Origin of the sequence: Streptomyces sp. NPDC017095, assembly GCF_044332325.1 — a bacterium.
Classification (GTDB): Bacteria; Actinomycetota; Actinomycetes; order Streptomycetales; family Streptomycetaceae; genus Streptomyces.
On sequence record NZ_JBIROU010000024.1, the window covers coordinates 1 to 55887 of the forward strand.

The following is a 55887-nucleotide window of genomic DNA, read 5'->3' on the forward strand; positions in this document are numbered from 1 at the left end:
GACCAGGTACGAAAAGACCGCCACTTCCTATGAAGCAGCGGTCAATCTCGCGTCGTTCCTGCTCTGGGCAAGATCCGTTTGAAGACGGACCCTAGTGGTCCCCGCGCACGCGGGGGTGGTCCCGGCGCGAGGTTCCCGCCGGCCGCCGTCTTCAGGTGGTCCCCGCGCACGCGGGGGTGGTCCCGTCTCACTCATGAGAGTGAGGTCCATGTGTGAGTGGTCCCCGCGCCACCTGCTCACACCGCGCCCGCATGAGCTGCATAGAGCCTAAAGAGTGGCTGCGGACCGTGGGAGTGCCCTGGGAATTTTCTGGGACTTCCGGCTGCATCAACGGGCACGAGCGGGAAACAACTGAAAGACCGTTCGTGCAGGTCAGTGGTCCATTATGGACCATCACTGCAGTTCACACCACTGGGTGGTCTCTTCCGGGACATCTGATCAGCATGACTCAGTAGGTCTGCGCTCAGCGTCGCCTGCCCTCGGCGCCCCATCGACGCTCACCGCCTCGACAGGGTCTGACCTGCCCGACAAGGCGTCTGACATTCCATCAGAACGAGCGTCAAATGAGCGTCACGAGCGTCAATTCAGCGTCAAGATATCGCCCATAACGCCCACACCACACATAATGCGGACCGGCAAAAGCTCAGGTCAGGACCCCTTCGCGGCCGGTTCGAGAATCGCGACGCACTCCACATGATGCGTCATCGGAATCGCGTCGACTCCGAGGGGCAACCTGATACGCGCGCAGTCCGACTTCCCCACCGCTGAGCGTGTCACCGGACGTGGATGCCGCGGCTGCCAGACGGTCCGGCACGAGCAGTGGACGGAGGTGATGCGGAGCCGCTACGGCGACGCATGACGGTGCCGTGCGAATACTGGGCCGCCAGCACACGAGCCCCGCCGCCACAAAAACGCCAATCCTTTCCAACGCGCCTCCGCCGACACCCAACGCATCCGCGCTCCGTACTGCATCCACGTCCCCGCCCCTCCATACCCGCGCCGCACTCCTCGCACCGTGAACGAGCCCGAAGCCGACTTACCGGGCCTGCCCAACGAATGGACACCCGCCGCAGTCACAACGGACGCACTCACCAAAGAGATAGGCCGGAGAAGCGGGCTCATCGGCATCGACGCGTCAGCCTTGGGCGCCCACCGCGCTGCTGATTGATGGTCAGCTAACTCAGCAACGGGTCAGCATGAGTACTGCCAAACGTGGTTACAGATGACTACAGACGCACGTGGACCCAATCCCGCAATCCGCGCGCTGACCTGCGAAAACCCTGGTCATCAGCAGACCTGCTAGAGTGAAGGGCGAGCCGTGTTCTACTACATGCTCAAGTACGTGCTGCTGGGGCCCTTGCTGAGAGTGGTGTTCCGGCCCCGGATCGAGGGCCTGGGGCATGTGCCCGCGTCGGGTCCGGCGATCGTCGCCGGCAACCATCTGTCCTTCGCCGACCACTTCCTGATGCCGGCGATCCTCAGACGCCGCATCACCTTCCTCGCCAAGGCCGAGTACTTCACCGGTCCCGGGCTGAAGGGCCGGCTCACCGCGTCCTTCTTCCGCGGCGCCGGGCAGATCCCGGTGGACCGCTCCGGGAAGGAGGCCGGGCAGGCGGCGATCCGCGAGGGTCTCGGGGTGCTGCGCCGGGGTGAACTGCTCGGCGTCTATCCGGAGGGCACGCGATCGCACGACGGCCGGCTGTACAAGGGCAAGGTCGGGGTCGCCGTGATGGCGCTGACCGCGGGCGTCCCGGTGGTGCCGTGCGCGATGATCGGCACGTTCGAGGCACAGCCGCCCGGCCGGGCCCTGCCCAGGGTCCGCCCGGTGACGATCCGCTTCGGCGAACCGCTCGACTTCTCCCGCTACGCCGGGATGGAGCGGGAGAAGGCGGTGCTGCGGGCCGTCACCGACGAGATCATGTACGCCGTCCTGCGCCTGTCCGGGCAGGAGTACGTCGACGAGTACGCGGCCGTGGTCAAGGAGCGGCAGACGGCACGGCCGGGCGCCAGGGAGCGCAGGTTCCCCCGGGCACCGCTCGGCTGACCCGCGCGTCCGGCACGGAGACCGTCACAAAGACCGGCACAGGGACCGGCGTAGGAGCCGGCGTAGGAGCCGGATACGGCACAGGGGCGGCCGGAGGTCCGGCCGCCCCTGTCACCGTCGCGGTGCGGTTACGGCTTGGGCGTGGCGTGCGGGGCGCAGGTCACGTCCTTGCCGTCCAGTGCGCCCTTGAGCAGGTAGGCGTCGACACGCTGGTTGATGCAGGGGTTGACCAGGCCGGTCACGCCGTGGGAGCCCGCGTTCTTCTCGGTGATCAGGCGGGAGCCCTTGAAGCGCTTGTGCAGCTCGACGGCACCGCCGTACGGAGTGGCGGCGTCCCGGGTGGACTGCACGATGAGGACCTTCGGCAGGCCCTTGTGCGTCGTGACCTCGACCGGGGTGTGCTGCTTGGCCGGCCAGGTGGCGCACGGCAGGTTCATCCAGGCGTTGGACCAGGTGAGGAACGGGTAGTTCTTGTTCAGCCGGGTGTTGTCCCGGTCCCACCGCTGCCAGCTCGTGGGCCACTTGGCGTCGGCGCACTCGACGGCCGTGTAGACGGCGTTGGAGTTCTCCGAGGCGATGTTGCCCGCGGTGTCCGACAGGTCCGGGGCCGCCGCGTCGACCAGCGCCTGGGTGTCACCGGCGACGTACTTGCTGAAGACCGAGGCGACCGGCACCCACGAGGAGTCGTAGTACGGCGCGCTCTGGAAGAGAGCGATCAGCTCGGCGGGACCGACGACTCCGCCGATCGGGTGCTTCTTCGCGGTGGCGCGCAGCTTGAGCCACTTGGCCTGGACGGCGGCGCGGGTGGTGCCGAGGTGGAAGGCGGCGTCGTTGGCGGCGACCCAGTTCTGCCAGTCCTTCCAGCGGCCCTCGAAGGCGACGTCCTGGTCCAGGTTGGCCTGGTACCAGATCTTCTCGCGGGCGGGGTCGACGACGCTGTCCACGACCATGCGGCGCAGGTGGCCCGGGAAGAGCGTGCCGTAGACGGCGCCCAGGTAGGTGCCGTAGGAGACGCCGAGGTAGTTGAGCTTCTTCTCGCCCAGCGCGGCGCGGATGACGTCCAGGTCGCGCGCGGTGTTCGGCGTGGTCATGTGCGGCAGCATGCGGCCGCTGCGCTCGCCGCAGCCCTCGGCGTACTCGCGGGCCAGCTTGCGCTGCGCGTTCTTGTCGGCCTGGCTGTCCGGCACCGGGTCGGCCTTGGGCGCCTTGACGAACTCCTGCGGGTCGATGCAGGAGATGGGGGCCGAGTGGCCGACACCGCGCGGGTCGAAGCCGACGAAGTCGTAGGCCTTGGCGACGTTCGCCCAGATCGGGTTCTTGTTGGTGATCCGGGTCGGGAAGCGCAGTCCGGAGCCGCCGGGGCCGCCCGGGTTGTAGACGAGCGCGCCCTGACGCTCCTGCGCGGTGCCGGTGTTGCGCGCGCGGTCCACGGCCAGCTTGATCTGCTTGCCGTAGGGGTGGGCGTAGTCGAGCGGCACGCTGACCCAGCCGCACTGGATGGGCTTGGCCAGTCCCCAGTCGGCCGGGCAGTCCTGCCAGTGGACACCGGCCTTGGCGGCCCGGGCCGCGGCGACCTGGGCGCCCTTGGCCTCCCGGTCCGGGGCGGGCCGGGAGACGGCGCCGGCCGCGGGCGCCGAGACGGCGCCTGCGATCAGGGTGGCGGTGACGAGTGCTCCGGCGGAACCGAGTGCCAGCAGGCGGCTCTTCGGTCTGTTCTCCCTCAAGTGGGCCCCTCCCCGTACGTCGCTGCAAGTGTTCAGGCGGGGATCCTCTCGGCTGTGAGGGCGCTGAGAACAGGGTTTGCGGGGCATCTTTACCAATCCGATAACCGGATGATCATGTCCCGTTGAGCGAAGTGTTGCCCGTGCGGGGCCCCGGAGGTGCCGCCGGCGCTTCAGCCCAGCTCCGTCACGATCCCGTCCAGGGTCCGCCGCAGAGCCAGCGCGTCCGGGGCCACGGCGCTGACGAGTACGGCGGGACCGGCCAGCGGTACCAGGGCCGCGTGCCCGCCGAGCATCCGCGCCGACGGCGGGTCCGCCGCGAACTCCGGCCGTACGACGACGAGCTGGCCCACCGCCCGGTGGCCGGCCAGGACCGCCGGGCCGTCCCAGCCGCCGGGCGCGCCGGGGCCGCAGGACAGCTCCTGGTCCAGCACCGTGCGGCCCGCGACCCGGACGGTCAGCCGGCTGGTGAGCCGTCCGGGCCGCTCCCCGGCCCGGCCCAGCACCTGTTCCTCGCGCAGCACGAGCCGGGCGCCGGCGCCGAGTTCGGCGCGGGTGGCGACCCGCAGGTCGCTGCCCTCGGCGGAGATCAGCTGCTCGGGCAGCCAGTGCAGTTCGCCGCCGTCGGCCACGTCGAGCCGTACGTCGTAACGGGCTTCGCCCGGGGCCTGGCCCGGCAGGGCGAGGGTGGCGGCGGCCGACCCGACGTGCAGCCGGGCGCCCTCCTCCACCCGGGCGGAGAGGGTGAAGCGGTCGCCGCCGAGCGGCCCGCTCATCGCGCCGACGAGCATGACCTTCGCCCCGGGCCCGGTCGCCCGGGTGCGGCGCGGCGCGAGCGGGCCCTCGCCGTCCAGGACGGGCAGGGCCGTACCGCCGCGCCCGTCGGCGCGGGCGACGATCCGGGCGGTCGCCCGGACCCCGGTGACGGTCACGCCGTCCACGCGGCGAGCCGCTCGCGCACCCACGCGGCCACGTCGGCGACCCCGGCCGTGCCGCGCAGCGACTGGAAGACGACCGGGAGCGCGGCCCGCTGCGCCTTGGCGTCCGCGGCCATCCGGGCGAGGTCGGAGCCGACGTACGGGGCGAGGTCGGTCTTGTTGACGACGAGCAGGTCGGCGGTGGAGACGCCGGGGCCGCCCTTGCGCGGGATGTCGTCGCCGCCGGCCACGTCGATCACGAAGATCTGGGCGTCCACAAGTCCCTTGGAGAAGGTCGCGGTGAGGTTGTCGCCGCCGGACTCGACGAGGATCAGGTCCAGCGGGCCGACCGCGTCCTCCAGGTCCTCCACCGCTTCGAGGTTGGCGGAGATGTCGTCGCGGATCGCGGTGTGCGGGCAGGCGCCCGTCTCGACGGCGGTGATCCGCTCGGGCGGCAGCACGGCCTCCCGGAGCAGGAACTCGGCGTCCTCGCGGGTGTAGATGTCGTTGGTGACGACCGCGAGCGACAACTCCTCGCGCAGCGTCCGGCACAGGGCGGCGACGGTGGCGGTCTTGCCGGACCCGACGGGCCCGCCGAGCCCGATGCGCAGGGCGCGGCGGGTCCCGTCGGGGCGGTGGGCGTCCGCGCTGACGGCGGCGGGGGCGGGGTGGGTGTGGTCGAGGTGCATGTACGGCTCCTTACGCGCGGGGCCCGCGCCGGGGCGGGCCGCCGCGCGTCCAGACGGCGGGGTGAGCGGGTGGGCGGTGTCAGGACGCGAACAGGCGTACCGGCCAGGCGGCGTGGGCCTCGGCCATGACCTCCAGCAGGGGCGCGGAGGCCGCGGGCAGCGCGTCGGTGCCGTCGGCGGCCACCGCCCGCGCCGCGTCCACCGCGGCGTCCGCGACCCGGTCCAGTTCGGGGGCGAGCCGGGCGAGGACGCCCGTGGCGTGGAACGGGTCGAGGCTCAGCAGCCGCACGGTGGCCGTCGCCGGTCCGCTGACGCTCTCGTAGAGCGCGCAGTGGGCGGCGTCCGCGGGCGTGAGGTCGGCCGCGCGGGCGGCGAGCCCGAGCACGACCGGCTGGTGGGCGCCCTTCGGGAACCTTTGGGCGAGCGCGTCGAGTTCGGCGGAGGGCCAGGTCGCCCGCGCGGCCCGCAGCAGTTGCCGGCCCAGGCGCCGGGCGGCGGCCCGCAGGGCCGGGGACGGGGTGCGGGCGTCGGCCGCCGCGTCCAGTGCGGCCGGGTCGGCGCCGAGGACGGCCGCCGCCGCCAGCGCGCCCGCGACCAGCCCGGCGGTGTGCAGCCGGCCCCGGCAGAACTCCTCCAGGCTCGCGGGGTCGGTGATGTGACCGTCCTTGACGGCGGCCTCCGCCCCGCCGGAGTGCGCGTGCCCTCCGGCGGGAAAGCGGCCGTCGGCCAGGACGAGCAGTGCTGCCCGTGACATCAGGACACCTGTCAGAAGAGGAAGTAGCGCTGGGCCATGGGCAGTTCGGCGGCCGGGGTGGCCTCGACCAGGTCGCCGTCGATGTGCACGGCGAAGCTGTCGGGGTCGATCCGGACGTCCGGCCGGGCGTCGTTCTCCCGCATGTCGGCCTTGGTGATCGCGCGGGTGGACTCGATCGCCACGAACCGCTTGCCGAGTCCCAGCCGCTGTGGCAGCCCGTCCTCGATCGCCAGGCCGGACACGAAGTTCACGGAGTTGGCGGCGGGCGCCCGGCCGATCGCGCCGTACATCGGGCGGGGCAGGATCGGCTGCGGGGTCGGGATGGAGGCGTTGGCGTCGCCCATCTGCGCGTAGGCGATCTGTCCGCCCTTGAGGACGAGCAGCGGCTTGACGCCGAAGAACGCGGGCTCCCACAGCACCAGGTCGGCCAGCTTGCCGGTCTCCACGGAGCCGGTCTCCGCGGCGAGGCCCTGGGCGAGCGCCGGGTTGATCGTGTACTTGGCGACATAGCGCCGTACCCGGTGGTTGTCGGCGCGGCCGTCGCCGGGCAGCGCGCCCCGGCGGCGCTTCATGACGTGCGCGGTCTGCCAGGTGCGCAGGATCACCTCGCCGACCCGGCCCATGGCCTGGGAGTCGGAGGAGATGATCGAGATCGCGCCGAGGTCGTGGAGGATGTCCTCGGCGCCGATGGTGGACGGCCGGATCCGGGACTCGGCGAACGCCAGGTCCTCCGGCACCGCCGGGTTGAGGTGGTGGCACACCATCAGCATGTCGAGGTGTTCCTCGGTCGTGTTGACGGTGAAGGGCCGGGTCGGATTGGTGGAGCTGGGCAGGATGTTGGCCTGCGAGACCACGGTCATGATGTCGGGCGCGTGCCCGCCGCCGGCACCCTCGGTGTGGTACGAGTGGATGCCCCGGCCGGCGATCGCGGCGAGGGTGTCGCCGACGAAGCCCGCCTCGTTCAGGGTGTCGGTGTGGATGGCGACCTGGATGCCGGTCCGGTCGGCGACCGTGAGCGCGGCGTCGATGACGGCGGGCGTGGAGCCCCAGTCCTCGTGCAGCTTCAGGCCGACGGCGCCGCCGCGGATCTGGGAGAGCATCGCCTCGTGGCTGACGGTGTTGCCCTTGCCGAGGAAGCCGACGTTGACCGGGTAGGCCTCCATCGCCTCCAGCATCCGGGCCAGGTGCCAGGGGCCGGGGGTGACGGTGGTGGCCTTGGAGCCCTCGGCGGGGCCGGTGCCGCCGCCGACCAGGGTGGTGATGCCGGAGGCCAGTGCCTCGTCGGCGACCTGGGGGCAGATGAAGTGGACGTGGGCGTCGATGGCGCCGGCGGTCAGGATGCGGCCGTTGCCCGCGATGATCTCGGTCTCGGGGCCGATGACCAGGTCGGGGTGGACGCCGTCCATGGTGTCGGGGTTGCCGGCCTTGCCGAGGGCGGTGATCCGGCCGTCGCGGATGCCGATGTCGGCCTTGACGATGCCCCAGTGGTCGACGATCACGGCGCCGGTGATCACCGTGTCCGGCGTGCCCTCGGCGCGGGTGGCGCGGGACTGGCCCATGGACTCGCGGATGACCTTGCCGCCGCCGAAGACCGCCTCGTCGCCGGAGGCGCCGGGGCCGCCGGAGCGGTCCTCCTCGATCTCGATCAGCAGGTCGGTGTCGGCGAGCCGGATGCGGTCGCCGGTGGTGGGGCCGAACAGGTCGGCGTAGGCGTCACGGGTGATCTCAGGCATCGAGGGCACCCCGGATCTCCCCGCGCAGTCCGGCCACGATCCGGGCGCCGGTGAGCGGCACCAGCTCGACCTCGGCCGGGATGCCGGGCTCGAAGCGGACGGCGGTGCCGGCGGCGACGTTCAGCCGCTTGCCGCGGGCGGCGGCGCGGTCGAACTCCAGGCCGGGGTTGGCCTCGGCGAAGTGGTAGTGGGAGCCGACCTGGACGGGTCGGTCGGCGACGTTGAGCACGGTCAGCCGGGTCACGTCACGGCCGGTGTTGAAGGGGACGGGACCGTCCGCGAACAGGATCTCTCCGGGAATCATCGCGGCCCCCTCAGATGATCGGCTCGTGGACGGTGACCAGCTTGGTGCCGTCCGGGAAGGTGGCCTCGACCTGCACGTCGTGGATCATCTCGGCGATGCCGTCCATGACGTCGTCCCGGGTGAGGATCTTGCGTCCGGAGGACATCAGCTCGGCGACCGTACGGCCGTCCCGGGCGCCTTCCAGGATGTGCGAGGTGATGAGCGCGACCGCTTCCGGGTGGTTCAGCTTCAGGCCACGGGCCCTGCGCTTCTCGGCCACGTCGGCCGCCACATGGATCAGCAGCCTCTCTTGCTCATGCGGGGTCAGTTGCACGTCCCACCTCACCGTCCTTGCTCCGGACCGTGCGGGGTCCGGTTGCCGCAGCCACCGCGACGGGGATAGGTGTAGCACGCAGACAAATCCCCGGATCGTCGTCAATCCCGGGCAAGAAAACCCCTGGTGGCGTGGTTCGGCAGGCTAGAGCGCCAGAGTTTCACCTACGTTAACCAGCCTTTGGCCGATGCATGACTCCGCTATGGGCTGCCACAGAGACGAGGCGAAGCTGAGCGGGTGACCGGGCCCGGCGGTGCCGGGTGACCGGGCCCGGCGACGGTGGACGGCCAGGCGGCACGGGCGGCGGTCGGCCGGGACACGGATACGGATACGGCGGAGGCGATGGACGGGTGCGCCCGAGCCTGGAGGGCTCGGGCGGCGGGTTCAGGAGGCGTCCGGACGGCGGTGCTCCGCCGCGAGGCCGAAGCGCCGCTGTTCGCGCGGCGCGGGAGCGGGCTCGCGGACCGTGGACAGCGAGCTGGCGATCCGCTCCGCGCCCGGCTCGCCGAGTGCGTCGAGCCGCTCCAGATCGGCGGCCGAGACCAGCGCGACCAGCGGCTTTCCATGCCGGGTCACGACGACGCGCTCGCCGCCGTACACCACCCGGTTGATCAGGTCGGCGAGTTCAGCTCTCGCTTGCGTCACCGGAATCTCGTAGGCCATGCCCCATTCTAACGTGACGTACGTACTGTACATTTTTTACAGAAGTCGAGCCCATCGGGGCCTCGTCATGAGGAGGGGTATGTCCATGACCCGACCGTCCGCGACCCGGTCGGCCGCCCGGCACGTCCTGCCCGAGTTCACCGAGCGCGCCGGGACCGCCGTACGCACCCTGGATCCGTACGCACGGCTCTTCGAGGACCGGATCGTCTTCCTCGGCACACCGGTCGACGACGCGGCGGCGAGCGAGGTGACGGCCCGGCTCATCCACCTGGAACACGCGGCCCCGGACCGGGACATCACGCTGTACGTCAACTCGCCGGGTGGTTCCTTCGAGGCCGTGGCGGCGGTCTACGACACGATGCGGTACGTCGGCTGCGACGTGGCGACCTACTGCCTGGGGCAGGCCGCCGGCCCCTCCGCGGTGCTGGTGGCGGCCGGCACCCCGGGCAAGCGGTTCGCGCTGCCCGGCGCCCGGATCACGCTCCGGCAGCCCGCTCCGGCCGCACCGCTGCACGGCCGGCCCGCCGACCTGACGGCGCGGGCCGAGGAGCTGGTCCGGACGCGCAGCGCTCTGGAGGAGATGCTCGCCCGGCACACCGGGCGCACGGCCGGGCAGGTGCACCGGGACCTGGAGCGGGACCTGATCCTCGACGCCCCGGGGGCGCTCGCGTACGGCCTGGTGGACGGCATCGTGCCCCGCCACCGGCGCACGCCCGGCGCACCGGACGGGAGGTGAGCCGCCCGTGCTGCCCGACCTCCCGCCGCTGCCCGCCCTGACCCGGGCCGAGGGCGAGCTGATCGACAGTTACCTGGCGGCCGTGGATCTGCTCGGCCGCGTCAATCCGGCCCGGCCCGGGGACACCTACCGCGGGCTGCGTGCCGCCCAGGCGCTGGTGCGCAAGGCGACAGAGCTGCGGGACGCGCTCGCGCTGATGCACCAGCGGGGCGAGACGGAGCTGCACGCGGACACGCTGGCACGCGCGCTGCGGGTGCTGGACGGCGAGCGCCGGGCCGCTCGCGTCGCGCTCCCGCCGGACGACGGCGGCTGAGGCGGACTCCCGTCCGGAGTGCGGACCCCCGCGTGTCGACACGCTTGGTCCGGACGGGAGTTGAAACGGCCCGAACGACGTACCGCCGTCCGGTGTACTTCCCGCTCGTTTTCCGGGGCCCCCGAGTTGCGCGGGGGCCCGGTACACGGCTCACCGGGAAGTACATCGCCCCAGGTCCGGGGCTACGGCCGGGATCTGACGGCCACTCGAACAGAGCAGCGCTCACCCGAACGGGTGAGTGGTGAGTAACACCACAAATCCCCGATTCCGTTGGGATTTTCGGACTGCTGTGAGCCAAGATCCCTGTCTGACGACAAGCCCCCGCCACCGCGGCGGGGCGGTCCGGGCGGACGCCGAGTCCTGCCGCCGCCCGGATGACCGGTCGACAGGAGTGGATCGGCAGGAGTGGAGGACCCAGGCAAGGCGGGTCGCCGGAACGGATGTCCAGCAGTTCGGCACGGATGGCCGAACGGACGGACACAGGCTCCGGGTGACCCTTGGGGTGAAGCCGCGGCAACGCGGCCGGGCAACTTCGCCAGCCCGAATCCGACAGGTCATCCTTCACAGGCGGCTGACGAAGGGTTGCGCATGACTGCGCTCAATCGTGTCCCGTCGCTGATGGCCCGGGCCGGCACGGCCTCGGCGCTCACCCTCGCCGCCGTGGGCGGTTCGATCGTGGTGCCCGGTCTCGCCGGCGACGCCTCCGCCGCGACCATCGCGTCGAAGGCGCTCAAGGTCGCGGCCTCCAAGAAGGGCGCCCCGTACCGGTGGGGGGCCACGGGACCGCGCAGGTTCGACTGCTCGGGACTGACGCTGTACTCGTTCAAGAAGGCCGGCAAGAAGCTGCCCCGCACCGCCGCCCAGCAGTACAACAAGACCCACCACGTCTCCGCCGGCCACCGCAAGGCCGGCGACCTGGTGTTCTTCCACTCGGGTTCCAGCGTCTACCACGTCGGCATCTACGCCGGCCACGGCAAGATCTGGCACGCCCCGAGGACCGGGGACGTGGTGCGGCTGCAGAAGATCTGGACCAGGAGCGTCTGGTACGGCCGGGTCGGCTGACCCGCGCCCGGGCCGGGGCGGCTCCGGCGGCAGGGCCGCGCCGCCACCGGCCCCCGTGCCCGCCTGAGGCCCACGGGTGGGCACTGCGGCGCCGTCCCCGGCCCGTGGCCGCGTACGGCCTGCACAGCGGCCGTGGCGCGCGTTGCGGGGCCCCCTGGCCCCTCGGGTCTCCGCGGCACTCTGTGGGCCCTCGCGGTCCTTCGGGCCCGCCCGGTCCGCCGGACCGCGCGCCCGGAGCCCGCAGGCCCGTGCCCGGCCCGTGCACGCCCGGCGGGCGGCGAGCCGGACGCCCCTCGCCCCCCGTACGCCCCCGTACGCCCGCCGGGCACCTCCGGTGGGCGTGTGGGCGCCGGGCGCCCCTCGGTCCCTCGTCCTCTGGGGGGGCAGGCGCCGGACGCCCCTCGATCCGTTCCCAGCGCCCGCCGGGCACCTCCGGTGGGCGTTCAGGTGCCGGGCGGCCCTCGGTCCGTGCCCACCGCCCGCCGGGCCCCCTTGGCGGCCTTTCAGGCGCTGGACGCCCCCCAGCCCCTCGAACCAGCCGGGCACCTCCGGCGGACGTACGAGCGCCTGGCGCCCCTCGGCCTCCTCGTACCGCCCGCCTGCACCCTTGGCGGGCGTTCAGGCGCCGGGCGCCCTTCGGCCCCGCTCACCGCCCCCCTTCACCTCCGGCAGACGTTCGGGCGCCGGGCGCTCCTCGGTCCCTCCCACCGGCCGCCGAGCGCCTCCGGCGGACTTACGGGCGCCGGACGCCCCCGGACTCCTCTACCGCCCGCCGGGCACCGCCGCCGGGCGGCTCAAGCCACCGGACGCCCCTCGGTCCCCTCCTCACGCCGCCGACGGGTGTTCAGGAGTCCCGTGGGACCGCCGGGACCGGGGCGGCCGGGAGGGTCCAGGGCAGGTCGATGGAGACCGTCTTGCCGCCCTCCCGGGTGGGGCGGATGTGGAGCCTGCCGCCGCACTCCGCGGTGAGCCAGCGGATGATGACCATGCCGCGCCCGTTGTCCTGCTGCACGGCGGCGGGCAGTCTCTTCGGGAGGCGGGGATGGCTGTCCGTGACACCGATGCTCAGCTGCGCGTCGCGGCGCAGCGCGATGTCGACCGTGAAGGTGGGTGACTGGCCGAGGGTGTGCTGAACGGCGTTGGTGGCGAGTTCGGAGACGATGAGGCGCACGGTGTCGGCCACTTCCGTGTCGGACGGCAGGCCCCACTCCGCGAGGGTGCCCACGACGTAGGAGCGGGCGGCGGACACCGAGGCGGGATCGCTCGGCAGAGTGACGGAGGCTTCCAGATGGTCTGCCATGGCGGCGTCGTCCCTTCCCACGGGACCGCGGTCCGACATACAGCGGTGGGTTCGAGTACGGTCCCGGACTGGTGCTTGTCCGTCAGACTGCCATCGCCGGACCGGTCACGGGGGCGATCCCCCAAGATATGCATATATCTGTCGCTCGAAGCGGTGAACTCTGCGACGCGAGCCCGTATCGGGACGGCTCGGACCGAGTGAGGAGGAGCCCATGCAGAACGGCCCCGCGGTGCGCCGTCGCAAACTGGGCGCCGAACTGCGCACGCTGCGTACCGGCGCCGGACTCACGAGCGGTGAGGCGGCCCGGCTGGTCGGGTGGCACCAGTCGAAGGTGAGCCGCATCGAGACCGGGTCCAGCGGAGTGAAACCGGCCGATCTGCGGCTGCTGCTGGACGCCTACGGGGTGCGCGACAGGCAGTTGCGGGAGTTGCTGCTGATACTGGCGGGCTCGGAGGACACGGGCGGCCGGCACGGCTGGTGGCACGCCTACCGCGGGGTCCTGCCGCCCACGTACCGGGACTTCATCAGCCTGGAGTCACAGGCGAGCGTGATGCGCACCCTGGAGACCACCGTGGTGCCCGGGCTGCTGCAGACCGCCGAGTACGCCCGCGCGGTGACCCGGGCGGCCGTGAAGGACCTGGACGAAGACCGCCTGGACACCCTGGTGGAGGTGCGGCTCGCCCGGCAGGACGTACTGCGTTCGGATCCGCCGCTGGTGCTGAGCGCCGTCCTGGACGAGGCGGTGCTGCGCCGCGAGGTCGGCGGTCCCGGGGTGATGGCCCGGCAGCGGGAGCGGCTGATGGACGCCGCCCGGCTGCCGCAGGTACGGCTCCAAGTGCTGCCCTACTCGGCGGGGGCGCATATCGGCCTCACCGGGCCTTTCGTTATCTTCTCATTTCCGAGCACTTCCGATTTGGATGTAGTTGTTCTCGACCAGTTGACGAGTAGCCTCTATCTGGAACGGAAAGAAGACCTGGAGGCCTACTCCGAGGCCTTCAGCACCCTTCAGTTCCACGCCCTTTCCCCCGAGGACTCGTTGGACTACATCGCCGGGATAGGTGACGGCGTGTAAGGAGGCACCATGTCAGCTCTGCCTCGGAACGTCCCTGCCAGTACCGATCTGCACGACGTGCGCTGGCTGCGCAGCAGCTACAGCACGGGCGCGAACAACTGCGTGGAGGCGGCACGGCCGCGCTCCGGCCCCGCGGCCGGACTGCTCGCCGTACGCGACTCGAAGGACCCGGCCGGACCCGCACTGCTCTTCTCCGCCGCGAGCTGGACCGGATTCGTCACCACGCTCTGATCCGGACACCGGCTCGCATAACCAGTCCGGATTCGATCGGTTCCTTATTCCTTTCGCGCGCAACTCGGCCGTGTCCGCCGACTCACGGTCGCGTGTCGCCGATGACTCGTACAGCGCGTTCGATCTCGGCCCCGGAGAGGTCGGCGCGGGCGGTCAGCCTCAGCCGTGAGATGCCGTCGGGCACGGAGGGAGGACGGAAACAGCCCACGGACAGGCCCGCCGTCCGGCAGCCGGCCGCCCAGCGCACCGCCTCCTCCGGGGACGGGGCCCGCACGGAGACCACCGCGGCGTCCGGACGCACCGCCTCCAGACCCGCGGCGGTCAGCCGCTCGTGCAGCTCCGCGGCCACCTCGCGGGCCCGCGCCGCCCGGCCGGGCTCGCGCCGCAGCAGCCGCAGCGCCGCCAGCGCGGCGCCGGCGGCGGCCGGTGCCAGGCCCGTGTCGAAGATGAACGTCCGGGCCGCGTTCACCAGATGGTCGGTCACCCGGGCGGGCCCGAGCACCACCCCGCCTTGGGAGCCCAGCGACTTGGACAGGGTGGCCGTGGCGACCACGTCCTCGGCGCCCGCCAGTCCGGCCGCGTACGGCGCGCCCCGGCCGCCTTCACCCAGCACGCCGAGGCCGTGGGCGTCGTCCACCACCAGCCCCGCGCCGTACTCCCGGCACGCCTCGGCCAGCGCGCCGAGCGGTGCCCGGTCGCCGTCGACCGAGAACACCGTGTCGGAGACGACGATCGCCGGGCCCGGGTGCGTGGCCAGGGCCTTGCGCACGGCCTCCGGATCGGCGTGCCCGACGACCTGCCGGCCGCCCCGGGCCAGCCGGCAGCCGTCGATGAGCGAGGCGTGGTTGCCCGCGTCGGAGACGATCAGCGAGCCGTGCGGGCCGAGCGCGGTGACCGCGGCCAGGTTCGCGGCGTACCCGGAGGAGAACACCAGGGCCGCCTCGAACCCGCAGAACGCGGCCAGCTCGCGCTCCAGCTCGGTGTGCAGCGCGGTGGTGCCGGTGACCAGCCGGGAGCCGGTGGCGCCGCCGCCCCAGACGCGGGCGGCCTCGGCCGCGCCCGCGACGACCTCGGGATGGCGGGCCAGACCCAGGTAGTCGTTGCTCGCCAGGTCCAGCAGCGGCGAGTCGGCGGGGCGCGGACGCAGGGTGCGGACGAGACCGGCGCGGCGGCGCGCCCGGGCCTGCTCGTCGATCCAGCCGAACGCCATGGCTCCTCCGGTGCTTTTGTAGGTAGCGGACAGACCATAGCGGCCCGGCCGCCCGCCCACTGTGTGGCAATACCCACACGGTGAAGCGTCCGTGTTGTGTGAAGTCTCCTTGGCCCGGGGCGGTCCCGTAGGACAGGATCGGGCCTCATGGACCTGCTGAACACGCTGGTGGACAAGGGGCTTCGGCGCGAGTTGCCGACGCGCGGGGAAGCGCTCGCCGTGCTGGCCACCTCCGATGACGACCTGCTCGACGTGGTGGCCGCGGCCGGAAAGGTGCGCCGGCACTGGTTCGGGCGACGGGTGAAACTCAACTATCTGGTCAACCTCAAGTCCGGTCTGTGCCCCGAGGACTGCTCGTACTGCTCCCAGCGGCTCGGCTCGAAGGCCGACATCCTGAAGTACACCTGGCTCAAGCCGGACGAGGCGTCCGAGGCCGCCGCCGCCGGGCTCGCGGGCGGCGCCAAGCGGGTCTGTCTGGTGGCCAGCGGGCGCGGTCCGACGGACCGTGACGTGGACCGGGTCTCGCAGACCATCAAGGCGATCAAGGACCAGAACGAGGGCGTCGAGGTGTGCGCCTGCCTCGGCCTGCTCTCCGACGGCCAGGCCGAACGGCTGCGCGCGGCGGGCGCGGACGCCTACAACCACAACCTGAACACCTCGGAGTCCACCTACGGGGACATCACCACCACCCACACCTACGCCGACCGGGTGGACACGGTGCGGAAGGCGCACGCGGCCGGCCTGTCCGCCTGCTCCGGGCTCATCGCGGGCATGGGCGAGACCGACGAGGACCTCGTGGACGTGGTGTTCTCGCTGCGCGCGCTGGACCCGGACTCGGTGCCGGTGAACTTCCTGATCCCGTTCGAGGGCACCCCGCTGGCCAAGGAGTGGAACCTCACCCCGCAGCGCTGTCTGCGGATCCTCGCGATGGTGCGGTTCGTCTGCCCGGACGCGGAGGTGCGCATCGCGGGCGGCCGCGAGGTCCACCTGCGCTCGATGCAGCCGCTCGCGCTGCACCTGGCCAACTCCATCTTCCTCGGCGACTACCTGACCAGCGAGGGCCAGGCCGGCAAGGCCGATCTGGAGATGATCGCGGACGCCGGTTTCGAGGTGGAGGGCGCCGACGAGGTGACGCTGCCGGAACACCGGGCCGCGGCGGCGGGCGGGTGCGGGTCGCACGAGGGTGCCGGGTGCGCCTCGCACGAGGGTGCCGGGTGCGGGTCGCACGCCGGCGCGGGCTGCGGCGCGCACGAGGACGGCGGCGTCTGCGGTACGGCGGGCGTCGCGACGGCCGCCGAGCCGCGCACCGACCTCGTCGCCGTACGCCGCCGGGGCGCCGGCACCGACCTCGCGCCCAATGCCTGAGATCGGCGTACCGGAGCTGCTGGAGCTGGACCGGCGGCACGTGTGGCATCCCTACGGCCCGATGCCCGGGCGGGCGCGGCCGCTCGTCGTGGAGTCGGCGAGCGGGGTCCGGCTGCGGCTGGCGGACGGCTCCGGCGAACTGGTCGACGGCATGTCGTCGTGGTGGTCGGCCATCCACGGCTACCGCCATCCGGTCCTCGACGAGGCGGCGCGCGGGCAGCTGGACCGGATGAGCCATGTGATGTTCGGCGGGCTCACGCACGAGCCCGCCGTCCGGCTCGCCAAGCTGCTCGTCGACGTGTCGCCGGACGGCCTGGAACACGTCTTCCTGGCCGACTCGGGGTCCGTGTCGGTCGAGGTCGCCGTGAAGATGTGCCTGCAGTACTGGCGTTCGCTCGGCCGGCCGGCCAAGCAGCGGCTGCTGACCTGGCGCGGCGGCTACCACGGGGACACCTGGCAGCCGATGTCGGTGTGCGACCCGGAGGGCGGGATGCACGGGCTGTGGGCCGGGGTGCTGCCGCGGCAGGTGTTCGCGGACCCGCCGCCCGCCGCGTACGAGGAGTCCTACGCCACGCACCTGCGCGAGCTGATCGCCCGGCACGCGGACGAGCTGGCCGCGGTGATCGTGGAGCCGGTGGTGCAGGGCGCGGGCGGGATGCGCTTCCACTCCCCCGCGTACCTGCGGGTGCTGCGGGAGGCGTGCGACGCGCACGACGTGCTGCTGGTGTTCGACGAGATCGCCACCGGCTTCGGCCGTACCGGCGCGCTGTTCGCGGCCGGCCACGCCGCGGTCGCCCCCGATGTGATGTGTGTGGGCAAGGCGCTGACCGGCGGTTATCTGACCCTGGCGGCCACCTTGTGCAACGGCCGGGTGGCCGACGGCATCTCGCGGGGCGAGGTGCCGGTGCTCGCGCACGGGCCGACGTTCATGGGCAATCCGCTGGCGGCGGCCGTCGCCTGCGCCTCCGTCGAGCTGCTGCTCGGGCAGGACTGGCTCGCGGAGGTCAAGCGGATCGAGGCGGGCCTGTGGGAGGGCCTGGCGCCGGCGCGGGAGCTGCCCGGGGTGCGGGACGTCCGCGTCCTCGGGGCCATCGGAGTGGTCCAGCTCGACCACGAGGTCGACATGCGGGCCGCGACCGAGGCGGCGGTACGGGCGGGCGTGTGGCTGCGCCCGTTCCGGGACCTGATCTACACGATGCCGCCCTACGTCACCTCGGACGAGGACGTGGCACGGATCGCGCGCGCGGTGTGCGCCGCGGCGCGGGAGGGATGACATGCCGGTACTGGTGATCACGGGAACGGGCACGGAGGTCGGCAAGACCGTCACCACCGCGGCCGTCGCCGCCACGGCGCTCGCGGCCGGGCGTTCGGTGGCCGTGCTCAAGGCCGCCCAGACGGGCGTGGGCCCGGACGAGCGCGGGGACGCGGACGAGGTGGCGCGGCTCGCCGGGCCGGTCACGGCCGCCGAAGTCGCCCGTTACCCGGAGCCGTTGGCGCCGGGCACGGCGGCCCGGCGGGCCCGGCGGGCGCCGGTGCACCCGCAGGAGGTGGCCGAGCGGGCCGCCAAGCTGGCCACCGAGCACGATCTGGTGCTGGTCGAGGGGGCGGGCGGGCTGCTCGTGCGGTTCGACGCGGCCGGCGGCACGCTGGCCGACGTGGCCCGGCTGCTGGAGGCGCCGGTGCTGCTCGTCGCGCAGGCCGGGCTCGGCACGCTCAACACCACCGAGCTGACGGCACGCGAGCTGCGGCGCCGGGAGCTGGAGCTGACCGGCGTGGTGATCGGCAGCTGGCCCGACGCCCCGGACCTGGCCGCCCGCTGCAATGTGGCCGACCTGCCGGAGGTCGCCGGCGCCCCGCTGCTCGGCGCCCTGCCCGCCGGCGCCGGCACACTGCCGCCCACGGCGTTCCGCCTGGCCGCCCCGAGCTGGCTGGCCCCCCACCTGGACGGAACCTGGGACACGGAGGCGTTCCGGACCCGGGAGGCGCCGTAACCCCGGCGGAGGCCTGGGGTGATCCGGCGCGACGCCGTCCCCGGCCCGGGACGCACAAGCGTTCCGGGTCGGGGAGGACGCCGTTACCCCGGCGGGAACCTGAGGTTCCCCGACGCGACGCCGCTTACGGCCGCCCGACGCCGCCGTACCCACCGGAGGCGCACGGCGACACCGGAGCGGACCCGGAGCGGCACGGGCGTTCTGGGGCCGGGAGGCCCCGCAACCCCGGCAGAGACGCGGGGTGACCCGGCGAGGCACCGTCCACGGCCCGGTGCGCCGCAGCCACCGATCATGCGCGGCGGCATCAGTCGCCGTACCGGTGCGGCTGTGCACGGGGCCGGCGGGCCGGGCCCGTGCCGCCCCGTGCGCGTCAGGCGCTCCAGCGGCGCAGTTCCCGTGTGATGTCGTCGACGCCCGCCGCGCCGTCCTTGACCAGCCGGGCGAGGTCGCGGACCTGCTCGGGCGTGGTGGTGACCTTCTCGCCGCTGGCGACCAGATAGGCGTAGGCGACCGCGGAGGCGAACAGCGCGTTGGCGCGTTCCAGGGCCGGTACGTGGATCAGCAACTGGAGCAGGGAGGCGGCGCGGGCGTACGGGTCGGGGTAGACGGGCACGCCGAATATCTCGGCCCGGTGCCGGGCGACCGCGGCGACCAGGGCGCCCCAGTCGGTGACCTGCGGGTCGCCCGGGGTCTTCTGTTCGGCCAGCATGAGCAGCCAGGCGAGGTCGATGCTGAGATCGTTCAAGGGATCTGCTTCACCGGACCGGCGGGGCGGCCGTCACCGGGTCCCGGTGCCGTGTGCCTCGGGGGACTCCTCGGCGAACACGGACTCGTACCGCCGCATGAAGTCGGCGGCGGCCTCCACGAAGGTACGGCCCGCCTCGCCGGCGTCCTGTCTGACCAGCTCTTCTATATAGCGGTTGACACTCATGCCGCGGGCCAGGGCGCGTTCGCGGGCCGCGCGGACGGTGCCCTCGTCCACGCGCACGTTCAGCTGGGTCTTCGCCATGTCTCGACGCTAGCGCCACCGCGCTAGCAGCGCCAAGGGCGCACGGTCGCACCGCGCCGGGTCCGGGTGCGCCCCGCGCTCGTCCCGCCACGAGTGGTGCCGGCGGCGGGGCGGCGGGCCCGGCGGACGCCGCGCGCCCCTCGCCCGGCCGCACGGCCGGTGGGTGAGCGGGCGGGCGCGGGCATGATGCAATCGGTGGGACCAAGTCCGCTCGTCCGAGGGAGAGTTCATGTCGCGACCGTTCCGCTTCGGAGTCAATCTGCTGACGCCGGCGCCCGCCGCCGAGTGGCGGGCCAAGTGCCGGCGCGCCGAGGAGCTGGGCTACGACGTGATCCTCGTCCCGGACCACCTCGGGACGGTGGCGCCGTTCCCGGCCCTGGTCGCGGCGGCCGCGGCGACCGAGCGGCCCCGGGTCGGCACCTTCGTGCTGAACGCGGGTTTCTGGAACCCGGCGCTGCTGGCCCGCGAGGTGGCGACCACGGACGCGCTGACCGGCGGCCGGCTCGAGATCGGCCTCGGCACCGGGTACGTCCCGGCGGAGCACGAGGCAGCCGGACTGCCGTACGGCTCGCCGCGCGAGCGGGTGGACCACCTGGAGCGCACGGTGACGGAGCTGACGCGGCTGCTCGGCTCCGAGGAGCACCAGCCGCGGCCCGTGCAGTCCCGGGTGCCTGTGCTGATCGGCGCCAACGGTGACCGGATGCTGCGGCTGACCGCCGCGCACGCGGACATCGCCGCGTTCACCGGCGCCCGGCCGGGCGAGACGGCCGGCGCGCTGGACCCGCTGAGCGCCGGGGAACTGGACGAGCGGCTGGCCCGCTACCACGCGGCGGCGGACCGGGCGGAGCCCGCCGAGCTGAACCTGCTGATCCAGGTCGCGGCCGTCACCGACGACCCGGAGCCCGTGCTGCGGCCCCTGCTGGAGTACAAGCCCGGGCTGACCCTGGACCGGGCGCTGGACCTGCCGATCGTGCTGGCCGGCCCGCTGGAGGACGTGGTGGCGAAGGTGCGGGCGCAGCGGGAGCGGTACGGGTTCTCGTACCTGACCGTGCTGGAGCCGTACATGGAGGCGTTCGCGCCGATGCTGGCGCGGCTGCGCGAGGAGTCCGCGTGACGGACGGCGGACGGGCCGCCGGGCCGTGCCGACCATGATGAGGACATGACCGAACTGCGGATACGCGCCGCCCTTCCCGACGACCTAGACGCCGTCCTCGCCTTCTGGAGGACGGCGGCCGAGGGCACCAGCATCAGCGACGACCGCGCCGGTGTGGAGCGGCTGACCGGCCGTGATCCCGGGGCGCTGCTGCTCGCCGAGCTGGACGGCGAGCTGGTGGGCACGGTGATCGCCGGCTTCGACGGCTGGCGGTGCCACCTGTACCGGCTCGCGGTGTCTCCCGGGCGGCGCCGGCAGGGCATCGGCTCGGCGCTGCTGGCCGCCGCCGAGGAGCGTTTCGTACGGCTCGGCGGGCGGCGGGCGGACGCCATGGTGCTGGTCCGCAACGCGTCCGCGCACCACGCCTGGAAGGCGGCCGGGTACGGGCCGCAGGAGCAGTGGCGGCGCTGGGTGAAGCCGCTCACGGACTGAGAGAAGGACCGGGCGACGGCCTTTTTTGCCCATCCTTTACTCTGGAGGGAGCACTCGGCCCTCTATGAAAGGTTGTGAGCGTCCGCCCATGGGCGAGCCTCCCAGTCCGCGACACCGCGCGTTCTCCCCTGCCCTGTCCGATCCTGGCAAGGGGGTGACCCGATGACCGAAGTGCTCCTCCTCCTGCTGGCGGTGCTGCTGTCGCTGGCCTGCGGCGCCTTCGTGGCGGCGGAGTTCTCGCTGACCACGGTGGACCGCGGCGAGCTGGAACGGGCCGCCGCGCGCGGCGAGCGCGGTGCCGCGGGCGCCCTGAAGGCCGTACGGACCCTGACGTTCCAGCTGTCCGGCGCGCAGCTCGGCATCACCGTCACCAACCTGGTGGTCGGCATGCTCGCCGAGCCGTCGATCGCCAAGCTGCTGTCCGGACCGTTCACGGCGCTGGGGCTGTCCCGGGGCACGGCGGGTTCGGTGGCGCTGGTGCTCGGCACGGCCCTGTCGACGGTGTTCCTGATGGTCGTCGGCGAGCTGGTGCCCAAGAACTGGGCGATCTCCCAGCCGCTGGCCATGGCCAAGCGGGTGGGCAGCGCGCAGCGCGTGTTCAGCGCGGCCTTCCGGCCCTTCATCGCCCACCTGAACAACACGGCCAACCGCTTCGTGCGCCGGCTCGGCGTCGAACCGGCCGAGGAACTGGCCTCCGCGCGCGGCCCGCAGGAGCTGGCCGCCCTCGCCCGGCACTCCGCCAAGGAGGGCGCCCTGGAGGCGGACACCGCGGAGCTGTTCGTGCGGACCCTGAACCTGGCCGACCTCACCGCCGAGAACGTGATGACCCCGCGCGTCCAGGTGGTCGCCCTCGACACGCAGGCGACCTGCGAGGACGTGGCCAACGCCACCCGGGCCACCGGCCTGTCCCGGTTCCCGGTATACCGGGGCAGCCTGGACTCCGTCGTGGGCACCGCCCACATCAAGGACGTGCTGGCCGTCCCCGCGGGCCAGCGGCGCCATCGCACGGTGGCGCAGATTATGCGGGACCCGCTGCTGGTGCCCGAGTCGCTGACCGTGGACCGGCTGCTGGACCGGCTCGGCGGCCGGCGCACCATGGCCGTCGTCATCGACGAGTACGGCGGTACGGCCGGGGTGGCCACCCTGGAGGACATCGTGGAGGAGGTCGTCGGCGAGGTGCGGGACGAGCACGACCCGCACGAGACGTCCGACCTCGCCGCGGCCGGCGCCGACGAGGAGGGCCGGGCCCTGTACGCGGCGGACGGCGCCGCCCGCACCGACCAGCTCGCGCGCGTCGGACTGCGCGCGCCCGAGGGGCCGTACGAGACGCTGGCCGGCCTGGTCGCCGCGGAGCTGGGCCGGATACCGGCCGCGGGCGACAGCGTCGAGGTGGCCGGCTGGCGGCTGGAGGTGGTCGACGCCTCGGGCCGCCGGGCCGCCCGGCTGCTGCTGCACGCGCCGCTGGACGACGAACGGGCCGACGGGACCGCGGGGAGCCGCGGTGCCGGGCGGGGCGAGCGGGCCGGCCGGAGCACCGGGGCCCGGCGGACGCGGGAGGGGACGCGATGAGCGCCGTGCAGTTGCTGATCGGTCTGGCGACCCTCGTCGTCAACGCCTTCTTCGTGGGCGCGGAGTTCGCGCTGATCTCGGTGCGCCGCTCCCAGGTGGAGCCGCTGGCCCAGGAGGGCGACCGGCGCGCGCGGAGCGTGCTGTGGGGTCTGGAGCACGTCTCCGCGCTGCTGGCCGCCGCCCAGCTCGGCATCACGCTGTGCACGCTGGTGCTCGGTGTGGTGGCCGAGCCGGCGATCGCGCATCTGCTGGAGCCGGTGTTCCACGCGGTGGGTCTGCCGGTGAGCGCGGGGCACGCCGTGTCCTTCGTGATCGCGCTGGCCCTCGCCACGTACCTGCACATGCTGCTGGGCGAGATGGTGCCGAAGAACATCGCCCTGGCCGAACCGGTGCGCACCGCGCTGCTGCTCGGCCCGCCTCTGGTCGCGCTGTCCCGGGCGCTGCGCCCGGTGATCTTCGCGGTCAACGCCTTCGCGAACGGGCTGCTGAAGCTGTTGCGGGTGGAGGCGAAGGACGAGGTCGCGGCGACCTTCACGGACACCGAGCTCGCCGAGATCGTCAAGGACGCCAGCGAGGCCGGCCTGATCGACGGCCGGGCGCAGGAGCGGCTGCACGACGCCCTGGAGCTGGGCAGCCGCCCGGTGCGGGACGTGGTCGTACCGCTGCGGGGGGTGGTCTACGCGCGCGTGGGCGTCACCCCGGAGCAGTTGGAGCGGCTGTCGGCCGAGTCGGGCTTCTCCCGGTTCCCGGTGGTCGACAACGGCCGCCGGATCGTGGGGTATCTGCACATCAAGGACGCGCTGGACGCCTCGCCGCCGGACGTGCCGTTCCGGCTGCGGGACATGCGGCCGATCGCCCGCGTGCGCGAGGCCACCCCGCTGGACGACGTGCTCACCGCGATGCGGGGCAGCCGTACGCACGTCGCGGCCGTGCTCGGCGACGACGGCCGGCTGGCGGGCCTGGTGACCATGGAGGACGTGTTGCGGGAGCTGTTCGGCCAGCCGGCCCCGGGGTGACGGGGCGGAGGCGGCACGGCGCACCGCGCACCGCGAACACGGCCGGTCGGCTGCGGTGGGTGCGGGGGCGGCCGCGGGATGTGCCGGGGAGGTAGTCGGCAGGCCGCGGACGGTGCGGTGGGGGCCCGGCCGGCCGCGGGATGTGCCGGGGTGGCGGGCTGCCACGGGGTGACCGACCGGCGGGTATGGCGCCGGGATACGATCGCTGTCGCCATGCAGACGAATACCCCCTCTCCCCCGTACTCCAGCCTCGTCGCGGTCGGCGACTCCTTCACCGAGGGCATGTCGGACCTGCTGCCCGACGGTTCCTACCGGGGCTGGGCCGATGTGCTCGCCGCGCGGATGGCCGCCCGCACACCCGGGTTCCGGTACGCCAACCTGGCCGTGCGCGGGAAGCTGATCCAGCAGATCGTCGACGAGCAGGTGCCGGTGGCGGCGGCCATGAACGCCGACGTGGTCACCCTGGTCGGCGGGCTCAACGACACCCTGCGCCCCAAGTGCGACATGGGCCGGGTCCGGGACCTGCTCACCGAGGCCGTGGAGCGGCTGGCGCCCTCCTGCAAGCAGCTCGTGCTCATGCGCAGCCCCGGCCGCCAGGGCCCGGTCCTGGAGCGGTTCCGGCCGCGCATGGAGGAGCTGTTTGCCTGCGTGGAGGAGCTGGCCGGCAAGCACGGCGCCCTGGTGGCCGACCTGTACGGGGCGCCCGCGCTGGCCGACCCCCGGCTGTGGGACGTGGACCGGCTGCACCTGACGGCGGAGGGGCATCGCCGGGTCGCCGAGGCGGTGTGGCAGACGCTCGGGTACGAGCCGGAGGACACGGGGTGGCACGTGCCGATGGCGGCGACGGCCCCGCCGGCCTGGGTGGCGCGGCGGATCGCCGACGCCCGGTTCGCCCGGCGGCATCTGCTGCCGTGGATAGGCCGCCGCCTCACCGGCCGCTCCTCGGGCGACGGCCGCCCCCCGAAGCGCCCGGACCTGCTGCCGTACGAGACACAGGCGTAGCCGTACCGGGACCGGCCGGGCGCAGCACCACCAGGACCGGTCGGCTGGCACCAGCGGGACCGGCCAGGCGTAGCACCACCGGCACGGGCGGGCGCAGCATCACCGGGACCGGCCGGGCGCGGGGGGCCGGTCGGCGCGTCCCGAGTGGCGCGCGTCTCGTAGGTTCCGCCGAGCGGGGGCCTGGCGCCGGCCTGCACGAACCGCCAGTAGAATCTGGACACGTGACTTCTGCGCCCGCCAAGCCCCGCATCCCGAACGTCCTCGCCGGACGCTACGCCTCCGCCCAGCTCGCCACGCTCTGGTCCCCCGAGCAGAAGGTGAGGCTGGAGCGGCAGCTCTGGCTCGCCGTGCTGCGCGCCCAGAAGGACCTCGGCATCGAGGTGCCGGACGAGGCGATCGCCGACTACGAGCGTGTTCTCGACACCGTCGACCTGGCCTCGATCGCCGAGCGCGAGAAGGTCACGCGGCACGATGTGAAGGCGCGGATCGAGGAGTTCAACGACCTCGCCGGCCACGAGCACGTGCACAAGGGCATGACCTCGCGCGACCTCACGGAGAACGTCGAGCAGTTGCAGATCCGGCTCTCCCTGGAGCTGATGCGCGACCGCACGGTGGCCGTGCTGGCCCGGCTGGGCAAGCTGGCCGGCGAGTACGCCGAGCTGGTCATGGCCGGCCGTTCGCACAACGTGGCCGCGCAGGCGACGACGCTGGGCAAGCGTTTCGCGACCGCCGCCGACGAACTGCTGGTCGCCTACGGCCGGGTCGAGGAGCTGCTCGCCCGCTACCCGCTGCGCGGCATCAAGGGCCCGGTCGGCACCGCGCAGGACATGCTGGACCTGCTGGGCGGCGACGCCGCCAAGCTGGCCGACCTGGAGGACCGGATCGCGCGCCACCTGGGCTTCGGCCAGGCGTTCACCTCGGTCGGCCAGGTCTACCCGCGCTCGCTGGACTACGAGGTCGTCACCGCGTTGGTGCAGCTTGCGGCGGCGCCGTCCTCGCTGGCCAAGACGATCCGGCTGATGGCCGGGCACGAGCTGGTCACCGAAGGGTTCAAGCCGGGCCAGGTCGGCTCCTCGGCGATGCCGCACAAGATGAACACCCGCTCCTGCGAGCGCGTCAACGGCCTGATGGTCATCCTGCGCGGCTACGCCTCGATGACCGGCGAGCTGGCGGGCGACCAGTGGAACGAGGGCGACGTGTCCTGCTCGGTGGTGCGCCGGGTCGCGCTGCCGGACGCCTTCTTCGCCCTGGACGGCCTGCTGGAGACCTTCCTGACCGTCCTGGACGAGTTCGGTGCCTTCCCCGCCATCGTCGCCCGCGAGCTGGACCGCTACCTGCCGTTCCTGGCCACCACCAAGGTGCTGATGGGCGCGGTGCGGGGCGGTGTCGGCCGTGAGGTCGCGCACGAGGCGATCAAGGAGAACGCGGTCGCCACCGCCCTGGCGATGCGCGAGCAGGGTGCCGAGCGCAACGACCTGCTCGACAAGCTGGCCGCCGACGAGCGCCTGCCGCTCGACCGTGAGCAGCTCACCGCGCTGATGGCCGACAAGCTGTCCTTCACCGGTGCCGCCGCCGGCCAGGTCGCGGTGGTCGTCGGCCGGATCGAGGAGATCGTCAAGCGGCATCCGGAGGCGGCCGGCTACACCCCCGGGGCGATCCTCTGACTCCCGGACCCCGTTCGCCGCGCTTCACCCAGGCGGAGCTGGAGGCCGCCCGCGACCGTCTCGTCCCGGACGTGGCCGCGGCCGGCCTGCGGGTGCTGTTCTGCGGGATCAACCCGGGGCTGATGTCGGCCGCGACCGGCCACCACTTCGCCCGGCCCGGCAACCGCTTCTGGCCGGTTCTGCACCTGTCCGGCTTCACGCCCCGGCTGCTGCGGCCGGCCGAGCAGCGGGAGCTGCTGTCGTACGGGCTCGGCATCACCAACGTGGTGGCCCGGGCGACCGCGCGGGCGGACGAACTGACCGCCGCGGAGTACGCCGAGGGCGGGCGGCTGCTCACCGAGAAGGTGACGCGGCTCGGGCCGAAGTGGCTGGCCGTCGTCGGCGTGACCGCCTACCGCGCGGCCTTCGACGACCGCACCGCCAAGGTCGGCCCGCAGGAGCGGACCCTCGGCGGCACCCGGATCTGGGTCCTGCCCAATCCCAGTGGCCTGAACGCGCACTGGACCACGGCCACCATGGCGGAGGAATTCCGCCTGCTCCGCCAGGCCGCCACCACCACCGACCCGACGGCCGGCCCACTCCCCGGATGACGCACGGCCTCCCCGGGTGACCGCAATCCCACGGCCTCCCCGGGTGGCCACACGGGCCTCCCCGGGTGGCCGGAGGGCGGCCCTCCGGGCGACCGGCCGACCCTACGGGCGACGGGGCCGAACCTGCGGGTGACGGCCCGGCCCTACGGGTGACGGCAGGCCCTCCGGGCGACCGGACGGCCCTCCGAGTGACCGCCCGGCCCCGGGGCCGGGCGGTGCCTACCGTGCGGGGCCGCCTCTGAGCAGCGGCCGGTCATGGCCGCCTCATCGTTCACGGTCGCATGTCTGTACGCGCCGCGATCCACCGGTGTACGGTCTCGGGCCGATGGGTTTTGGGAGCGCTCCCATCCTGCTGTTCCCGGTTCACCCGAGGAGGAACGCACGTGAAACGCATAGCGGCCCTGCTGGCGACCTGTGCCACGGTCCTGGGCCTCACCGCACTGCTCAGTCCCCAGACGGCGATGGCCGCCACCGGCTGCAAGGTCGACTACACCGTCACCAGCCAGTGGCAGGGCGGCTTCCAGGCCGGCGTGAAGGTCACCAACCTGGGCGCCCCCGTCACCGGCTGGACGCTCAAGTTCGCCCTGCCCGACGCGGGGCAGAAGTTCGTCCAGGGCTGGAACGCCACCTGGGCGCAGTCCGGCTCCACGGTCAGCGCGACCGGTGTCGACTGGAACCGGACGCTGGCCACCGGCGCGTCGGCCGACCTCGGATTCATGGGCTCCTTCACCGGCGCCAACCCCAAGCCCTCGGCGTTCACGCTCAACGGCGTCGCCTGCACCGGCTCCACCGACGAGCCCCCGACCGACCCCGGCCAGGGCAACGGCACCCCGGTCGGCGTCAACGGCCAGCTGCACGTCTGCGGTGTGAACCTGTGCAACCAGTACAACCGCCCCATCCAGCTCCGGGGCATGAGCACGCACGGCATCCAGTGGTTCGGCAAGTGCTACAACAGCGCGTCCCTGGACGCGCTGGCGAAGGACTGGAAGGCCGACCTGCTGCGTATCGCCATGTACGTCCAGGAGGGCGGTTACGAGACCGACCCGGCGGGCTTCACCAGCCGGGTGAACGGCCTCGTCGACCAGGCGGAGGCCCGGGGCATGTACGCCCTGATCGACTTCCACACCCTCACGCCGGGTGACCCGAACTACAACCTGGACCGGGCCAAGACGTTCTTCGCCTCCGTCGCCGCCCGCAACGCCGCCAAGAAGAACGTCATCTACGAGATCGCCAACGAGCCCAACGGCGTGAGCTGGTCGGCCATCAAGACCTACGCCGAGCAGGTCATCCCGGTGATCCGGGCCGCCGACCCGGACGCGGTGATCATCGTCGGCACCCGGGGCTGGTCCTCGCTGGGCGTCTCGGACGGCTCCAACGAGACCGAGGTCGTCAACAACCCGGTCAACGCCACCAACATCATGTACACGTTCCACTTCTACGCCGCGAGCCACAAGGACGCCTACCGCTCCGCGGTGAGCCGGGCGGCCTCGAAACTGCCGCTGTTCGTGACCGAGTTCGGCACGGTGAGCGCCACCGGCGGCGGGGCGATGGACCAGGCGAGCACCACGGCCTGGCTGGACCTGCTCGACCAGCTGAAGATCAGCTACGCGAACTGGACCTACTCCGACGCCGACGAGTCCAGCGCCGCGTTCAAGCCCGGCACCTGCGACGGCGGCGACTACAGCGGCAGCGGTGTGCTGACCCCGTCCGGAGCGCTGGTCAAGAGCCGCATCAGCACTCCCGACAGCTTCCCCACCAGCTGACCCCGGCGGGGCCCCGGCCGGACCGGAGCCCTGGCCCGGCCAACGGGAGCGCTCCCAGTCCCCGCGCCGCGCGCCACGGCCGGACCCGCCCTCACGGCGGGTCCGTCTGCGTCACTATGCCCAGCAGTTGGAAGGGCAGCTCCTTGTCCCACTGGGAGACGCCGAGGGCGACCCAGCGGCCCCGGTCCGCCACCCGCCACAGCTGGACGTCCGGGACGTGACCGCTGAGCCCGGCCCAGGGTTCGGCGATCTCCTCGCCCGCCAGGGTCCGGTCCAGGACACTGTAGAGGCTGAAGTGCCGGGGCCCTCCCCAGCGCTCGCCGAGCCGCTCGGCCAGGCCGTCCCGGTCGGCCTCGTACTGCGCCGCCGTCTCCTCCCGTGCGCTGCCGTCGCCCTCCCAGAACTCCTCGCTCGTCTGTAAGGCGGCTATGTGATAGCCGGGCCCGCTCTCGCCGTGCTCCGTCCTGCCGGGCGCCGCCGGGAACTCCCGGGCGCACAGCAGGTCGAGGAGGGCCAGGCACTTCGCGATGTCCATGCGGTCCAGTAAAGCGGGCGCCACTGACAAGTGGCGCTCTGTCAGGCGTCCCTGCGGATCAGGCCCGTCGCGCCCGCCGCCAGGGCCGCCGCCGCCCACAGCGCGGTCACGGCGAGTCCGCTCCACGGACCGAGGACGCCGTCCCAGGTGCCGTGCAGGGCGACTTCGCCGGCCTGGTCGGGCAGGAAGTCGGCGACCGAACCGGCCAGGTCGCCGACGACGAACGACACGATCAGCAGGAACGGGACGAGCACGGACAGCGTCGCCACCCCGCTGCGCAGCACGGCCGCCACTCCGGCCGCGAACAAGGCCATCAGCGTCAGGTGCAGGCCGCAGCCGACCGCGCCGCGCACCCCTTCGGCCCAGCCGGGCGCGGACGGGCCGAGGGCCGCCCGGCCCACCAGGAGCGCGCCGAACCCGGTGCACAGCCCGACGGCCAGCGCGGGCAGGGCGATCGCCGCGGCCTTCGCGGCGAACCAGCGCCCCCGGCCGGGCACCGCCGCCAGCGTCAGCCGCAGCGCGCCGCCCCGGAACTCCGAGGCGACGGCCGTCGTACCGAAGGCGACCGCGGCGATCTGGCCGAAACTGACGCCGAAGAACACCGAGAACAGCGGATCGGAGTCGTCGGCGTCGACCGCGGCGAGCGTGGCGAACCCGACGGTGACGACGAACATCGCGGCGAGACTGCCCGGCAGCGAGCGCAGGGTGCGGATTTTGATCCACTCGGCGTGGAGCACGGGTACGAAGGGCATGGTCAGGCCTCCTGGCGCGGTACGGTGAACTCGGCCTCGGCGGCCGTCAGATCGAGGTAGGCCTCCTCCAGGGTGGCCTCCCGGGCGGCGAGTTCCAGGACGGGCACACCCGCCTCGGCCAGCAGCCGGCCCAGGTCCTCCACACGCGCACGGCGCACGGTCCAGGTGCCGTCCGCGTCCCGGGTCGCGTCGTGGCCGTGCCGGGCGAGGAGGTCGGCCAGGGCGGCGGGGTCGCTGCTGCGCACGCGGACGTGCGGCCGTACCCGCGCCTGGATGAACTCCCGCACCGGTGTGTCGGCGAGCAGCCGGCCCCGGCCGAGGATCAGCAGGTGGTCGGCGAACACGGCGGTCTCGGCCATGAGATGGCTGGAGACCAGGACCGTACGGCCGTCCGCCGCGAGCCGGCGCAGCAGCGTGCGGATCCACACGATGCCCTCCGGGTCGAGGCCGTTGGCCGGTTCGTCGAGCAGGACGACCTCGGGGTCGCCGAGCAGGGCGGCGGCGATGCCGAGCCGCTGGCGCATGCCGAGGGAGTACGTCCGCACCCGGCGCCGGGCCACGGCGGCGAGGCCGGTCTCCTCCAGCACGGTGTCCACCCGGCGGGCCGGGAGGCGGTTGCTCGCGGCCAGGGCCAGCAGATGGTCGCGGGCGGTGCGGGAGCCGTGGGCGGCGCCCGCGTCGAGCAGGGCGCCCACCCGGCGCAGGGGGTCGCGGAGCGCGGCGTAGGGCCGGCCGCCGACCGTGGCGGTGCCGGCGGTGGGCCGGTCGAGGCCGAGGACGAGGCGGAAGGTGGTGGACTTGCCGGCGCCGTTGGGGCCGAGGAAGCCGGTGACACGGCCGGGCCGGACGGTGAAGGTGAGGCCGTCCACGGCCCGCCGGCCGCCGTACTCCTTGGTGAGGTCGCGTACGTCGATGCTGGTCATGGCAGCAGCCTGGCCGAGCGGGGCCGCCGGGTCCTCCCCCGGCGGCGGGGACCGGCTCCCCCGGGCGGGGGAGGCTCGTTGTCAGTGCCGCCTGCGACGATGACGGCATGGCTCGCTTTCTGCGCCCGCTGCTGCGCGGGACGACGTACACGCGCCTGCTCCACCTGTGGGTGCCGATGCTGGTGGTCAGCGTCTGGCTGTTCGTCGCCCCGTCGGCGCCCTGGGTGCCCGCGCTGCTGCTCGTCCCGCTCGGTCTGGTGCCCGCGGTGCGCCGCGGCGAGGGTGTGCAGGCGCGGCTGCTGCTCACTCCGGGCGAGCCGGAGCCGGGCATCTCCCAGGCACCGGCGGCCACCTGGCGGGACCGGCTGCGCACGGTGCTGTGGCTGGAGCTGCGCATGCTGCTGGGCGGCGCGGCCGTGTTCGCCTCGGTGTGGCTGCCCGTCGCCTGCTTCGAGCTGACGCGTTGCGCGTGGGGCGCGGCACCGGCCGGGCCGCCGCTGCTGGACCGGCTGCCGCCGCATCCCGCCTGGGCGCTGCTGGCGCCGCTGCCGCTGCTCGTCCTGTACGGCGTCGTCGTCGGGCTGGGCGCGCTGATCACGGCCGGTGCGCGCCGGCTGCTGGGGCCGTCCGCGGCCGAGCGGCTGGCGGCGCTGGAGGAGCGTACCGAGCAGTTGCTGGAACGCACCCGGATCGCGCGGGAGTTGCACGACTCGATCGGGCACGCCCTGACGGTGGCGGTGGTGCAGGCGGGTGCGGCGCGGGCGGCGGGCGACCCGGCGTTCACCGACCGGGCGCTGGGCGCCATCGAGGAGACCGGCCGGGCGGCGCTGGAGGACCTGGAGCGGGTGCTCGGCGTCCTGCGGGAGGCGGAGCGGCCGGCCGGCGGGCGGCCCACGCTGGCCGACGCGGGCCGGCTGCTGGAGTCGGCGCGGGCCTCCGGTGCGCAGGTCGACGCGGAGGTGACGGGTCCGGTCGCGTCCGTGCCGGGGCCGGTGTCCCGCGAGGGCTACCGCATCCTCCAGGAGGCGCTGACCAATGTGCTGCGGCACGCGGGTGCGGTGCCCGTGCGGGTCCGGGTCGCGGTGGCCGGTGGCACGCTCGCCCTGGAGGTCCGCAATCCGCTGCCGGGAGCGATACCCGGCCCGGGCCGGGGCAGCGGTCTGCGCGGCATACGGGAGCGGGCGGCGCTGCTCGGCGGCACCGCCCGGACCGGACCGGACGAGGGCGACTGGCAGGTGCGGGCGGAGCTGCCGGTGGGATGATCCGAACGCCAGGCCCTAGGGTGGCCGGATGCCGGTGACCGTACTCCTCGTCGACGACGAACCCCTGGTCCGCGCGGGTCTGCGGGCCGTGCTGGAGGCGCAGCCCGACCTCGAAGTGGTCGGCGAGGCGGCCGACGGCGCGGCCGTCATCCCGCTGGTGCGGCAACTGCGCCCCGATGTGGTCGCCATGGACGTGCGAATGCCGTTGATGGACGGCATCGAGGCCACGCGCGCGGTGCTGCGCACGGTGGCCGCGCCGCCGAAGATCCTCGTGGTGACCACCTTCGAGGACGACGAGTACGTGTACGAGGCGCTGCGCGCGGGCGCCGACGGGTTCCTGCTGAAGCGGGCCCGCCCGGCCGAGATCGTGCACGCGGTACGGCTGGTCGCGGAGGGTGAGTCGCTGCTGTTCCCGGCCACGGTGCGGCGGCTCGCCGCCCGGTACGGCGACGGCGGCCGGCCCGCGCGGGCCGCACTGGAGCGGGCCCGGCTGACGGAGCGGGAGGCGGAGGTGCTGCGGCTGATGGCGCGGGGCCTGTCGAACGCGGAGATCGCCGCCCGGCTGACCGTGGGCACGGAGACGGTCAAGTCCCATGTGAGCGCCGTGCTGGCCAAGTTGGGCGCGCGCGACCGCACCCAGGCGGTGATCGCCGCCTATGAGTCGGGGTTCGTGCAGCCGGGTTGAGCGGGCCCCGGCCCCGGGCGGTGCCGTATCGCACTCGCCGGGGTGCCCCGGGACGAGTACGATCCGGCCAACACGCCTGCGAGCTGGGAGGACGGACGGTGGGGCAGCTGACCGGCGGCGATCCCTCGCTGCTGCGGAGGATCAATTCGGCGGTGGTGCTGCACGCGCTGCGTGCCACGGACTGCGCGACGTTCACCGAGATCACCCGGGTCACCGGACTGTCCCGGCCGACCGTCGAGGGCGTGGTGGAGGGTCTGGTCGAGGGCGGCCTCGTGGTGGAGGCGGCGGCCGACGAGGGCGGCGCCCGGCGGCAGGGGCGGCCCGCCCGCCGGTTCCGGTTCCGGGCCGAGGCGGGGCACCTGCTGGGCCTGGAGATCGGGCCGCACCGGGTGGCCGCGCTCCTGTCCGACCTGGACGGGCGGGTGCTCGGCGCGCAGGCCAAGGAGGTGGACGCGGCGGCCCCGGCGGACGAGCGGCTCGACCGGCTGCGCGGCGCGGTCGCCGAGCTGCTGCGCCGGGCCGGGGTCGCGCGGGGTTCGCTGCGGGCGGTGGGCGTGGGCACGCCGGGCATCGTGGAGGCGGACGGCACGGTCCGGCTGAGCACGGCCCTGCCGCAGTGGACGGGGCTGCGGCTCGGGGAGCGGCTGAGCCGCTCCTTCCGCTGTCCGGTGCTGGTGGAGAACGACGCCAACGCGGCGGCGGTCGCCGAGCACTGGAAGGGCGCGGCGGCCGGGACGGACGACGTGGTGTTCGTGCTGGCGGGACTCAGCCCGGGGGCCGGCTCGCTGATCGGCGGGCGGCTGCACCGGGGGTACGGCGGGGCGGCCGGAGAGATCGGCGCGCTGCATCTGCTGGGCCGGGAGGCGACGCCGGAGGCGCTGCTGTCCACCACCGACGAGCCGCTGCACCCGCTGGACGAGCAGGCGGTCGCCGAGGTGTTCGCGCTGGCGCGCGAGGGTGACCGGCGGGCCCGGGCGGCCGTGGAGCGGTTCATCCAGCGGCTCGTGCACGATGTGGCCGCGCTGGTGCTGGCGCTCGATCCGGAGCTGGTCGTGGTGGGCGGCTGGGCGGCCGGTCTGGACGGTGTCCTGGAGCCGCTGCGCCGCGAGCTGGCCCGCTACTGCCTGCGGCCGCCCCGGGTCGCGCTGTCGCTACTGGGCGAGGCGGCCGTCGCCTCGGGCGCGCTGCGCCTGGCACTGGACCATGTGGAGGAGCAGCTGTTCGCGGTGGACGGCACGGTGACGCGCCGCTGACGGTCCCGCCGAGCACGGCCAGCACCGGCGCGGGCCGATCCACCGGGGCGCGTCGCCCCGGCTGACCGCCCGCCGGGGTGCGACCGCCGCCCGGTTGGCTGGCTGGCCGGCCCACCGGGATACGTTCGTCACCACCGCTGACCGGCCCGCCGGGGTGCGTTCGTCGCCCCCGCTGACCAAGACCCGAGTCTGATCGCCGCCCGCGCGTCGGGCGACCGGCCCAGCATGTTCGCAGTCTCACGCCAACCGGCCCCTCCGGACGCGATTGTCGCCCCCCGCTGACCAAGACCCGAGTCTGATCGCCGCCCGCGCATCGAGCGGCCGGCCGAGCGTGGTCACAATCTCGCGCCGACCGGCCCGCCGGGACGCGATCGTCGCCCCCGCTGACCAACACCCGAGTCTGATCGCCGCCCGCGCATCGAGCGGTCGGCCCAGCTCGGCCGCAGCCTCGCGCCGACCAGCCCGCCGGGACGCGATCTCGCCCCAGCGCTGACCGGTCACGGGGGCACGATCGGTGTCCTGTGCCGGCCGGCCGCGGTTGGCGGACCCGCCCAGCGGGCACGGCTGTCACCCTCGTACCGACCCGCCACCGGGTACGGGCCGTCTACTGGCCCACCTGGCACGGCCCGCCGCCCCCACGTCTACCGGCCCATCGAACGGCCGTCTAGCGGCCCGTCAGGCGCGGCCCGCCGCCCTCGCGCCTGCCGGCCCGCCGGGCACGGCCGCCTGCCGGTCCGCCCGGCGCCTGGCCGGTGCGGCCCTCTGGTGACGGGTGAACCCGGGTCGCCGAGGTGCGTTGCCCGGGGCCAGGCGTGCGGCTTGTGTCAGGAAGCGCGGCATTCCGGGTCGTGGCGTATTTCCACGTCCGGTCTGTCGCCGAAGGTCAGCCGGCAGGTGTCGGCGCGGTACGTCGCCACCGAGAGGGCGGCGGTGCGGCCCTGGGCGAGGAAACGCGTGGTGACGACGAGGACGGGCGAGCCGGGGAGCCGGTCGAGCGCCCTGGCGTCGTCCGCGCGCGCGGAGCCCAGTTCGACGGCGCGGTCCTCGCCCTCCAGCGGCAGGTGCTGAAGCTCCCGCAGCACCGCACGCGCGCGTGCCGCGCCGGACGGGGCGTCGATCGCGGTGAGGCCGGGCACCGAGGCCACCGGGATGTACAGCAGTTCGGTGGCGACCTGCTGGCCGTGGGAGGTCCGGGAGCGGCGGACGGTGTGGACGGCCTCGTCCGCGCCGGTCTCCAGCGCGGCGGCGACCGCGGCGGGCGGTGTCTCCTGCGCGCTGTCGACGGGCTGCCAGGCGTCCCCGGCGGCGCCGGGCCACTCGTGCTGCCGGGTGTCGACGGCCACGCCCACGCGCGGCGGCGCGACGGTCGTGCCGACCCCGCGACGGCGCTGGAGCCGGCCCTCCAGCTCCAGTTGTTCCAGGGCCTGGCGGAGCGTGGCGCGGGCCACGCCGAAGCGGGCGGCCAGCTCCCGCTCGTTGGGCAGGATCTCGCCGACCGAGAACTCCGAGTCCAGTGCCTCGCTGAGCACGGTCCTGAGATGCCAGTACTTCGGTTCCGGTACCGATTCCAGCTGCGTCGTCCCCACCCTGTCCTCCGCGAGAGCCGTGGTCCGGCGGTTTTTGGCGCCCTTGTTTATTAAAGGTTGTTGCACTTCTCTGCGACCATAGGGCGGCCGTCACCCTTGGTCAAGACCAATCCTCGGTCGCCTGGCCGGTACCTGGCCGGTCGGCAGCAAAGCGTTCACGAAGGGTTCGCGCGCGATCATGTGGCTGACATCGCGGCACCACCCTCACGGTGGAGGCGGCCCGGAGCGCACGTGAGCCCCCGCGGGACGGCGGGGACTCACGCGGAGCGGTGGCTCAGCGGCCTTGTAGGTGCCGGAGCTTGTCGGGGTTGCGGATGATGTAGACGGCGGTGACGCGGCCGTCGGCGACGTCGGCCTGGAACAGGCTGTCGGGCTTCCCGCCGGACAGGAGCAGCAGCGCGGGGCCGCCGTTGACCTCCAGGGCGCGGAAGGACAGGTCGGCCGGGGCGGTGCGCGCGACGCCGACGAGGAAGCGGCCGACCTTCTCGGCGGTGTGCAGGACGCGCAGCGGCGCCTTGGCCTTGCCGCCGCTGTCGCCGACCAGCCGGACGTCCGGCGCGAGCAGGGACATCAGCGCCTTGAGGTCGCCCCCGGCCGCCGCGGCCAGGAAACGCTCGGTGAGGTCGCGGCGCCGGGCGGGGTCGACGTCGTAGCGAGGGCGCCGTTCGGCCACGTGCCGGCGGGCCCGGCCGGCTAGCTGCCGTACCGCGGGCTCGGTCCGCTCCAGCAGGGCGGCGATCTCGGCGTACGGGTAGCCGAACGCCTCGCGGAGCACGAAGACCGCGCGCTCCAGCGGGGACAGCGACTCCAGGACGACCAGGACGGCCAGCGAGACCGTGTCGGCGAGCACGGCGCGCTCGGCCGAGTCCGGCGCGGTGCCGGTGTACTCGGTGGGACAGGGTTCGGGCAGCCACGGCCCGACGTACGCCTCGGCGCGCGTCTGCGCCTGGCGCAGCCGGTCGATGGCCAGCCGGGTGGTGACGCGCACCAGATAGGCGCGCGGTTCGCGGACCTGCGCGCGGTCGGCGTGGTACCAGCGCAGCCACGCCTCCTGGACCACGTCCTCCGCGTCGGCGACCCGGCCGAGCATGCGGTACGCGACACCCGTGAGCAGGGACCGGTGTTCTTCGAAGACGTCGGTGAACTGTGCGGTCACGGCACCCATCCCAGCCGACGCGCCTGCCAGTGTCCACCCGGAACCCCCGGCTCCGCAAGCGGTCCCGATCACACCGGGCCGGGTGCGGCCGTTACGCCGGACCAGCGGCCCGACTGCCGGTCACGATGGGCCGCGGATGCCTGGACCCCCGGGGGCTACCCGCTGGTAGTAATTGCTGACAAGCTGTCTACGGCGTCCGTCAGCAGCCCAGACGAGGAGCACCCATGTCCGCCACCGTCTCCTTCAAGGTCCCCACCCCGCACGGCCCGCGCGACGCGACCGTGTCCTACGCGCGCGTCGGCCGCGGCGAGCCGCTGGTCCTGCTGCACGGCATCGGCCACCATCTCCAGGCCTGGGACCCGGTCGTGGACATCCTGGCCACCGAACGCGAGGTCGTCGCCGTCGACCTGCCCGGGTTCGGCGCGTCGCCCGCGCTGCCGGACGGTCTGGCCTACGACCTGTCCACCACCAACTCCGTGCTCGCGGCCCTGTTCGAGGCGCTGGAGCTGGACCGCCCGCATGTCGCCGGGAACTCGCTGGGCGGCCTGCTCGCACTGGAGCTGGGCCGCGAGAAACTCGTACGGTCCGTCACCGCCCTGTCCCCCGGAGGGTTCTGGTCCGACGCGGAGCGGCGCTACGCCTTCGCGGTGCTGCTCGCGATGCGCGGCGCCGCCCGGCGGATGCCGCTGCCGCTGGTGACGCGGCTGTCCCGGACCGCCGCCGGCCGTACCGCGCTGACCAGCACCATCTACGCCCGGCCCGCACGCCGTTCGCCGGACGCGGTGGTCGCCGAGACGCTGGCGCTCGCCACGGCCACCGGTTTCGAGGCGACCCTGCGGGCGGGCGGCACCGTCCGGTTCACCGACGCCCTGCCCGGCGTGCCGGTCACGGTGGCCTGGGGCACCCGGGACCGGGTCCTGCTGCGCCGCCAGGGCATCCGCGCCAAGCGGCTCATCCCGCACGCGCGGCTGGTGCGGCTGCCCGGCTGCGGCCACGTCCCCATGAACGACGACCCGGCGCTGGTCGCCCGGGTGATCCTGGACGGCAGCCGCTGAGAGGGACCTGAACGCCGTCCGTCCGGCGGGAGTTCACCTCCGGTTCGCGTGCGCGCCGTGGCGCACCCGTAGGTGTGGCTGTGCACATTGGCCGGATCCCGTCCCTGGAGGCACAGCCATGTCCCACCTTCCGTTCCCCGGCCGCCGCAGCGTGCTGCGCGGCTCCCTCGCCGCGTCGGCGGCCCTGGCCCTGCCCGCCGGCCTCGGCGCGGCCCCGGCGTTCGCCCGCTCCGGCCGCCCCGGGGCGGGCTGGGGCGTACAGGCCGGCGACGTGACCCCCGACTCCGGGCTGGTCTGGGTGCGGTCGGACCGGCCCGCCCGGATGATCGTGGAGACCTCGCCCACCGAGTCGTTCCGCGACCCGCGCCGCTGGCACGGCCCGCTGCTGGGCGCCGGCACGGACTTCACCGGCACGACCCGGCTGCACGGCCTGCCGTCCGGCGAGCAGATCCACTACCGCGTCCTGCTCGCCGACCCGGACGACCCGCGCCGCACCGGCGAGCCCGTGACCGGCACCTTCCGCACGGCCTCCCGGCGCCGCCGGGACGGGGTGCGCTTCCTGTGGTCGGGCGACCTGGCCGGCCAGGGCTGGGGCATCAACCCCGACCTCGGCGGCTACCGCATCTACGACGCCATGGCGCGGCTGGACCCGGACTTCTTCCTGTACAGCGGCGACGCCGTCTACGCCGACGGGCCGGTCTCCGCCACCCAGGCGCTGCCCGACGGCGGCACCTGGCGCAACATCACCACCGAGGAGAAGTCCAAGGTCGCCGAGACACTCGCCGAGTACCGGGGCAACTTCCGGTACAACCTGCTAGATGAGAACCTGCGCCGGTTCAACGCCCAGGTGCCCTCGGTCGTCCAGTGGGACGACCACGAGGTGCGCAACAACTGGTACCCGGGCGAGGTGATCGCCACGACCGACACCCGGTACACCGAGAAGAGCGTCGACGTCCTCGTGGCGCGTGCCCGGCGGGCGTTCGGCGAGTACTTCCCGATCCCCACCCTGCGGCCGGGCGCGAAGGAGGGCCGTGTCTACCGGGTGCTGCGCCACGGCCCGCTGCTGGACGTGTTCGTGCTCGACATGCGCACCTACCGCAACCCCAACTCCCCCGACGACCAGACCACCGATCCGCAGGGCATCCTCGGCCGGGAGCAGCTGGAGTGGCTCAAGCGGGAGCTGGCCCGGTCGCGCGCGGTGTGGAAGGTGATAGCCGCCGACATGCCGCTCGGTCTGGTCGTACCGGACGCGACGGAGAACCGGCCGAACTTCGAGGCGGTGGCCCAGGGCGACCCGGGCGCGCCGCTCGGGCGCGAACTGCAGATCGCCGAGCTGCTGCGGTTCGTCAAGCACCGGCGGATCACCGGCACGCTGTGGCTGACGGCGGACGTGCACCACACCTCGGCCCAGCACTACCAGCCGTCGCGGGCCGCGTTCACCGACTTCGAGCCGTTCTGGGAGTTCGTCTCCGGGCCGCTGAACGCCGGCGCCTTCCCGGCCAGCGCGCTGGACACCACCTTCGGTCCGGAGCGGGTGTTCGTGAAGGCGCCCACCGCCTCGAACGTCTCGCCTGCGGGCGGATACCAGTTCTTCGGTGAGGTCGACATCGACGGGGACAGCGGCGAGCTGACGGTGCGGCTGCGGGAGCAGGACGGCACCGTGCTGTTCACGCGGACGCTCCAGCCGGGCCGGGTCGGCCAGTAGGGGGAACGGGGCGAAAGGAGGGCGACCGGAACAAGGAGGACGACCGGTCGGCCGTAGAAAAAGCAATAAATGGGGCGGAGCATACTTTACCCATCGGTCACAATCAGTTCGTGATCACGCAACACCTCTCCTGCACAGTGGCGGCATGACTCCAGACATGCCTGACGTGACCCGGGCCAAGCACGGGCGGCCCGTCCACCACTGGCGGCGGGACGTCGTCGAACTCGCCGCGCTGTTCACGGCGGTGGCGGTCGCGGACGCCGTGGCCAACCTGATCGGGCACGGGCCGGACGGCCCGGCCCTGCTCGTGCTGTCGGCGATCGTGCTGGCCGCGACGGCGGGCTTCCACGTGTGGTGGGCACGCCGCCACGGACACGCGCCGCCGGTGAGCGATACCGGTGCCCGGCCGGCCGCCACGGCGCGGCCGGCCGGGCGGTCCGAGCGGTCCGGCGACCCCGCGGACGGCCTGGCCGGCCCGGGCACGCTGTGGCGGATGCGGACGACGGTCAAGGACGAGCCGGGCTCCCTGGCCGCGCTGTGCACGGCGCTCGCCGGACAGCGGGTGGACATCCTCAGCCTCCAGACCCACCCGCTGGCCGACGGCACGGTGGACGAGTTCCTGCTGCGGGCGCCGGGCGCGCTGGCGGCGGCCGGGATCACCCGCGCGGTCGCGCTGGCCGGCGGCAGCTCCACCTGGATCGAGCGGGCCGACGCGCACGATCTGGTCGACGCGCCCACCCGGGTCCTCGGGCTGGCCGCCCGCACCGCCCTGGACGCCTCCGAACTTCCGCTGGCGCTCCGCCAGTTGCTGGGCCGCTGCACGATCCGGTCGCTGCCCGCCGCCCCGGCCGGCGGGGGTCCGTCGCCGGTGCCGGCCGAAGGCGTCCTGGAGGACACCGTGCTGCGGCTGCCGACGCCCGAGGGCGGTGTGCTCACCGTGGAGCGGCCGTATCTGCCGTTCACCCCGACGGAGTTCGCGCGCGCCCGGGCGCTGGTGGAGCTGGACGGCCGGCTCGGACCGCGCATGCCGCGTGACCAGGACGACGTGCTGACGCTGCCGGAGGGCGCCGACATCACGGTGCGCCGGATCGACACCGGGGCCCTGGCCGCGGCCCGGGCGATGCACGAGCGGTGTTCGCCGCACACCCTGGGCCTGCGCTACCACGGCCCGGTCGGTGACGCGGACCGCTATCTGAACCACCTGCTCAGCCCCCGCTTCGGCCGGACGCTGGCCGCGCAGACCGCCGCCGGCCGGATCGTCGGCCTCGGCCATCTGCTGTGGGACGGCGACGAGACGGAGGTCGCGCTGCTGGTCGAGGACGAGTGGCAGCAGCGGGGGGTCGGCGGCGAACTGCTCGGCCGCCTGGTGGCGATGGCGGCGGAGGCCGGCTGCGCGAGCGTGTACGCCGTGACCAAGGCGGCCAACACCGGCATGGTCGCCGCGATGCGCGGCCTCGGACTGCCGCTGGACTACCAGGTCGAGGAGGGCACACTGGTCATCACAGCCCGCCTGGACACAGCCCCGGCGGCCCTGCCCAGCCCGCCCCACCTCGGCTGAGCGCCGTAGCAGGGCCGGCCGACGGTGTTGCCGGCGGGTCCGGGGCCCAGCGCGGCGAGCCCTCGGGACCGGCGCCGCGGTGTCCAGGGTCCGGCTTGGCAGTCCCCGGGGCCCGGCCCCGCAGTGTCCGGGGCCGGGCCCGGCAGTGCGGGACCCCGGCGCGGTGGTTCTCCAGACTCCGGCATGGCGATCCCCGGGGCCCGGCCCCGCAGTACTCGAGACCCACCCCCGCAGGGCCCGACTCCCGGCGCGGCGGTGTCCGGGCCCCGGGCCGGCAGAATCCGGACCTCTGCCCGGAGATCACGCGGGCCCCGGCCCGGCGGTCTCCTGACCCCAGCCCCGCACTACCCGGACCCGGCCCCACGGTCACGCGAGCCCCGACCCGGAAGCCACGCCGGGCCCGCAGAAAACGGACCCCGCCCAGCGGTCACACAGACCCCGACCCGCACGTCACGCGGGCCCCGGCCCGGCGATATCCGAGCTTCCGCGCGGAGATCTCCGGACCCAGCCCGGCGATCTCCGGACCCCGGCCCCAACCGGGACCCGGACCCGCGGTCACGCGGACCCCGGCGCGGCACTGCCCGGCGGGCACGTCGGCCCCCGATGCCGGTCGTTCAGCGCACCGCCTCCCGCAGGGGTATCGAGCGGTGTTGGTGTGGGGTGCCCAGGGCCTGGTCCAGGTCTGTCCAGAGGTCGTCCACGTCCTCCAGGCCCACCGACAGCCGCAGCAGCCGGTCGCTCACCCCGGCCCCGCGCCGGTCGGCGGCGTCCACGATGCGGTGGCTGATGGACGCGGGATGCTGGATCAGCGTGTCGACGCTGCCCAGGCTCACCGCCGGGGTGACGAGCCGGACCCGGGAGATCACCTCGTGCGGGTCGCCGTGCACCTCGAAGGCGATCATCGCGCCGCCGAGCCGGGGATAGCGCACCCGGGCCACGCGCGGGTCGCCGGCGAGCCGGCGGGCCAGCTCGGCGGCGTTCGCGGAGGCGGCCCGCACCCGCACCGGAAGCGTGGACAGCCCGCGCAGCAGCAGATAGCCGGCCAGCGGATGCAGGACCCCGCCGGTGGCGAACCGAATCCGCCGCAGCAGGCCCGCGAACTCCTCGTCGCAGGCGACCACTCCGGCCAGCACGTCACCATGGCCGCCGAGGTACTTGGTGGCGCTGTGCAGCACCAGCCGCGCGCCCTGCCCGGCCGGCCGCTGGAGCACGGGCGTGGCGAAGGTGTTGTCGGCGAGCAGCGGGACCGAGCCGCAGGCGTGGGCGACGGCCCGCAGGTCGAGTTCGGCGAGGGTGGGATTGGCCGGGGACTCCACCAGCACCAGCCCGGTGTCCGGGCGCAGCGCCTCGGCGATGCCGGCCGGGTCGGTCCAGGTGACCTCCGTGCCGAGGAGACCGGCGGTCAGCAGATGGTCGCTGCACCCGTACAGCGGCCGGACCGCCACGACATGGCGCAGCCCCGCGGCGGACCGGGCGAGGAGCACGGCGCTGAGCGCGGCCATGCCGCTGGCGAAGGCGACCGCGGACTCGGTGCCCTCCAGCCGGGCGAGGGCGGTCTCGAAGCGGGCGACGGTCGGGTTGCCCAGGCGGCCGTAGACGGGCGGCCCGGCCGGGTCCGCGCCGTCGGCGGCGAAGGCGTCGATGCGGGCGGCCTCGGCCCGGCTGTCGTAGGAGGGGTAGGTGGTGGACAGGTCGATGGGCGGGGCGTGCAGGCCCTGGCGGGCGAGGTCGTCGCGGCCGGCGTGCACGGCCTCGGTGGCCAGGGCTCGGGTCGTGGTGCGTACGCCGTCGTAGGCACCGGTGCTCGCTGTGTCCATGAGCGGAAGGGTGAACATCCAACGGTTCACCGGGGCCGAACACCGTGTTACGTTCGGCACATGGCCGAGTCCGTCGTACTGGATCCGGTGGACCTGCGTCTGCTGCGGCTGTTGCAGAACGACGCCCGGACCACTTACCGCGATCTCGCCGCACAGGTGGGCGTGGCACCGTCGACCTGTCTGGACCGGGTGGCCCGGCTGCGCCGCTCGGGCGTGATCCTCGGCTACGAGCTGCGGCTCGATCCGGCCAAACTGGGCCGCGGCCTCCAGGCGTTGCTGTCGGTGCAGGTGAGGCCGCACCGGCGGGAGCTGGTGGGCCCGTTCGTGGAGCGGATCCGGGCGTTGCCGGAGGCACGGACGGTGTTCCATCTGACCGGGCCCGACGACTATCTGGTGCACGTGGCGGTCGCGGACATGGCCGACCTCCAGCGGCTGGTGCTGGACGAGTTCACGGCGCGGCGCGAGGTGGCCCGGGTGGAGACCCGGCTGATCTTCCAGCAGTGGGAGTGCGGGCCGATGCTGCCGCCCGGCCACGCCGAGAGCTGAATCCCCCCGTACGTGGGTGACGCGGAGATCGCCGCCGTACCAGGATGGGCGGCATGTCTGAGACTCCGAACCCGCTGCCCCGTCAGGTCGCCGACGCCTATGTGGACCGGCTTCTCGCCCTCGACCCGGTGACCGGGACCTACCTCGGTGTGCGGGAGAGTTCGAGCAGGCTGCCCGACTACTCGCCCGCGGGCGCCGAGGCGCGGGCGGAGCTGGCCCGGGCCACGCTCGCGGAACTGGCCGAGGCGGAGCGGCGGCCCGGCGCGGACAGCGACGTGGAGCGGCGCTGCGGGCGGCTGCTGCGGGAGCGGCTGACGGCCGGACTCGCGATGCACGAGGCGGGCGAACACCTGCGTGAGGTCGGCAACATGCACACGCCCGGCCACGCGGTCCGGGACGTCTTCACGGTCACCCCGGCGCGGACGGAGGAGGACTGGGCGGCGATCGCCGAGCGGCTCCGGGCGGTCCCGGACGCGTACGCCGGCTACCGGGAGTCGCTGCTACTCGGCCTGGAGCGCGGTCTGTTCGCGGCGCCGCGGCCGACGGACGCCTTCATCGGCCAGCTCACCGAGTGGGCGGGCCCGGACGGCGCGGACCGCGGCTGGTTCGAGGAGTTCGCCGCCGCGGGCCCCGAGGCGCTGCGCGCCGAACTGGCCGAGGCGGCGCGGGCCGCGACCGGCGCCGTGGCGGGACTGCGGGACTGGCTGCGGGAGGTGTACGCGCCGGCGGTCGAGGGCGCCCCGGACGTGGTCGGCCGGGAGCGGTACGCGCGCTGGGCCCGCTACTTCAACGGCACGGAGCTGGACCTGGACGAGGCGTACGCCTACGGCTGGGCGGAGTTCCACCGGCTCCTCGGCGAGATGACGCAGGAGGCGGAGAAGGTCCTGCCGGGTGCCGCGTCACCGTGGGCGGCGCTCGCGCACCTGGACGCGCACGGCCGGCACGTGGAGGGCGTGGACGAGGTCCGGGAGTGGCTCCAGGGGCTGATGGACCAGGCGATCGAGGAGCTGGACGGCACCCACTTCGATCTCGCCGAGCGGGTGCGCAGGGTGGAGTCGCGCATCGCGCCGGCCGGCGGCGCGGCGGCGCCCTACTACACCTCGCCGTCGGAGGACTTCTCCCGGCCCGGCCGCACCTGGCTGCCCACGATGGGCCTCACCCGGTTCCCGGTCTACGACCTGGTGTCGACCTGGTACCACGAGGGCGTGCCCGGCCATCACCTCCAGCTCGCGCAGTGGACGCACGTCGCCGAGGACCTCTCCCGCTACCAGGCGTCGGTCGGCATGGTCAGCGCCAACGTCGAGGGCTGGGCGCTGTACGCGGAGCGGCTGATGGACGAGCTGGGCTATCTGCGCGACCCGGAGGAGCGGCTCGGCTATCTGGACGCGCAGATGATGCGGGCGATCCGGGTGATCGTCGACATCGGCATGCACCTGGAGCTGGAGATCCCGGCCGACTCGCCGTTCCATCCGGGCGAGCGCTGGACGCCCCGGCTGGCACAGGAGTTCTTCGCGGCACGCAGCAGCCGCCCGGCCGACTTCGTGGACAGCGAGGTGACCCGGTACCTGACCATGCCGGGCCAGGCGATCGGCTACAAGCTGGGCGAGCGGGCCTGGCTGCTGGGCCGGGAGCGGGCGAGCGCGCGGCACGGTGCCGCGTTCGACCTCAAGGCCTGGCACATGGCGGCGCTCTCGCAGGGCTCCCTGGGTTTGGACGACCTGCTGGACGAACTGTCCCGCCTCTGACGGCCGGGCGGCGAGGGCCCGCCGGGCCGCCTCGGGTGGCACGGGCGACTGCACTCGGCGCGACGGGCCCGCTCGGCCATCCGGCGATCTCCCGGTAGCGCGGGCGAGCGCGCTCGACCCGGCAGGCCCACTCGGCCGCCCGGGCCATCTCCCGGTGGCCGGGCGACTGCGTTCGGCGCGACGGGTCCGCTGGGCCATCCGGCGATCTCCCGGTAGTGCGGGCGAGCGCGCTCGACCCGGCAGGCCCACTCGGCCGCCCGGGCCATCTCCCGGTAGCGCGGGCGACTGCGTTCGGCGCGACGGGCCCGCTCGGCCATCCGGCGATCTCCCGGTAGTGCGGGCGAGCGCGCTCGGCCCGGCAGGCCCACTCGGCCGCCCGGGCCATCTCCCGGTGGCACGGGCGACTGCACTCAGCCCAGCGGGCCCACTCGGCAATCCGGCCGCTTTCGGTAGCGCGGACGACTGCACTCAGCCCGACAGGCCAAGCCGTCCGGCCGTCCCCCGATGGCGTGTGTGACCGCGCTCAGTCCGGCGGGCCCAGTCGGCCGTCCGGCCGTCTCCCCTGAGGCGGACGCGGCACGGGCGACTGCGCCCGGCCCGGCGGCCCCGCTCGGCCGACCGGCCGTCTCCCCTGACGCGGACGCGGCACGGGCGACTGGGCCCGGCGCGACGGGCCACTCAGCCGTCCGACCGCCTCCCTTGACAGGGACGCGACGCGGGCGACCGTGCTCAGCCCGGCCGCCCCACTCGGCCATCCGGCCCTCTCCCCCGAACGCGCACGCAGCACCGGCGACCGCGCTCAGCCCAGCACCCCCGCTCCGCCGTCCGGCCGTCCCCCGGTGGCGCGGACGCGGCGCGGGCGGCTGGCTGGTAGCCGGGGGCCGACGCGGGAAGGCGGGCCGGGCATGGGAAGCAGCGGGTCGGGGCAGGACGCGCTGCGCGCGCCGCGCGCCGCGGGGCTCGCCGGAGTCGTTTTCGCGCTGCTCCTGGCGGCGGCGATCGTGCTGCTCAGGCTGGGTCTTCCGGAAGGGGCCGACACGGCCGTGCCGGGGCCCGCGGACTCCGGGCGCCGCACGGCGCTGCGTGCGGCCCTGGCGCTCGTGCCGTTCGCCGGGATCTTCTTCCTGTGGTTCACCGGCGCGGTGCGCGCGCACGTCGGCGCGGCCGAGGACAAGTTCCTCGCCACCGTCTTCCTGGGCAGCGCCCTGGTCTTCACCGCCACGATGTTCGGCGCCGCGGCGGCGGCCGGCGCGGTGCTCGCGGTGTCCCACCCGGTGGGCCCACCACCGCCGGCGGCGGCCTGGGAGTTCGGCCGGCACTTCGCGTACACGCTGATGACGGGTTACGCCATGCGGATGGCGGCCGTGTTCGTGTCCTCACTTTCGGTCATGGGCCACCGCCTCGGCGTGCTGCCGCGCCCGCTCACCGTCGCGGGTGCGCTCACCGCGCCGACGCTGCTGTTCGTGTCGTCGAACGTGCCGTGGGCGGAGCTGATCTTCCCCGCGTGGTCGCTGCTGATCAGCGGGTACCTCCTCGCGGTCGGCCGCCGGGAGGGTCCGCGCCCGGACGCCGCGTAGGGCGCCGGCCGCTCACTCGATCGGCGTGCCCGGCGCGCGGGCACCCGGCGCGTCCTCGCATGCTGGCGAGCGGGGAAGACCGCCGTCCGGATGCCGCCCGCGCGAGCCGTGGGCGTGCGCCGGACCTCGCCACCGACAGAGCGGAGCGTCGATGAGGCTCGTCGTCGATCTCAACAAGTGTCAGGGGTACGCGCAGTGCGCGTTCCTCGCGCCCGACGTCTTCGCCATGCACGGCGAGGAGTCGCTGATCTACAACCCGCGCGCGGAGGAGGAGCAGCGGGAGGAGCTGGCGCGGGCCGTCGCAGCCTGCCCGGTGCAGGCGATCACCGCCGACGGCCTGGCCCGCACGGGCCGGGCCGGGGAGGCGTCCGATGGCCGCTGACTACGTGGAGTGGCTCCGGCGGGAGGGCCGGATCGTGATCGTCGGCGCCTCGCTGGCGGGACTGCGGGCCGCCGAGACGCTGCGCGCCGAGGGCTTCGCCGGCGAGCTGACGCTGATCGGTGACGAGCCGCACGAGCCGTACGACCGGCCGCCGCTGTCCAAGGCCGTGCTGCTCGGGATGGCCTCCCCGCACCACACCGAGCTGCCGCACCGCTGGGACACGGACGCCAAGTGGCGCCTCGGGGTCGCGGCGACCGGGCTGGACCTGGCGGCCAAGCGGGTCCGGCTGGCCGACGGGGACGAGGTGGAGTACGACCGGCTGCTCATCGCCACCGGGGTGCGCGCCCGGCCGTGGTCGAAGGAGGAGGAGGCCCGGCTGGACGGCGTGTGCGTGCTGCGCACCCGGGAGGACGCGGCCGGCCTGTTGCGGCGGCTGAAGGCGGGGCCGCGCCGGGTGTTCGTCATCGGCGCCGGGTTCGCCGGTTCGGAGGTCGCCTCGGCGTGCCGGGAGATGGGCCTGCCGGTGACCGTGGCGGAGCGGGCGGGCGCGCCGCTGGTGGGCGCGCTCGGCGGGGTCGTGGGCGCGGTCGCGGCCGACCTCGCCGTCGAGAACGGCGTGGACCTGCGCACCCATGTCACGGTGACCGCCCTGGAGGGCGACACGGTCGGCAGGGTGCGGGCCGTGCACCTGTCCGACGAGAGCGTCGTCGAGGCGGACGTGGTCGTGGTGTCGCTGGGCTCGCAGCGCAACACCGAGTGGCTGACCGGGTCGGGGCTGGGCGCCGGGCCCCGGGGCATCGCCTGTGACGCGGGCTGCCGTGCCTTCGACTTCCGGGGCATCGTCACGGACGACGTCTTCGTGGCGGGTGACGTGGCGCGCTCCCCGCACGCGCTGTTCGGTTACCAGTTCCTGTCGCTGGAGCACTGGGGCAACGCCGTCGCCCAGGCGGAGACGGCCGCGCACAACATGATCTGCCACGGCACGGACCGGCGGCCGCACCTGTGGATGCCGGCCTTCTGGTCGTCGATGTTCGGGGTCAACATCAAGTCGGTCGGGGTGCCGCCGATGGGCGAGCAGATCATGATCACGCAGGGTTCGGCGGCCGAGCGCCGGTTCGTCGGCGTCTACGGCCACCAGGGCCGGGTCGTGGCCGCCGTCAGCTTCGACCACACGCGGTGGCTGGAGTTCTACCAGCGGCAGATCGAGCGGGGCGCGCCGTTCCCGGTGGAGTTCCCGACGATGGACCGGCGTCCCGAGGGCCGGCAGCCGGTGCCGGCCGGCTTCCCGGACCCGTCGCTGCCGACCCACGGCCCGATGGTGACCCTCAGCGGCTACTCGCCGGCCGACCAGCAGCTGGTCTTCCACCCCTCCCGCCACTGACCCACGGCCCCGACGCCGTAAGGAACCGCCATGCCGCACGCCTCGATGGCCCACCGGATCACCGACTTCGACAACCGCGCCGATCCCTACCCGCTGTACGCGGAACTCCGCGAGACCCCGGTCCTGCACGAGGAGGAGGGCGGACCGTACCTCATCAGTTCCTACTACGACATCGAGGCGCTGCTGCACGATCCCCGGGTCAGCTCCGACGCCGCCAACCTGGCCGCCGCCGGGGAGGACGAGCTGGGCCAGCGGGAGGAGACGGGCGGGCTGCCGCCGTCGTTCCTGCGGCTGGACCCGCCCGAGCACGACCGGCTGCGGCGCATCGCCAACAGCGCCTTCGGGCCGCCGCACCGGCCGCGACGGATCGAGGGCATGCGAGGCCAGATGCGGGAGATCGTCACCGAGCTGATCGACGGTTTCGGGGACGCGCGCCGGATCGACCTGGTCGACCAGTTCGCCTATCCCTTCCCGGTGACGGTGATCTGCCGGCTGCTCGGCGTGCCCCGGGAGGACGAACCGCAGTTCCGCACCTGGGTGGACCCGCTGGTGGCGAGCCTCGACCCCGTCGCCCGGCAGGGCTCGGAGGCGGAGGCCCAGCGGGCGGCGCAGGAGGCGCGGATGCGGCTCGGCATGTATCTGGCCGGGCTGGTCGAGCAGCGCACCAAGGAGCCGCGGGACGACCTGTTGTCCGACCTGGTCGACAGCGAGGGCCCGGAGGGCTCGATGACGATGATGGAGGTGCTCAGCACCTCGGTGCTGCTGCTGATCGCCGGTCACGAGACGACGGTCAACCTGATCACCAACGGCATGCTGACCCTGCTGCGCCACCCGGAGATCCTCGGGCGCCTGCGGGACGATCCGGGGCTGTCGGTCAACATCGTGGAGGAGCTGCTGCGGTACGAGCCGCCGGTGCAGCTCGTACCGCAGCGCACCTGCATCACCGACATCGAGGTGCGCGGGGTCACGATCCCGAAGGGGTCGCGGATCTGGCTGGTGCTCGCCGCGGGCAACCGGGACCCGGAGCGGTTCAAGGACCCGGAGCGGTTCGACCCGGACCGCGGGGACATCCGGCACCTGGGGTTCGGCAGCGGCATCCACAGCTGTTTCGGCGCCCCGCTGGCCCGGCTGGAGACGCAGATCGCGCTGTCCGAGCTGGCCCGGCGGCTGGAGAACCCGCGCCTGGTCGAGGACCCGCCGCCGTACCGCCCGAACGCGGTGCTGCGCGGCCCCCGCCATCTGAACATCGCGTTCGACGGGCTGCGCTGAGCGGGGCGCCGGCCCGCGCGCCCGCGGGTCAGCAGCCGCACGCCCCGTCGACGGGTGCGGTCAGCGGGTCGGCGTCCCGGCGCGCCGGGCCCCGCCAGGTGTCGTAGCCGAAGCCCTCGCGCGCCCAGTACTCGAAGCCGCCGAGCATCTCCTTGACCTGGTAGCCGAGTTCGGCGAGGGCGAGCGCGGCACGGGCGGCGCCGTTGCAGCCGGGTCCCCAGCAGTACGTCACGACCGGCACGGCGGGGTCGAGGAGCCGTCCGGCCTGCCCGGGGATGAGCGCGGTCGGCAGGTGGACGGCGCCGGGGACGTGGCCCTGGTCCCAGGACGCGGTGGAGCGGCAGTCCACGACGGCGAAGCCGGGGTCGCCGCCGGCCGCGAGCGCGGCGGCCACGTCGGCGACGTCGGCGTGGAAGGCGAGGCTCGCCCGGAAGTAGGCGGCGGCCTCGGCGGGGGCGGCGGGGGCGACACGCAGGACGGGGTTCTCGGTCACGGGGTTGATCATGACGGGAAATCTACGGTCCGCGGTCCGCTCCCTGAAGGGACGATCCACGGCCCTGCCCTTGTCCTGCCGGGGTTTTCCCTGCTATCCATCCGGGATGACCGCGTATTCCCCGGACGCCACCGACTGGCGCATACTCGAAGTCCTCCAGCGCGAGGGACGGGTCAGCTACGCCGAGCTGGCGCGGGCCGTGTCCATGTCGCCGAGCGCCGTCACCGAGCGGGTGCGGCGGCTGGAGGAGGCGGGCGTCATCCAGGGATACGCGGCGGTGGTCGACCCCGAGCGGCTGGGGCTGCCGATCCTGGCGTTCGTGCGGCTGCGCTATCCGAACGGCAACTACAAGCCGTTCCACGACCTGGTCGCCGCGACGCCCGAGGTCCTGGAGGCGCACCACGTCACGGGCGACGACTGCTTCGTCATCAAGGTCGCCGCGCGGTCGATGTCCCACCTGGAGCAGGTGGCGGGCCGGATCGGCGCGCTCGGTTCGGTGACCACGAGTGTCGTGTACTCCTCCCCGCTGACCCGGCGGCCGCTGGGCCGCTGACCACGGCACCGGGGGCGCGGGCCCCCGGTGCCGGCGCGGTCAGGCGGACGGGTTGACGACGACCTGGGCCGTGTTGTTCCCGCTGTCCGGGTCGAAGGCGAAGGACGTGCCGAACTCGGGCCGGGCGACGACGCGGCCGGTCGCGTCGGGGACGACCCGGTCGATACGGAGCCGGAACGGGAAGCCGGCCGTCAGGTCCGGCTTGGCCCACATCGGCAGGGTGCAGGCGTAGTGGCCGGCGGACGGCCCGGGGTGGCAGGTGTCGGGCACGGAGAGGGCGGTGGTGCCCTCCGGCAGGGCGAAGTCGAGCACGGCGACCGGGTCCCCGGAGCTGACGTTGCCGACCCAGGCCGGGCCGTGGTTGGCGAACTCGAAGGCGGCGGTGACGGTGTCGCCGGCCGCGCCGCTCACCCCGGTGCCGCGCACGGCGAAGTCGGCGGTGTTGGCGGCACGGATGCTCCAGGAGTTGCCGTTGTCCGAGCCGTCGAGGTCGGTGGCGCCGCCGCCGGGCTGGACCTCGTAGTCGAACCGCTCGTACAGCGCGTGGCCGGTGACGGCGAGCCGCAGCGGCTGCGGCAGCTCCACGGTGGCGCCGGGCGCCACCTCGGTGTCGAAGGAGCACGTCACATAGGTCATGGGCGTGTACTCGTCGTCGGTGTCGTCCGGCCCGGTGGAGGAGCACTGCGGGTAGCGGGTCGCGACGTCGAGGCCGTAGGTGGCCCACATCTTGACGCTGAAGCCGTGGGCGGTCTCGTCGCCGGTGTTGGTGACGGTGAACGGCACGGCGAGGCTGGTGCCGGGGGCGACGCCGGACACGCTCCGCAACGCGCCGACACCGAGGTTCGGGCCGGAGCCGACGGTGACGACGGTCTCGGCGCCCTCCGGGGCGACGAGCCGGCCGTCGGGTCCCCCGGTGGCCTCGGCGGAGTACGCGATGGTGCCCCGCGCGCCCACGGCGGCGCCGGCGGCGGCGCGCACCTCCAGCCGCACCTGGGCGCCGGAGCCGGTCGGCACGTCGCCGGTGTCGCACACGGCGACGGTGCCGGCGTCGTCCGGTGCGCACGTGCCGGGCCAGGCGACCTCGGCGACCCCGGCGAGCCCGGAGACGTCGACGGTCAGCCGGCCGCCGGTGACGGTGAAGTTGTCGTTGTCGTGGTAGAGGCCGAGCGCCAGCGACCGGTACTCCGCCGTGCCGCCGTCCGGGGCGGCGGTGACCGGCTGCTCGGACGGGGCCTGGATCCACAACTGGTCGCTCTGCGCGTCGTCGGCGAAGGCGACCCCGCTGCCGAGACCGGCGGCCAGCAGCGCCCCGGCGGCCGTGGCACACGCCCCGTGGCGCAGCACGCGCCGGACGGAGACAGAACTCATGACATCCCCCAACTGGACGGACGAGAACCGGTACTCCTTGATCGGTACCGGGCGCGGGTTGGACGGCCCGCCGAGCCGGAAGGTTGTGCGAAGCAGCCGCGGAGCCGGTGAACCTTACCGTTTCGTGATCAAGGTCGGGGCCGGTGCGTTCAGTGCGTGCCGCGCTGGCGCAGCGACGAGCCCGTCCTGTCCTTGACGACCTCGAGCTGGGCGTGCACGCGCCGGCGCAGATCGGGGACGTGGCTGACGATGCCGACGCTGCGGTCGCGTTCGCGCAGGGAGTCCAGGACGTCCAGGACCTCGTCCAGGGTCTGGTCGTCCAGGGTGCCGAAGCCCTCGTCGATGAAGAGGGTGTCCAGGCGGACGCCGCCCGCCTCCTCGGTGACGACGTCGGCGAGGCCGAGGGCGAGCGCGAGGGAGGCGAAGAAGGTCTCGCCGCCGGACAGGGTCGCGGTGTCCCGTTCCCGTCCGGTCCAGGCGTCGACGACGTGCAGCCCGAGCCCGCTGCGGCCGCGCCCGCTGCGGTCGGCGGAGTGGACGAGGGTGTAGCGGCCGGACGACATGCGCTGCAGGCGGGCGGTCGCGGCGGCGGCGACCTGTTCCAGCCGGGCCGCCAGGACGTACGACTCCAGGCGCATCCTGCGTTCGTTGTCGGCCGAGGTGCCCGCGGTGAGGGCGGCGAGCCGGGCCACCCGGTCGTACTCCTCGCGCAGCGGGCCGAGCCGGCGCACCGCCTCGGCGGCGCGGGCGGAGAGGCGGTCGAGTTCGGCGCAGCAGCGGGCGGCGGCGTCGCGCGCGGAGCCCGCCTCGCGCAGCCGCCGCTCGGCGGCGGCCGCCGTCCGCTCGGCCGCGGCCGGGTCGGCGGCCGGCTGCCGGGCGGCCGCCGCGGTGGCGGTCTCGGCGAGGACCGCGCGTACGGCGGCCTCCTCCTGCTGCCAGGCGTCCAGGCGGTGCTGGAGCGCGCGGTGGGCGGCGGGGTCGAGCAGGGCCGCCGCCGCGGCCTGCGGGGTGTCGAAGCCGGCCCGGTAGGCGGCGTCGGCGAGGCGGGCGTCGGCTTCCTTCAGCCGCTCGGCGGCGCCCTCGGCGGCCCGTACGGCGTCGGCGGCCTCGGTGAGCCGGGCCGCGAGCCGCTCCAGCTCGGCGGCGCGCGCCGCCACACTGTCCGCGCTGCCGCGGGCCTGCGCCAACTCCGCTTCCAGCCGGGACTGTTCGCGCTCCAGCGCGTCGCGGCGGGTGAGCCGGGAGGCGGCCCGTACGGCGGCCTGCTGGCGGTCGGCGAGCCGCTGCTCGCGCTCCCGCTCGGCGCGCCGCAGTTCCTCCTGGGCGGCGTGCAGGGCGGAGGCGTCGCGGCGGGCGCGGGCGTACTCCCGCTCCAGTAGCTCGGCCTCGGCGGCGAGGTCGGCGGTGGCGGTGTCGCCCGCCTCGGCGCCCGCGGCGGCCAGGGTCTCACGGAGCCGGCCGGCGTGCCGCTCGTCCTCGGCGTGCTGTTCCTCGGCCCGGCGGGAGGCGGCGAGGGCGCGGTCCTCGGTCTCGCGGTCGACGTGGCCGGCGACCTTGCGCGCGGGCGCGGGGTGCGCGGTGGCTCCGCAGACCGCGCACGGCTCGCCGTCGGTGAGGCGGGCGGCCAGCTCGGCGGCGATGCCGGCCAGCCGCTGTTCCTTGAGGTCGAGCCAGTGGGCGCGGGCCGCCAGGGCGCGCTGCTCCGACTCACGCGCGCGCTGCGCCGCCCGTTCCAGCTCGGTGGTCTGGGCGTCCCGGGTGCGGGCGGCCTGGAGCCGGCGCCGCATCGGGTCGCGCTGGACGGCGAGCTGTTCGGCGCGGGTGGCGGCTTCCCGGGCGGTGTCGACGCGCGTCTGGAGGGCGGCGCGGGTGGACTCCCAGCCGTCGAGCCAGGCGTCGGCCTCGCGCAGCACGTCCTCGTCGGCGCGTTCCTGCCGGTCGAGTCCGGTGTATTCGGCGGCGAGTTCGGCGAGCCGGCGTTCGGCGCGCCGGGCCGCGTCCAGGCCGCCCAGTTCCTCGGCGGTGCGGCGGGCGGCGGCGGCGAGTCCGCCCGCGTCCGCGCCGGCGTGGGCGGCGGGGAGCAGGGCACGCGCGCGGGTCTCGGTTTCCGCTGCCCGGCGGTGGGCGGCGTCGGCCTCCTCCCGCAGTTCCAGCGCGGGCGCGACCGCCTCCGCCTTGCGGGCCCGCGCCATGCGCTCCTCGTCCTCGCCGTGGGCGCCGGCCCGTTCCCGGAGGGCTTCGGCGCGCTGCCGGGCCTCGGCGTACCGGGCCTGGAGGCGGGCGCGTTCGCGTATCTCCTCCAGCGCGGTCCGGGCCGCGGCATGGGCGGACTCGGCGGCGGCCAGGCGGCACCGGGCGACGGCGAGGCGTTCCCGGGCGGTGCTGCGGGCGACGGCGGCGGCGCCGAGGACGGTGTCGGCGAGGCCGGGGTCGCCGGGGGCCAGCTCGGGCAGCTCCATGGCGTCACCGGCCGCCTGCTGCATGCGGTGGGCGTCGGCGAGCAGCGCCGTGTCGCCCTCGCGCACCCGTGCCTCGGTGGTGCGCCGGCGTTCGGCGAGCCGTTTCTCGACGTCGGCGAAGCGCTGGGTATCGAAGAGCCGGCCGAGGAGCCGGGCGCGGGTCTCGGCGTCGGCGCGCAGGAAGCGCGCGAAGTCGCCCTGGGGCAGCAGGACGACCTGGCAGAACTGCTCGCGGCTCATGCCGAGCAGTTGCTCCACCTCGGTGCCGACCTCCTGGTGGGAGCGGCTGAGGTCCTTCCAGGTGCCGGAGCGGGCGTCGTGCTCGCGCAACCAGGTCTGGGCCTTGTCGACCGTCGTGCCGGTGCCCCGCAGCTTGGGCCGCTCCCACGGGGGCTGCCGGGTGATCTCCAGCCGGCGTCCGGCGACGGTCAGTTCGAGGCGGACCTCGGTGCGGGTGCCGGGCGGGGCGTGGTCGCTGCGCAGCCCGGCACCCTGGCTGCTCTGCCGGGCGCCGGGGACGGAGCCGTAGAGCGCGTAGCAGACGGCGTCCAGGACGGAGGTCTTGCCCGCGCCGGTCGGGCCGTGCAGCAGGAACAGCCCGGCGGCGGACAGTGCGTCGAAGTCGACGCGCTGGGCGTTGCCGAAGGGCCCGAAGGCGGTGACGTCGAGCCGGTGCAGCCTCACCGGGCCACCTCCCGCACGGCGTGGTCGGCGCGCACGGCGTCGATCGTCTCGCGCAGCACGGCCGCCTCGTGCTCGTCGGGGCCGGCGCCGCGCACATGGGCGACGAAGTCCTGGGCGATCTGCTGGTCGCTGCGGCCCGCGAGGCGCCGGGCGTAGGACACCCGGGGGTCGTCGGGGGCCCTGTCGGGGGCGAAGACCAGGCTGAGGGTGTGCGGGAAGCGCTCGGTGAGCCGGGCCATGGGGTCGGCCGGGCGGACCGGGTCGGTGAGGGTGGCCTCGACCCAGGCGTCCTCGTGGCCGCTCAGCGCGGGGTCGGCGAGCAGGTCCTCCAGGGTTCCGCGGAGCCGGGCGAGCGGGCGCGGCACCGGGCAGTCGACGCGTTCGGCGGTGACCGAGCCGTCCGCGTCCAGGTCGACCAGCCACATGCTCTTGCGGTGCCCGGCCTCGGAGAAGGAGTAGGCGAGCGGCGAGCCGGAGTAGCGCACGCGCTCGGTGAGGGTCTGGCAGCCGTGCAGATGACCGAGGGC

The 55887-nt window shown here is 74.2% G+C and carries 52 protein-coding genes and 1 riboswitch (1 of these 53 only partly in view); of the genes, 30 read left to right on the top strand and 22 right to left on the bottom strand.

Translation table 11 applies throughout. The annotated features are described in order from the left end of the window. The first annotated feature begins 1318 nt into the window (after positions 1–1318). Positions 1319–2044 carry a lysophospholipid acyltransferase family protein gene (locus tag ACH4OA_RS32225; protein ID WP_397972900.1) on the top strand — a complete coding sequence of 242 codons (726 nt, stop codon included), beginning with the start codon at positions 1319–1321 and terminating at the stop codon, positions 2042–2044. Between the two features lie 128 nt (positions 2045–2172). Here ACH4OA_RS32225 and ACH4OA_RS32230 read toward each other — a convergent pair whose 3' ends face one another. The 8 genes from ACH4OA_RS32230 to ACH4OA_RS32265 form a co-directional block, all read right to left on the bottom strand. Then, positions 2173–3768, bottom strand: coding sequence for an alpha/beta hydrolase (locus tag ACH4OA_RS32230; RefSeq protein ID WP_397972903.1), 1596 nt, complete (start codon positions 3766–3768; stop codon positions 2173–2175). Positions 3769–3938: 170 nt separating this feature from the next. Next, on the bottom strand, positions 3939–4706 hold the full coding sequence (locus ACH4OA_RS32235) for an urease accessory protein UreD (protein WP_397972905.1): 768 nt from the start codon (positions 4704–4706) through the stop codon (positions 3939–3941). Then, positions 4694–5371 carry an urease accessory protein UreG gene (ureG, locus tag ACH4OA_RS32240; protein WP_397941465.1) on the bottom strand — a complete coding sequence of 226 codons (678 nt, stop codon included), beginning with the start codon at positions 5369–5371 and terminating at the stop codon, positions 4694–4696. The genes ACH4OA_RS32235 and ureG overlap by 13 nt, the downstream gene beginning before the upstream one ends. A gap of 79 nt (positions 5372–5450) precedes the next feature. Then, positions 5451–6125 (bottom strand): urease accessory protein UreF, encoded by a 675-nt coding sequence (locus tag ACH4OA_RS32245; RefSeq protein WP_397972908.1) that lies wholly within the window; start codon positions 6123–6125, stop codon positions 5451–5453. Positions 6126–6136: 11 nt separating this feature from the next. After that, positions 6137–7858: an urease subunit alpha gene (locus tag ACH4OA_RS32250; protein WP_397972910.1), complete on the bottom strand. Its 1722-nt coding sequence runs from the start codon at positions 7856–7858 to the stop codon at positions 6137–6139. Beyond that, positions 7851–8162 carry an urease subunit beta gene (locus ACH4OA_RS32255; RefSeq protein WP_397972912.1) on the bottom strand — a complete coding sequence of 104 codons (312 nt, stop codon included), beginning with the start codon at positions 8160–8162 and terminating at the stop codon, positions 7851–7853. The genes ACH4OA_RS32250 and ACH4OA_RS32255 overlap by 8 nt, the downstream gene beginning before the upstream one ends. A gap of 10 nt (positions 8163–8172) precedes the next feature. Then, positions 8173–8475 carry an urease subunit gamma gene (locus tag ACH4OA_RS32260; protein ID WP_365883233.1) on the bottom strand — a complete coding sequence of 101 codons (303 nt, stop codon included), beginning with the start codon at positions 8473–8475 and terminating at the stop codon, positions 8173–8175. A gap of 384 nt (positions 8476–8859) precedes the next feature. Then, positions 8860–9138: a type II toxin-antitoxin system Phd/YefM family antitoxin gene (locus tag ACH4OA_RS32265; RefSeq protein ID WP_365883234.1), complete on the bottom strand. Its 279-nt coding sequence runs from the start codon at positions 9136–9138 to the stop codon at positions 8860–8862. A gap of 85 nt (positions 9139–9223) precedes the next feature. Here ACH4OA_RS32265 and ACH4OA_RS32270 point away from each other — a divergent pair, with 85 nt between their 5' ends. The 3 genes from ACH4OA_RS32270 (at position 9224) to ACH4OA_RS32280 (ending at position 11249) form a co-directional block, all read left to right on the top strand. Further along, on the top strand, positions 9224–9874 hold the full coding sequence (locus tag ACH4OA_RS32270; RefSeq protein WP_397972915.1) for an ATP-dependent Clp protease proteolytic subunit: 651 nt from the start codon (positions 9224–9226) through the stop codon (positions 9872–9874). Between the two features lie 7 nt (positions 9875–9881). Further along, positions 9882–10187: a hypothetical protein gene (locus tag ACH4OA_RS32275; RefSeq protein ID WP_397941458.1), complete on the top strand. Its 306-nt coding sequence runs from the start codon at positions 9882–9884 to the stop codon at positions 10185–10187. Positions 10188–10640: 453 nt separating this feature from the next. Further along, positions 10641–10772, top strand: a riboswitch (cyclic di-AMP (ydaO/yuaA leader). Positions 10773–10775: 3 nt separating this feature from the next. Further along, complete coding sequence (locus ACH4OA_RS32280) at positions 10776–11249, top strand: C40 family peptidase (RefSeq protein ID WP_397941456.1); 474 nt, start codon at positions 10776–10778, stop codon at positions 11247–11249. 844 nt (positions 11250–12093) lie between these two features. Here the strand turns inward: ACH4OA_RS32280 and ACH4OA_RS32285 are convergent. Next, positions 12094–12549: an ATP-binding protein gene (locus ACH4OA_RS32285; RefSeq protein ID WP_397972918.1), complete on the bottom strand. Its 456-nt coding sequence runs from the start codon at positions 12547–12549 to the stop codon at positions 12094–12096. Between the two features lie 211 nt (positions 12550–12760). Between ACH4OA_RS32285 and ACH4OA_RS32290 the strand changes: the two genes are divergently transcribed. Then, entirely contained in the window at positions 12761–13621 is an 861-nt protein-coding gene (locus ACH4OA_RS32290; RefSeq protein WP_397941452.1) for a helix-turn-helix domain-containing protein, read from the top strand. A gap of 9 nt (positions 13622–13630) precedes the next feature. Further along, entirely contained in the window at positions 13631–13852 is a 222-nt protein-coding gene (locus ACH4OA_RS32295) for a DUF397 domain-containing protein (protein ID WP_365875497.1), read from the top strand. Positions 13853–13934: 82 nt separating this feature from the next. Here the strand turns inward: ACH4OA_RS32295 and ACH4OA_RS32300 are convergent, their stop codons facing one another. Further along, a complete protein-coding gene (locus tag ACH4OA_RS32300; RefSeq protein ID WP_397947163.1) occupies positions 13935–15062 on the bottom strand; it encodes an 8-amino-7-oxononanoate synthase in 1128 nt (375 codons plus the stop codon). A 147-nt stretch (positions 15063–15209) separates the two neighbouring features. Between ACH4OA_RS32300 and bioB the strand changes: the two genes are divergently transcribed. Genes bioB through bioD form a run of 3 tightly spaced genes read left to right on the top strand, consistent with a single transcriptional unit; the run spans position 15210 to position 18418 of the window. Then, complete coding sequence (bioB, locus tag ACH4OA_RS32305) at positions 15210–16427, top strand: biotin synthase BioB (RefSeq protein WP_397972919.1); 1218 nt, start codon at positions 15210–15212, stop codon at positions 16425–16427. After that, positions 16420–17700, top strand: coding sequence for an adenosylmethionine--8-amino-7-oxononanoate transaminase (locus ACH4OA_RS32310; RefSeq protein WP_397972922.1), 1281 nt, complete (start codon positions 16420–16422; stop codon positions 17698–17700). The genes bioB and ACH4OA_RS32310 overlap by 8 nt, the downstream gene beginning before the upstream one ends. A gap of 1 nt (position 17701) precedes the next feature. Continuing rightward, positions 17702–18418, top strand: coding sequence for a dethiobiotin synthase (gene bioD / locus ACH4OA_RS32315; protein ID WP_397941444.1), 717 nt, complete (start codon positions 17702–17704; stop codon positions 18416–18418). A gap of 370 nt (positions 18419–18788) precedes the next feature. On the opposite strand, the gene ACH4OA_RS32320 is transcribed toward bioD, so the two are convergent. Continuing rightward, positions 18789–19163, bottom strand: a complete 375-nt coding sequence (locus ACH4OA_RS32320) for a fic family toxin-antitoxin system, toxin component (RefSeq protein WP_365876407.1) — start codon at positions 19161–19163, stop codon at positions 18789–18791. 33 nt (positions 19164–19196) lie between these two features. Next, positions 19197–19427, bottom strand: coding sequence for a toxin-antitoxin system HicB family antitoxin (locus ACH4OA_RS32325; protein ID WP_397972925.1), 231 nt, complete (start codon positions 19425–19427; stop codon positions 19197–19199). 229 nt (positions 19428–19656) lie between these two features. Between ACH4OA_RS32325 and ACH4OA_RS32330 the strand changes: the two genes are divergently transcribed. The 8 genes from ACH4OA_RS32330 to ACH4OA_RS32365 all read left to right on the top strand — a co-directional run bounded on the left by ACH4OA_RS32330 (position 19657) and on the right by ACH4OA_RS32365 (position 28616). Then, positions 19657–20541 (top strand): TIGR03621 family F420-dependent LLM class oxidoreductase, encoded by an 885-nt coding sequence (locus tag ACH4OA_RS32330; protein WP_397972927.1) that lies wholly within the window; start codon positions 19657–19659, stop codon positions 20539–20541. A 45-nt stretch (positions 20542–20586) separates the two neighbouring features. Beyond that, the gene (locus ACH4OA_RS32335) at positions 20587–21012 is read left to right on the top strand and encodes a GNAT family N-acetyltransferase (protein WP_365876413.1); all 426 of its coding nucleotides are present in this window, start codon (positions 20587–20589) and stop codon (positions 21010–21012) included. A 162-nt stretch (positions 21013–21174) separates the two neighbouring features. Beyond that, positions 21175–22581 (top strand): hemolysin family protein, encoded by a 1407-nt coding sequence (locus tag ACH4OA_RS32340; protein ID WP_365941732.1) that lies wholly within the window; start codon positions 21175–21177, stop codon positions 22579–22581. Continuing rightward, positions 22578–23597, top strand: coding sequence for a hemolysin family protein (locus ACH4OA_RS32345; RefSeq protein ID WP_365883988.1), 1020 nt, complete (start codon positions 22578–22580; stop codon positions 23595–23597). Before ACH4OA_RS32340 ends, ACH4OA_RS32345 begins: the two co-directional genes overlap by 4 nt. A 213-nt stretch (positions 23598–23810) precedes the next feature. After that, positions 23811–24599: an SGNH/GDSL hydrolase family protein gene (locus tag ACH4OA_RS32350; RefSeq protein ID WP_365883986.1), complete on the top strand. Its 789-nt coding sequence runs from the start codon at positions 23811–23813 to the stop codon at positions 24597–24599. Between the two features lie 221 nt (positions 24600–24820). Beyond that, complete coding sequence (purB, locus tag ACH4OA_RS32355; protein WP_397972930.1) at positions 24821–26263, top strand: adenylosuccinate lyase; 1443 nt, start codon at positions 24821–24823, stop codon at positions 26261–26263. 71 nt (positions 26264–26334) lie between these two features. Continuing rightward, positions 26335–26853 (top strand): G/U mismatch-specific DNA glycosylase, encoded by a 519-nt coding sequence (gene mug / locus ACH4OA_RS32360; protein WP_397972932.1) that lies wholly within the window; start codon positions 26335–26337, stop codon positions 26851–26853. 383 nt (positions 26854–27236) lie between these two features. Continuing rightward, a complete protein-coding gene (locus tag ACH4OA_RS32365; protein ID WP_397972935.1) occupies positions 27237–28616 on the top strand; it encodes a cellulase family glycosylhydrolase in 1380 nt (459 codons plus the stop codon). A gap of 91 nt (positions 28617–28707) precedes the next feature. Here ACH4OA_RS32365 and ACH4OA_RS32370 read toward each other — a convergent pair whose 3' ends face one another. The 3 genes from ACH4OA_RS32370 to ACH4OA_RS32380 are packed head-to-tail and all read right to left on the bottom strand — an operon-like array spanning position 28708 to position 30826. Continuing rightward, the gene (locus tag ACH4OA_RS32370; protein WP_365875740.1) at positions 28708–29151 is read right to left on the bottom strand and encodes a hypothetical protein; all 444 of its coding nucleotides are present in this window, start codon (positions 29149–29151) and stop codon (positions 28708–28710) included. A 41-nt stretch (positions 29152–29192) separates the two neighbouring features. Further along, positions 29193–29903 carry an ABC transporter permease gene (locus ACH4OA_RS32375; RefSeq protein ID WP_397972937.1) on the bottom strand — a complete coding sequence of 237 codons (711 nt, stop codon included), beginning with the start codon at positions 29901–29903 and terminating at the stop codon, positions 29193–29195. Between the two features lie 2 nt (positions 29904–29905). After that, on the bottom strand, positions 29906–30826 hold the full coding sequence (locus tag ACH4OA_RS32380; RefSeq protein WP_397972939.1) for an ATP-binding cassette domain-containing protein: 921 nt from the start codon (positions 30824–30826) through the stop codon (positions 29906–29908). 107 nt (positions 30827–30933) lie between these two features. Here ACH4OA_RS32380 and ACH4OA_RS32385 point away from each other — a divergent pair, with 107 nt between their 5' ends. The 3 genes from ACH4OA_RS32385 to ACH4OA_RS32395 all read left to right on the top strand — a co-directional run bounded on the left by ACH4OA_RS32385 (position 30934) and on the right by ACH4OA_RS32395 (position 34026). Continuing rightward, positions 30934–32088: a sensor histidine kinase gene (locus ACH4OA_RS32385; protein ID WP_397941426.1), complete on the top strand. Its 1155-nt coding sequence runs from the start codon at positions 30934–30936 to the stop codon at positions 32086–32088. Positions 32089–32116: 28 nt separating this feature from the next. Next, positions 32117–32773, top strand: a complete 657-nt coding sequence (locus ACH4OA_RS32390; protein WP_397941424.1) for a response regulator — start codon at positions 32117–32119, stop codon at positions 32771–32773. 98 nt (positions 32774–32871) lie between these two features. Then, entirely contained in the window at positions 32872–34026 is a 1155-nt protein-coding gene (locus tag ACH4OA_RS32395; RefSeq protein WP_365875731.1) for an ROK family transcriptional regulator, read from the top strand. An 824-nt stretch (positions 34027–34850) separates the two neighbouring features. On the opposite strand, the gene ACH4OA_RS32400 is transcribed toward ACH4OA_RS32395, so the two are convergent. Together ACH4OA_RS32400 and ACH4OA_RS32405 are read right to left on the bottom strand one after the other, a co-directional pair. Beyond that, positions 34851–35612, bottom strand: a complete 762-nt coding sequence (locus tag ACH4OA_RS32400; RefSeq protein ID WP_397941422.1) for a GntR family transcriptional regulator — start codon at positions 35610–35612, stop codon at positions 34851–34853. A gap of 274 nt (positions 35613–35886) precedes the next feature. Next, positions 35887–36768: an RNA polymerase sigma-70 factor gene (locus ACH4OA_RS32405; protein WP_397972942.1), complete on the bottom strand. Its 882-nt coding sequence runs from the start codon at positions 36766–36768 to the stop codon at positions 35887–35889. Between the two features lie 224 nt (positions 36769–36992). On the opposite strand from ACH4OA_RS32405, the gene ACH4OA_RS32410 reads away from it, so the two are divergent. The 3 genes from ACH4OA_RS32410 to ACH4OA_RS32420 all read left to right on the top strand — a co-directional run bounded on the left by ACH4OA_RS32410 (position 36993) and on the right by ACH4OA_RS32420 (position 41086). Beyond that, entirely contained in the window at positions 36993–37823 is an 831-nt protein-coding gene (locus tag ACH4OA_RS32410) for an alpha/beta fold hydrolase (protein WP_397941420.1), read from the top strand. Positions 37824–37941: 118 nt separating this feature from the next. Further along, positions 37942–39528: an alkaline phosphatase D family protein gene (locus ACH4OA_RS32415; RefSeq protein WP_397972944.1), complete on the top strand. Its 1587-nt coding sequence runs from the start codon at positions 37942–37944 to the stop codon at positions 39526–39528. 145 nt (positions 39529–39673) lie between these two features. After that, positions 39674–41086, top strand: a complete 1413-nt coding sequence (locus tag ACH4OA_RS32420; RefSeq protein ID WP_397941416.1) for a GNAT family N-acetyltransferase — start codon at positions 39674–39676, stop codon at positions 41084–41086. A gap of 614 nt (positions 41087–41700) precedes the next feature. Here the strand turns inward: ACH4OA_RS32420 and ACH4OA_RS32425 are convergent. Continuing rightward, a complete protein-coding gene (locus tag ACH4OA_RS32425) occupies positions 41701–42903 on the bottom strand; it encodes a trans-sulfuration enzyme family protein (protein ID WP_397941415.1) in 1203 nt (400 codons plus the stop codon). Positions 42904–42963: 60 nt separating this feature from the next. Here ACH4OA_RS32425 and ACH4OA_RS32430 point away from each other — a divergent pair, with 60 nt between their 5' ends. From ACH4OA_RS32430 to ACH4OA_RS32455, 6 genes are all read left to right on the top strand, one after another. Then, positions 42964–43449 (top strand): Lrp/AsnC family transcriptional regulator, encoded by a 486-nt coding sequence (locus ACH4OA_RS32430; RefSeq protein ID WP_365875717.1) that lies wholly within the window; start codon positions 42964–42966, stop codon positions 43447–43449. A 53-nt stretch (positions 43450–43502) separates the two neighbouring features. Then, entirely contained in the window at positions 43503–45194 is a 1692-nt protein-coding gene (locus ACH4OA_RS32435) for a DUF885 domain-containing protein (RefSeq protein WP_397972947.1), read from the top strand. A gap of 905 nt (positions 45195–46099) precedes the next feature. Next, positions 46100–46771, top strand: a complete 672-nt coding sequence (locus ACH4OA_RS32440) for a hypothetical protein (RefSeq protein WP_397972950.1) — start codon at positions 46100–46102, stop codon at positions 46769–46771. Between the two features lie 151 nt (positions 46772–46922). Beyond that, on the top strand, positions 46923–47153 hold the full coding sequence (locus ACH4OA_RS32445; RefSeq protein ID WP_397972952.1) for a ferredoxin: 231 nt from the start codon (positions 46923–46925) through the stop codon (positions 47151–47153). Then, positions 47143–48534, top strand: a complete 1392-nt coding sequence (locus ACH4OA_RS32450; RefSeq protein ID WP_397972955.1) for an NAD(P)/FAD-dependent oxidoreductase — start codon at positions 47143–47145, stop codon at positions 48532–48534. The genes ACH4OA_RS32445 and ACH4OA_RS32450 overlap by 11 nt, the downstream gene beginning before the upstream one ends. 30 nt (positions 48535–48564) lie before the next feature. Continuing rightward, positions 48565–49803, top strand: a complete 1239-nt coding sequence (locus ACH4OA_RS32455) for a cytochrome P450 (protein ID WP_397941407.1) — start codon at positions 48565–48567, stop codon at positions 49801–49803. A 28-nt stretch (positions 49804–49831) separates the two neighbouring features. Here the strand turns inward: ACH4OA_RS32455 and ACH4OA_RS32460 are convergent, their stop codons facing one another. After that, positions 49832–50308 (bottom strand): rhodanese-like domain-containing protein, encoded by a 477-nt coding sequence (locus ACH4OA_RS32460; protein ID WP_397972958.1) that lies wholly within the window; start codon positions 50306–50308, stop codon positions 49832–49834. A gap of 94 nt (positions 50309–50402) precedes the next feature. Between ACH4OA_RS32460 and ACH4OA_RS32465 the strand changes: the two genes are divergently transcribed. After that, positions 50403–50849: an Lrp/AsnC family transcriptional regulator gene (locus ACH4OA_RS32465; RefSeq protein ID WP_365875704.1), complete on the top strand. Its 447-nt coding sequence runs from the start codon at positions 50403–50405 to the stop codon at positions 50847–50849. Between the two features lie 39 nt (positions 50850–50888). On the opposite strand, the gene ACH4OA_RS32470 is transcribed toward ACH4OA_RS32465, so the two are convergent. The 3 genes from ACH4OA_RS32470 to ACH4OA_RS32480 form a co-directional block, all read right to left on the bottom strand. Then, positions 50889–52217 (bottom strand): hypothetical protein, encoded by a 1329-nt coding sequence (locus ACH4OA_RS32470; RefSeq protein WP_397972961.1) that lies wholly within the window; start codon positions 52215–52217, stop codon positions 50889–50891. A 149-nt stretch (positions 52218–52366) separates the two neighbouring features. Next, positions 52367–55360, bottom strand: coding sequence for an AAA family ATPase (locus tag ACH4OA_RS32475; RefSeq protein WP_397972963.1), 2994 nt, complete (start codon positions 55358–55360; stop codon positions 52367–52369). Next, positions 55357–55887, bottom strand: the final stretch of a protein-coding gene (locus ACH4OA_RS32480) for an exonuclease SbcCD subunit D (protein ID WP_397941400.1). 633 nt of this gene lie beyond the right edge of the window; the window shows 531 of its 1164 coding nt (coding positions 634–1164); the start codon falls outside the window, past its right edge; the stop codon is at positions 55357–55359. Before ACH4OA_RS32480 ends, ACH4OA_RS32475 begins: the two co-directional genes overlap by 4 nt.

What these genes read in the sequence shown, in the direction of transcription:
- ACH4OA_RS32385 (WP_397941426.1), top strand. Translation starts at nt 30,934, where the DNA reads ATGGCTCGCTTTCTGCGCCCGCTGCTGCGCGGGACGACGTACACGCGC.
- ACH4OA_RS32290 (WP_397941452.1), top strand. Translation starts at nt 12,761, where the DNA reads ATGCAGAACGGCCCCGCGGTGCGCCGTCGCAAACTGGGCGCCGAACTG.
- ACH4OA_RS32345 (WP_365883988.1), top strand. Translation starts at nt 22,578, where the DNA reads ATGAGCGCCGTGCAGTTGCTGATCGGTCTGGCGACCCTCGTCGTCAAC.
- ACH4OA_RS32390 (WP_397941424.1), top strand. Translation starts at nt 32,117, where the DNA reads ATGCCGGTGACCGTACTCCTCGTCGACGACGAACCCCTGGTCCGCGCG.
- ACH4OA_RS32295 (WP_365875497.1), top strand. Translation starts at nt 13,631, where the DNA reads ATGTCAGCTCTGCCTCGGAACGTCCCTGCCAGTACCGATCTGCACGAC.
- ACH4OA_RS32350 (WP_365883986.1), top strand. Translation starts at nt 23,811, where the DNA reads ATGCAGACGAATACCCCCTCTCCCCCGTACTCCAGCCTCGTCGCGGTC.
- ACH4OA_RS32460 (WP_397972958.1), bottom strand. Translation starts at nt 50,308, where the DNA reads ATGATCAACCCCGTGACCGAGAACCCCGTCCTGCGTGTCGCCCCCGCC.
- ACH4OA_RS32445 (WP_397972952.1), top strand. Translation starts at nt 46,923, where the DNA reads ATGAGGCTCGTCGTCGATCTCAACAAGTGTCAGGGGTACGCGCAGTGC.
- ACH4OA_RS32375 (WP_397972937.1), bottom strand. Translation starts at nt 29,903, where the DNA reads ATGCCCTTCGTACCCGTGCTCCACGCCGAGTGGATCAAAATCCGCACC.
- ACH4OA_RS32280 (WP_397941456.1), top strand. Translation starts at nt 10,776, where the DNA reads ATGACTGCGCTCAATCGTGTCCCGTCGCTGATGGCCCGGGCCGGCACG.
- ACH4OA_RS32255 (WP_397972912.1), bottom strand. Translation starts at nt 8,162, where the DNA reads ATGATTCCCGGAGAGATCCTGTTCGCGGACGGTCCCGTCCCCTTCAAC.
- ACH4OA_RS32465 (WP_365875704.1), top strand. Translation starts at nt 50,403, where the DNA reads ATGACCGCGTATTCCCCGGACGCCACCGACTGGCGCATACTCGAAGTC.
- ACH4OA_RS32340 (WP_365941732.1), top strand. Translation starts at nt 21,175, where the DNA reads ATGACCGAAGTGCTCCTCCTCCTGCTGGCGGTGCTGCTGTCGCTGGCC.
- ACH4OA_RS32380 (WP_397972939.1), bottom strand. Translation starts at nt 30,826, where the DNA reads ATGACCAGCATCGACGTACGCGACCTCACCAAGGAGTACGGCGGCCGG.
- ACH4OA_RS32300 (WP_397947163.1), bottom strand. Translation starts at nt 15,062, where the DNA reads ATGGCGTTCGGCTGGATCGACGAGCAGGCCCGGGCGCGCCGCCGCGCC.
- ACH4OA_RS32245 (WP_397972908.1), bottom strand. Translation starts at nt 6,125, where the DNA reads ATGTCACGGGCAGCACTGCTCGTCCTGGCCGACGGCCGCTTTCCCGCC.
- ACH4OA_RS32470 (WP_397972961.1), bottom strand. Translation starts at nt 52,217, where the DNA reads ATGAGTTCTGTCTCCGTCCGGCGCGTGCTGCGCCACGGGGCGTGTGCC.
- ACH4OA_RS32325 (WP_397972925.1), bottom strand. Translation starts at nt 19,427, where the DNA reads ATGGCGAAGACCCAGCTGAACGTGCGCGTGGACGAGGGCACCGTCCGC.
- ACH4OA_RS32435 (WP_397972947.1), top strand. Translation starts at nt 43,503, where the DNA reads ATGTCTGAGACTCCGAACCCGCTGCCCCGTCAGGTCGCCGACGCCTAT.
- ACH4OA_RS32310 (WP_397972922.1), top strand. Translation starts at nt 16,420, where the DNA reads ATGCCTGAGATCGGCGTACCGGAGCTGCTGGAGCTGGACCGGCGGCAC.
- ACH4OA_RS32440 (WP_397972950.1), top strand. Translation starts at nt 46,100, where the DNA reads ATGGGAAGCAGCGGGTCGGGGCAGGACGCGCTGCGCGCGCCGCGCGCC.
- ACH4OA_RS32265 (WP_365883234.1), bottom strand. Translation starts at nt 9,138, where the DNA reads ATGGCCTACGAGATTCCGGTGACGCAAGCGAGAGCTGAACTCGCCGAC.
- bioB (WP_397972919.1), top strand. Translation starts at nt 15,210, where the DNA reads ATGGACCTGCTGAACACGCTGGTGGACAAGGGGCTTCGGCGCGAGTTG.
- ACH4OA_RS32455 (WP_397941407.1), top strand. Translation starts at nt 48,565, where the DNA reads ATGCCGCACGCCTCGATGGCCCACCGGATCACCGACTTCGACAACCGC.
- ACH4OA_RS32415 (WP_397972944.1), top strand. Translation starts at nt 37,942, where the DNA reads ATGTCCCACCTTCCGTTCCCCGGCCGCCGCAGCGTGCTGCGCGGCTCC.
- ACH4OA_RS32335 (WP_365876413.1), top strand. Translation starts at nt 20,587, where the DNA reads ATGACCGAACTGCGGATACGCGCCGCCCTTCCCGACGACCTAGACGCC.
- ACH4OA_RS32250 (WP_397972910.1), bottom strand. Translation starts at nt 7,858, where the DNA reads ATGCCTGAGATCACCCGTGACGCCTACGCCGACCTGTTCGGCCCCACC.
- ACH4OA_RS32410 (WP_397941420.1), top strand. Translation starts at nt 36,993, where the DNA reads ATGTCCGCCACCGTCTCCTTCAAGGTCCCCACCCCGCACGGCCCGCGC.
- ACH4OA_RS32430 (WP_365875717.1), top strand. Translation starts at nt 42,964, where the DNA reads ATGGCCGAGTCCGTCGTACTGGATCCGGTGGACCTGCGTCTGCTGCGG.
- ACH4OA_RS32425 (WP_397941415.1), bottom strand. Translation starts at nt 42,903, where the DNA reads ATGGACACAGCGAGCACCGGTGCCTACGACGGCGTACGCACCACGACC.
- ACH4OA_RS32270 (WP_397972915.1), top strand. Translation starts at nt 9,224, where the DNA reads ATGACCCGACCGTCCGCGACCCGGTCGGCCGCCCGGCACGTCCTGCCC.
- ACH4OA_RS32370 (WP_365875740.1), bottom strand. Translation starts at nt 29,151, where the DNA reads ATGGACATCGCGAAGTGCCTGGCCCTCCTCGACCTGCTGTGCGCCCGG.
- ACH4OA_RS32330 (WP_397972927.1), top strand. Translation starts at nt 19,657, where the DNA reads ATGTCGCGACCGTTCCGCTTCGGAGTCAATCTGCTGACGCCGGCGCCC.
- ACH4OA_RS32420 (WP_397941416.1), top strand. Translation starts at nt 39,674, where the DNA reads ATGACTCCAGACATGCCTGACGTGACCCGGGCCAAGCACGGGCGGCCC.
- ureG (WP_397941465.1), bottom strand. Translation starts at nt 5,371, where the DNA reads ATGCACCTCGACCACACCCACCCCGCCCCCGCCGCCGTCAGCGCGGAC.
- ACH4OA_RS32450 (WP_397972955.1), top strand. Translation starts at nt 47,143, where the DNA reads ATGGCCGCTGACTACGTGGAGTGGCTCCGGCGGGAGGGCCGGATCGTG.
- bioD (WP_397941444.1), top strand. Translation starts at nt 17,702, where the DNA reads ATGCCGGTACTGGTGATCACGGGAACGGGCACGGAGGTCGGCAAGACC.
- ACH4OA_RS32285 (WP_397972918.1), bottom strand. Translation starts at nt 12,549, where the DNA reads ATGGCAGACCATCTGGAAGCCTCCGTCACTCTGCCGAGCGATCCCGCC.